General features: G+C 73.6%; 56 protein-coding genes (1 of these 56 running past the window's edge). 51 read left to right on the top strand and 5 right to left on the bottom strand.

Annotation, left to right across the window (positions count from 1 at the left end; genetic code table 11):
• The 11 genes from ACEQ2X_RS21565 to ACEQ2X_RS21515 form a co-directional block, all read left to right on the top strand.
• Nucleotides 1-412, top strand: the final stretch of a protein-coding gene (locus ACEQ2X_RS21565; RefSeq protein WP_370327943.1) for a cell wall-binding repeat-containing protein. 2204 nt of this gene lie to the left of the window's left edge; 412 of the gene's 2616 nt are visible here — the last part of the coding sequence; the start codon falls outside the window, past its left edge; it ends in the stop codon at nucleotides 410-412.
• A gap of 75 nt (nucleotides 413-487) precedes the next feature.
• Nucleotides 488-2986: an ATP-binding cassette domain-containing protein gene (locus ACEQ2X_RS21560; protein ID WP_370327942.1), complete on the top strand. Its 2499-nt coding sequence runs from the start codon at nucleotides 488-490 to the stop codon at nucleotides 2984-2986.
• Complete coding sequence (locus ACEQ2X_RS21555) at nucleotides 2970-3716, top strand: response regulator transcription factor (RefSeq protein ID WP_370327941.1); 747 nt, start codon at nucleotides 2970-2972, stop codon at nucleotides 3714-3716. The genes ACEQ2X_RS21560 and ACEQ2X_RS21555 overlap by 17 nt, the downstream gene beginning before the upstream one ends.
• Nucleotides 3717-3718: 2 nt before the next feature.
• Entirely contained in the window at nucleotides 3719-4807 is a 1089-nt protein-coding gene (locus ACEQ2X_RS21550) for a substrate-binding domain-containing protein (RefSeq protein ID WP_370327940.1), read from the top strand.
• Nucleotides 4808-4877: 70 nt separating this feature from the next.
• Complete coding sequence (locus tag ACEQ2X_RS21545; protein ID WP_370327939.1) at nucleotides 4878-6038, top strand: sugar ABC transporter permease; 1161 nt, start codon at nucleotides 4878-4880, stop codon at nucleotides 6036-6038.
• Nucleotides 6039-6099: 61 nt separating this feature from the next.
• On the top strand, nucleotides 6100-7350 hold the full coding sequence (gene ftsY / locus ACEQ2X_RS21540; protein ID WP_370327938.1) for a signal recognition particle-docking protein FtsY: 1251 nt from the start codon (nucleotides 6100-6102) through the stop codon (nucleotides 7348-7350).
• 1 nt (nucleotide 7351) lies between these two features.
• Nucleotides 7352-8281 carry a WYL domain-containing protein gene (locus ACEQ2X_RS21535; protein WP_370327937.1) on the top strand — a complete coding sequence of 310 codons (930 nt, stop codon included), beginning with the start codon at nucleotides 7352-7354 and terminating at the stop codon, nucleotides 8279-8281.
• 6 nt (nucleotides 8282-8287) lie between these two features.
• Nucleotides 8288-9091, top strand: a complete 804-nt coding sequence (locus ACEQ2X_RS21530) for a GNAT family N-acetyltransferase (protein ID WP_370327936.1) — start codon at nucleotides 8288-8290, stop codon at nucleotides 9089-9091.
• Nucleotides 9075-9599, top strand: coding sequence for a PH domain-containing protein (locus ACEQ2X_RS21525; protein ID WP_370327935.1), 525 nt, complete (start codon nucleotides 9075-9077; stop codon nucleotides 9597-9599). The genes ACEQ2X_RS21530 and ACEQ2X_RS21525 overlap by 17 nt, the downstream gene beginning before the upstream one ends.
• Before the next feature lie 61 nt (nucleotides 9600-9660).
• Nucleotides 9661-11175, top strand: coding sequence for a signal recognition particle protein (ffh, locus tag ACEQ2X_RS21520; protein ID WP_370327934.1), 1515 nt, complete (start codon nucleotides 9661-9663; stop codon nucleotides 11173-11175).
• A 221-nt stretch (nucleotides 11176-11396) separates the two neighbouring features.
• Nucleotides 11397-14078 carry a peptidase gene (locus ACEQ2X_RS21515; RefSeq protein WP_370327933.1) on the top strand — a complete coding sequence of 894 codons (2682 nt, stop codon included), beginning with the start codon at nucleotides 11397-11399 and terminating at the stop codon, nucleotides 14076-14078.
• A 19-nt stretch (nucleotides 14079-14097) separates the two neighbouring features.
• On the opposite strand, the gene ACEQ2X_RS21510 is transcribed toward ACEQ2X_RS21515, so the two are convergent.
• The gene (locus ACEQ2X_RS21510; protein ID WP_370327946.1) at nucleotides 14098-14388 is read right to left on the bottom strand and encodes a metallopeptidase family protein; all 291 of its coding nucleotides are present in this window, start codon (nucleotides 14386-14388) and stop codon (nucleotides 14098-14100) included.
• Nucleotides 14389-14494: 106 nt separating this feature from the next.
• Between ACEQ2X_RS21510 and ACEQ2X_RS21505 the strand changes: the two genes are divergently transcribed.
• From ACEQ2X_RS21505 to ACEQ2X_RS21395, 23 genes are all read left to right on the top strand, one after another.
• Nucleotides 14495-15436 carry a calcium/sodium antiporter gene (locus ACEQ2X_RS21505; protein WP_370327932.1) on the top strand — a complete coding sequence of 314 codons (942 nt, stop codon included), beginning with the start codon at nucleotides 14495-14497 and terminating at the stop codon, nucleotides 15434-15436.
• Nucleotides 15437-15849: 413 nt separating this feature from the next.
• A complete protein-coding gene (gene rpsP, locus ACEQ2X_RS21500; protein ID WP_372530582.1) occupies nucleotides 15850-16377 on the top strand; it encodes a 30S ribosomal protein S16 in 528 nt (175 codons plus the stop codon).
• 9 nt (nucleotides 16378-16386) lie between these two features.
• On the top strand, nucleotides 16387-16623 hold the full coding sequence (locus ACEQ2X_RS21495; RefSeq protein ID WP_370327945.1) for a KH domain-containing protein: 237 nt from the start codon (nucleotides 16387-16389) through the stop codon (nucleotides 16621-16623).
• 10 nt (nucleotides 16624-16633) lie between these two features.
• Nucleotides 16634-17182 carry a ribosome maturation factor RimM gene (rimM, locus tag ACEQ2X_RS21490; protein WP_370327930.1) on the top strand — a complete coding sequence of 183 codons (549 nt, stop codon included), beginning with the start codon at nucleotides 16634-16636 and terminating at the stop codon, nucleotides 17180-17182.
• 2 nt (nucleotides 17183-17184) lie between these two features.
• Nucleotides 17185-17874 carry a tRNA (guanosine(37)-N1)-methyltransferase TrmD gene (gene trmD, locus ACEQ2X_RS21485; protein ID WP_370327929.1) on the top strand — a complete coding sequence of 230 codons (690 nt, stop codon included), beginning with the start codon at nucleotides 17185-17187 and terminating at the stop codon, nucleotides 17872-17874.
• A 185-nt stretch (nucleotides 17875-18059) separates the two neighbouring features.
• Nucleotides 18060-18761 carry a signal peptidase I gene (gene lepB, locus ACEQ2X_RS21480; RefSeq protein WP_370327928.1) on the top strand — a complete coding sequence of 234 codons (702 nt, stop codon included), beginning with the start codon at nucleotides 18060-18062 and terminating at the stop codon, nucleotides 18759-18761.
• Nucleotides 18762-18897: 136 nt separating this feature from the next.
• On the top strand, nucleotides 18898-19248 hold the full coding sequence (gene rplS / locus ACEQ2X_RS21475) for a 50S ribosomal protein L19 (RefSeq protein WP_370327927.1): 351 nt from the start codon (nucleotides 18898-18900) through the stop codon (nucleotides 19246-19248).
• Nucleotides 19249-19270: 22 nt separating this feature from the next.
• Nucleotides 19271-19969: a signal peptidase I gene (gene lepB / locus ACEQ2X_RS21470; protein ID WP_370327926.1), complete on the top strand. Its 699-nt coding sequence runs from the start codon at nucleotides 19271-19273 to the stop codon at nucleotides 19967-19969.
• Nucleotides 19970-19999: 30 nt separating this feature from the next.
• Complete coding sequence (locus tag ACEQ2X_RS21465; RefSeq protein ID WP_370327925.1) at nucleotides 20000-20320, top strand: DUF2469 family protein; 321 nt, start codon at nucleotides 20000-20002, stop codon at nucleotides 20318-20320.
• A gap of 205 nt (nucleotides 20321-20525) precedes the next feature.
• Nucleotides 20526-20894 (top strand): YraN family protein, encoded by a 369-nt coding sequence (locus ACEQ2X_RS21460; RefSeq protein ID WP_370327924.1) that lies wholly within the window; start codon nucleotides 20526-20528, stop codon nucleotides 20892-20894.
• A gap of 70 nt (nucleotides 20895-20964) precedes the next feature.
• On the top strand, nucleotides 20965-22455 hold the full coding sequence (locus ACEQ2X_RS21455) for a YifB family Mg chelatase-like AAA ATPase (RefSeq protein WP_370327923.1): 1491 nt from the start codon (nucleotides 20965-20967) through the stop codon (nucleotides 22453-22455).
• Nucleotides 22452-23495 carry a DNA-processing protein DprA gene (locus tag ACEQ2X_RS21450; RefSeq protein ID WP_370327922.1) on the top strand — a complete coding sequence of 348 codons (1044 nt, stop codon included), beginning with the start codon at nucleotides 22452-22454 and terminating at the stop codon, nucleotides 23493-23495. The genes ACEQ2X_RS21455 and ACEQ2X_RS21450 overlap by 4 nt, the downstream gene beginning before the upstream one ends.
• A 221-nt stretch (nucleotides 23496-23716) precedes the next feature.
• Nucleotides 23717-24655, top strand: coding sequence for a tyrosine recombinase XerC (locus ACEQ2X_RS21445; RefSeq protein WP_370327921.1), 939 nt, complete (start codon nucleotides 23717-23719; stop codon nucleotides 24653-24655).
• A gap of 93 nt (nucleotides 24656-24748) precedes the next feature.
• A complete protein-coding gene (whiG, locus tag ACEQ2X_RS21440) occupies nucleotides 24749-25507 on the top strand; it encodes an RNA polymerase sigma factor WhiG (protein ID WP_370327920.1) in 759 nt (252 codons plus the stop codon).
• 378 nt (nucleotides 25508-25885) lie between these two features.
• Nucleotides 25886-26476, top strand: coding sequence for a murein hydrolase activator EnvC (locus ACEQ2X_RS21435; RefSeq protein ID WP_370327919.1), 591 nt, complete (start codon nucleotides 25886-25888; stop codon nucleotides 26474-26476).
• Between the two features lie 342 nt (nucleotides 26477-26818).
• Entirely contained in the window at nucleotides 26819-27838 is a 1020-nt protein-coding gene (gene rpsB / locus ACEQ2X_RS21430) for a 30S ribosomal protein S2 (protein ID WP_370327918.1), read from the top strand.
• Between the two features lie 70 nt (nucleotides 27839-27908).
• Complete coding sequence (locus ACEQ2X_RS21425) at nucleotides 27909-28526, top strand: translation elongation factor Ts (RefSeq protein ID WP_370327917.1); 618 nt, start codon at nucleotides 27909-27911, stop codon at nucleotides 28524-28526.
• A 186-nt stretch (nucleotides 28527-28712) separates the two neighbouring features.
• On the top strand, nucleotides 28713-29417 hold the full coding sequence (gene pyrH / locus ACEQ2X_RS21420; protein ID WP_370327916.1) for a UMP kinase: 705 nt from the start codon (nucleotides 28713-28715) through the stop codon (nucleotides 29415-29417).
• A 119-nt stretch (nucleotides 29418-29536) separates the two neighbouring features.
• On the top strand, nucleotides 29537-30091 hold the full coding sequence (gene frr, locus ACEQ2X_RS21415; protein ID WP_370327915.1) for a ribosome recycling factor: 555 nt from the start codon (nucleotides 29537-29539) through the stop codon (nucleotides 30089-30091).
• 18 nt (nucleotides 30092-30109) lie between these two features.
• Entirely contained in the window at nucleotides 30110-30970 is an 861-nt protein-coding gene (locus ACEQ2X_RS21410) for a phosphatidate cytidylyltransferase (protein WP_370327914.1), read from the top strand.
• A gap of 4 nt (nucleotides 30971-30974) precedes the next feature.
• Nucleotides 30975-32159 (top strand): 23S rRNA (adenine(2503)-C(2))-methyltransferase RlmN, encoded by a 1185-nt coding sequence (gene rlmN / locus ACEQ2X_RS21405; protein WP_370327913.1) that lies wholly within the window; start codon nucleotides 30975-30977, stop codon nucleotides 32157-32159.
• Nucleotides 32156-33298, top strand: coding sequence for a 1-deoxy-D-xylulose-5-phosphate reductoisomerase (gene dxr, locus ACEQ2X_RS21400; RefSeq protein ID WP_370327912.1), 1143 nt, complete (start codon nucleotides 32156-32158; stop codon nucleotides 33296-33298). Before rlmN ends, dxr begins: the two co-directional genes overlap by 4 nt.
• Before the next feature lie 57 nt (nucleotides 33299-33355).
• Nucleotides 33356-34501: an RIP metalloprotease gene (locus ACEQ2X_RS21395; RefSeq protein WP_370327944.1), complete on the top strand. Its 1146-nt coding sequence runs from the start codon at nucleotides 33356-33358 to the stop codon at nucleotides 34499-34501.
• On the opposite strand, the gene ACEQ2X_RS21390 is transcribed toward ACEQ2X_RS21395, so the two are convergent.
• Entirely contained in the window at nucleotides 34491-35171 is a 681-nt protein-coding gene (locus tag ACEQ2X_RS21390; RefSeq protein ID WP_370327911.1) for a hypothetical protein, read from the bottom strand. The genes ACEQ2X_RS21395 and ACEQ2X_RS21390 overlap by 11 nt on opposite strands.
• 110 nt (nucleotides 35172-35281) lie before the next feature.
• Between ACEQ2X_RS21390 and ispG the strand changes: the two genes are divergently transcribed.
• The 5 genes from ispG (at nucleotide 35282) to infB (ending at nucleotide 42210) form a co-directional block, all read left to right on the top strand.
• Nucleotides 35282-36451, top strand: coding sequence for a flavodoxin-dependent (E)-4-hydroxy-3-methylbut-2-enyl-diphosphate synthase (ispG, locus tag ACEQ2X_RS21385; protein WP_370327910.1), 1170 nt, complete (start codon nucleotides 35282-35284; stop codon nucleotides 36449-36451).
• Complete coding sequence (locus tag ACEQ2X_RS21380; protein ID WP_370327909.1) at nucleotides 36448-37269, top strand: inositol monophosphatase; 822 nt, start codon at nucleotides 36448-36450, stop codon at nucleotides 37267-37269. Before ispG ends, ACEQ2X_RS21380 begins: the two co-directional genes overlap by 4 nt.
• A 207-nt stretch (nucleotides 37270-37476) precedes the next feature.
• Complete coding sequence (gene rimP, locus ACEQ2X_RS21375) at nucleotides 37477-37986, top strand: ribosome maturation factor RimP (RefSeq protein ID WP_370327908.1); 510 nt, start codon at nucleotides 37477-37479, stop codon at nucleotides 37984-37986.
• Between the two features lie 49 nt (nucleotides 37987-38035).
• A complete protein-coding gene (gene nusA / locus ACEQ2X_RS21370; RefSeq protein WP_370327907.1) occupies nucleotides 38036-39115 on the top strand; it encodes a transcription termination factor NusA in 1080 nt (359 codons plus the stop codon).
• Between the two features lie 173 nt (nucleotides 39116-39288).
• Nucleotides 39289-42210: a translation initiation factor IF-2 gene (infB, locus tag ACEQ2X_RS21365; RefSeq protein ID WP_370327906.1), complete on the top strand. Its 2922-nt coding sequence runs from the start codon at nucleotides 39289-39291 to the stop codon at nucleotides 42208-42210.
• Nucleotides 42211-42283: 73 nt separating this feature from the next.
• Here the strand turns inward: infB and ACEQ2X_RS21360 are convergent, their stop codons facing one another.
• Nucleotides 42284-43225 carry an exopolyphosphatase gene (locus tag ACEQ2X_RS21360; RefSeq protein WP_370327905.1) on the bottom strand — a complete coding sequence of 314 codons (942 nt, stop codon included), beginning with the start codon at nucleotides 43223-43225 and terminating at the stop codon, nucleotides 42284-42286.
• Nucleotides 43226-43354: 129 nt separating this feature from the next.
• On the opposite strand from ACEQ2X_RS21360, the gene ACEQ2X_RS21355 reads away from it, so the two are divergent.
• The 4 genes from ACEQ2X_RS21355 (at nucleotide 43355) to ACEQ2X_RS21340 (ending at nucleotide 46801) form a co-directional block, all read left to right on the top strand.
• Entirely contained in the window at nucleotides 43355-44926 is a 1572-nt protein-coding gene (locus ACEQ2X_RS21355) for an alpha/beta fold hydrolase (RefSeq protein ID WP_370327904.1), read from the top strand.
• Nucleotides 44927-44981: 55 nt separating this feature from the next.
• On the top strand, nucleotides 44982-45515 hold the full coding sequence (locus ACEQ2X_RS21350; RefSeq protein WP_370327903.1) for a cupin domain-containing protein: 534 nt from the start codon (nucleotides 44982-44984) through the stop codon (nucleotides 45513-45515).
• Nucleotides 45515-46108, top strand: coding sequence for a hypothetical protein (locus ACEQ2X_RS21345; RefSeq protein ID WP_370327902.1), 594 nt, complete (start codon nucleotides 45515-45517; stop codon nucleotides 46106-46108). The genes ACEQ2X_RS21350 and ACEQ2X_RS21345 overlap by 1 nt, the downstream gene beginning before the upstream one ends.
• A gap of 114 nt (nucleotides 46109-46222) precedes the next feature.
• On the top strand, nucleotides 46223-46801 hold the full coding sequence (locus tag ACEQ2X_RS21340) for a type 1 glutamine amidotransferase domain-containing protein (RefSeq protein ID WP_370327901.1): 579 nt from the start codon (nucleotides 46223-46225) through the stop codon (nucleotides 46799-46801).
• 74 nt (nucleotides 46802-46875) lie between these two features.
• Here the strand turns inward: ACEQ2X_RS21340 and ACEQ2X_RS21335 are convergent, their stop codons facing one another.
• A complete protein-coding gene (locus ACEQ2X_RS21335) occupies nucleotides 46876-47097 on the bottom strand; it encodes a hypothetical protein (protein WP_370327900.1) in 222 nt (73 codons plus the stop codon).
• Between the two features lie 1013 nt (nucleotides 47098-48110).
• Between ACEQ2X_RS21335 and ACEQ2X_RS21330 the strand changes: the two genes are divergently transcribed.
• The 5 genes from ACEQ2X_RS21330 to ACEQ2X_RS21310 are packed head-to-tail and all read left to right on the top strand — an operon-like array spanning nucleotide 48111 to nucleotide 51801.
• Nucleotides 48111-48497 (top strand): DUF503 domain-containing protein, encoded by a 387-nt coding sequence (locus ACEQ2X_RS21330; RefSeq protein ID WP_370327899.1) that lies wholly within the window; start codon nucleotides 48111-48113, stop codon nucleotides 48495-48497.
• On the top strand, nucleotides 48494-48898 hold the full coding sequence (rbfA, locus tag ACEQ2X_RS21325; RefSeq protein ID WP_370327898.1) for a 30S ribosome-binding factor RbfA: 405 nt from the start codon (nucleotides 48494-48496) through the stop codon (nucleotides 48896-48898). Before ACEQ2X_RS21330 ends, rbfA begins: the two co-directional genes overlap by 4 nt.
• Complete coding sequence (locus tag ACEQ2X_RS21320; RefSeq protein ID WP_370327897.1) at nucleotides 48888-49910, top strand: bifunctional oligoribonuclease/PAP phosphatase NrnA; 1023 nt, start codon at nucleotides 48888-48890, stop codon at nucleotides 49908-49910. Before rbfA ends, ACEQ2X_RS21320 begins: the two co-directional genes overlap by 11 nt.
• On the top strand, nucleotides 49907-50848 hold the full coding sequence (truB, locus tag ACEQ2X_RS21315) for a tRNA pseudouridine(55) synthase TruB (protein WP_370327896.1): 942 nt from the start codon (nucleotides 49907-49909) through the stop codon (nucleotides 50846-50848). The genes ACEQ2X_RS21320 and truB overlap by 4 nt, the downstream gene beginning before the upstream one ends.
• Before the next feature lie 14 nt (nucleotides 50849-50862).
• Entirely contained in the window at nucleotides 50863-51801 is a 939-nt protein-coding gene (locus ACEQ2X_RS21310; RefSeq protein WP_370327895.1) for a bifunctional riboflavin kinase/FAD synthetase, read from the top strand.
• Between the two features lie 6 nt (nucleotides 51802-51807).
• Here ACEQ2X_RS21310 and ACEQ2X_RS21305 read toward each other — a convergent pair whose 3' ends face one another.
• Complete coding sequence (locus ACEQ2X_RS21305; RefSeq protein ID WP_370327894.1) at nucleotides 51808-52689, bottom strand: RlpA-like double-psi beta-barrel domain-containing protein; 882 nt, start codon at nucleotides 52687-52689, stop codon at nucleotides 51808-51810.
• Between the two features lie 157 nt (nucleotides 52690-52846).
• On the opposite strand from ACEQ2X_RS21305, the gene ACEQ2X_RS21300 reads away from it, so the two are divergent.
• From ACEQ2X_RS21300 to ACEQ2X_RS21290, 3 genes are all read left to right on the top strand, one after another.
• Entirely contained in the window at nucleotides 52847-53308 is a 462-nt protein-coding gene (locus ACEQ2X_RS21300; protein ID WP_370327893.1) for a BON domain-containing protein, read from the top strand.
• Between the two features lie 384 nt (nucleotides 53309-53692).
• On the top strand, nucleotides 53693-53965 hold the full coding sequence (gene rpsO / locus ACEQ2X_RS21295) for a 30S ribosomal protein S15 (RefSeq protein WP_370327892.1): 273 nt from the start codon (nucleotides 53693-53695) through the stop codon (nucleotides 53963-53965).
• A 273-nt stretch (nucleotides 53966-54238) separates the two neighbouring features.
• Entirely contained in the window at nucleotides 54239-56692 is a 2454-nt protein-coding gene (locus ACEQ2X_RS21290) for a polyribonucleotide nucleotidyltransferase (RefSeq protein ID WP_370327891.1), read from the top strand.
• Nucleotides 56693-56738 lie beyond the last annotated feature (46 nt).

Here is a 56738-nt window from a genome sequence, read left to right as displayed (position 1 = left end):
CGACCTCCTCGAGGGCGAGTCCGCCGACCGGCTGCAGGTCTACCTCCGCGACCGCGAGGCCGGCACGACGACCCGGCTGACCCCCGCCGTCACCGGCCTCTCCAACGTCCTCAACGGCAAGCCGCAGGTGTCCGAGGACGGTGCCTGGGTCGCGTTCACCTCCGAGCGGCCGGAGATCGCAGCCAGCCAGGGCGGCTGCGGGGTGTACCGCTACGAGGTGGCCACCGGCGAGCTCGACCGGGTCGACCTCGGTGCGGTCGAGGCCGCGACGAACTGCCCCAGCCGGGTCGACGTCGCACTCGACGGCAGCGTGGTGTTCGACCACTTCGCCACCCAGCACGTCGACGACGTCGACCACGGCCACGCCTACGCGGGCAACGACGTGCACCGCGCCGCCCCGCCGCAGGGCTGATCCCGGGGGAGCGTCCCTCGACCTCCAGGTGAGGTCGAGGGACCCCGATCGGTGATCGTGTACAGTCGCCGGGTCGTGCCCCGAGTCGAACCAGCCCGTGCCGCGACCGACGCGATCCCGGCCGATCCGATGCCGTCGCGGCTGGCGGTCGAGGGGCTGACGAAGCGGTTCGGGCCCCTCAGCGTCCTGCGCGGACTCGACCTGCGGATCGCCGCCGGCGAGGTCGTCTGCCTGCTGGGCGAGAACGGGACGGGCAAGTCGACCGTCGTGGGCTGCCTGGCCCGGACCGTCGCCCACGAGGACGGCACGATCACCCTCGACGGCACCCCGATGCCGACCACGCCGGCGGAGGTCCGCCGCGCCGGCGTCGAGGTGGTGTGGCAGGACTTCGGCCTGTGCCCCGACCTCGACGTCGTCGCGAACCTCTTCCTCGGCAGCGAGCGGCGCCGCTCCTCCGGACGGCGGGGCCTGCTGAGCGAGCGGGCGATGCGGGCGGACGCGCTCGCCGTGCTCGGGCGGCTCGGGCTGGACGACCTGCCCCTGTCCCGGCCGGTGCGGACCCTGTCGCGCGGCCAGCAGCAGGCCGTCGCCATCGCCCGGCCGCTGCTCGGCAACCCACGGCTGCTGGTCCTCGACGAGCCGACCACCGCCCTCGGCGTCGCCGGCGTCGAGGGCTTGATGCGGCTGGTCCGCGAGCTGCGCGACGCCGGCGTCGCGATCCTCCTGACGTCTCACGACCTCGACCTCGTGCTCGAGCTGGCGGATCGCATCGTCATCCTGCGCGACGGCCGTGCCGTGGCGGACGTCGCCCCCCACGAGGTCCACCGCGACGACCTGCTGGCGCTCATGTCGGGTCTGCGCCCGGACTCGGCGGCCCGCCGCGACCTCGACCGGCTCCGCAGCCTGGTCGACCAGCTGAGCGAGGTCGAGCCGGCTGCGTCGCTGCCGCTGATCGTGTCCAGCATGGCGTCGGCGATCGACCAGCAGATGCTGTGCGTGCACCTGCTGGAGCGCACCGCCGCCGGCGAGTCCGTGCTGCGCCGGTCGGCCGCCGTCGGCATGCCCGACGCGCTGCTCGCCGTCAACGGCCGGCTGCCCGTCGGGCCGGGCGGCGGGTCGGTCGGCGTGGCGGCAGAGACGGGCCGCACGGTCGTGGTCGAGGACACCGAGACCCACCCGTCGTGGGAGGCCTTCCGCCGCGAGGCCGAGGCCGGCGGCATCCGGTCGGCGTGGGCCGCGCCGATCGTCGGCAGCCGCGGCGTGCTCGGCACGGTGTCCGGCTACGCGACCGCACCCGGCTCGCTCGAACCCGAGCGGGTCGAGCTGGTCGCGCTCTACGCCGGCTACGCCGCCGCTGCGATCGAGCAGCAGCGGCTCGTCGAGGAGCTCGGCCATCGCAACCGGGTGCTCGAGGCGCTGCGGGGGATGCTCGAGACCCTCGCCGGACCTGAGCGGGTCCACGGCGGCCTGTCCGTCGCGCTGCTCGCCCTGTGCCGCGGTCTCGGCGCGTCCGCCGTCGCCGTGCACGCCGTCGACGGCGACGCGGTGACCCGGCGAGCCGCCATCGACGTGACCGACGGGCGACTGGACCAGGCCACCGACGCCCGCCTGGCCGCCGCCGCCGCGGACGTGCTCGGCGGCGCGGGCGACGGCCCCGCGTCCCGGCTGTGGGACGGCGCGGCCGGCGCGCGGCTGCGGCTGCCGGACTCCGACGGGGCGCTGGTGGCGGTGTGGGCGCCGACCGGCGAGGGTCCGGGGGGCGGGACCGGCCTCGGCGCGGGCACCGACGCGCTGGCGCTGCTCGACGACGCCGCCCGGTCGCTGTCGCTCGCCCTCGAGGCCGACGAGCTCGAGTCGACGCGTCGTGAGGCGGCCGCCCTCCGACGGTCCTCCGAGCTCCACCGGGACCTGCTGCACCAGGTCAGCCACGAGCTGCGGACTCCCCTGACCGCCGTGCACGGCTACGCCTCCACCCTGCTGCAGGACGACCTGACGTGGGACCCGCCCTCCACCCACGCGTTCCTCCAGTCGATCGCGCGGGAGTCCAAGCGCATGGAGCGCCTGGTCTCGGACCTGCTCGATTCCTCGGCGATCTCCTCGGGGCTGCTGCAGCTGCACGCCGACTGGTGCGACCCCGGGCTGGTCGCAGAGGCCGCGATGGCGTGCCTGCCCGACCGCGACCGCATGCGGTTGGTCGTCGAGCCGGGCGTCGAGCCGATCTGGGCGGACCACGACCGCCTCGAGCAGGTGGTCGTGAACCTGCTCGACAACGGGCTGCGCCACGGTCGGGGCACCGTGGAGGTCGAGATCGCCGCGCCGCGGGACCGGGTCCTCGAGATCCGCGTGCTCGACGAGGGGCCGGGGCCGCCGCCGGAGCTCGGCGACCGGATCTTCGAGGCGCGGATCCGCGGTGACGGCGACCGGCCCGGCGCCGGGCTGGGCCTGGCCATCGCCCGGGGGGTCGCCGACGCGCACGGCGGCACCCTCGCCAGCGAACCGCGGGACGGCCGCTCGTGCTTCGTGCTGCGCCTGCCGACCGAGCCGGAGGGGGAGGGACATGGCCGGGCCGTCTGACCGCACGGGCATCCTGCTGGTCGAGGACGACCCGAACATCGTCGACCTGGTCCGCTCGAACCTCGTCGCCCGCCACTTCGACGTGATCGTCTCCCGCGACGGCCAGGGGGTGCTGCAGCTCATCGAGACCGAGTCGCCGGCGGTCGTGCTGCTCGATCTGATGCTCCCGGACGTCGACGGGTTCGAGCTGGCCCGCTCCATCCGGGAGCGCTCGGCCATCGGCATCATCGTCGTCTCGGCCCGCCGTGCCGAGACCGACAAGGTCCGCGCCCTGAACCTCGGCGCCGACGACTACCTCACCAAGCCCTTCGGCATCGACGAGCTCCTCGCCCGCGTCAACGCGACGTTGCGGCGCATCCGCCCGTCCGCGCCGGCGGAGGTCAGCGAGGAGCCCACCGTCGTCACCGTCGGCGACGTCGCCATCGACCTCGGCGCCCAGCGGGTCACCCGCGGCGGGTCGCCGGTCCACCTGACCCCGACCGAGTTCGCGCTGCTGCGCGAGTTCGTCACCAACCCCGGGAAGCTGCTGACCCACGCCACCCTGCTGCGGCGGGTGTGGGGGCCGGGGTACGAGACCCAGACCGAGTACGCCCGCGTCTACGTCGCCCGCCTGCGCGCCAAGCTCGAACCGCCGGCAGGCCGGGCACCCGACGGCGGCTCGTTCATCGTGACCGAGCCCCGGTCGGGGTACCGGTTCGAGCCCGGCGTCGCCGCGCCGGAGGGGCCCTGACCGTGCCGCCGGTCGCGGCGGCCGCCGCCCTGGTCGTGCTCGCGGTGCTGGCCGGCGCGTGCGACGGCGCGGCGGGTGCAGCCGACGCCGAGATCGGCCTGCTGCTGCCGGAGTCGAAGACCGCCCGCTACGAGACCTACGACGCCCCGGCCTTCGAGGCGCGGGTCGCCGAGCTGTGCGGCGCGTGCACCACCACCACCGCGAACGCCAACCAGGATCCGGCCCGCCAGCAGTCCCAGGCCGAGGCGATGCTGACCAACGGCGTGGACGTGCTCGTCCTCGACCCCGTCGACTCGGTGGCCGCCGCCACGATCGTGCGCCAGGCGACCGACGCCGGCGTCCCGGTGGTGTCCTACGACCGGCTGGTCCTCGACGAGCGGGTCGACTTCCACGTCGGCTTCGACAACGGCGCGGTCGGCGCGCAGCAGGCCCGCGCGCTGGTCGAGGCGATCCGCGCCGACGGGGTGGTGGGCACCGCGGAGATCGTCATGGTCAACGGCGCGCCGACCGACGACAACGCCCGGCGCTTCGCCGCCTCGGCCAGGGAGGTGTTCGCCGACGCCGGCGTCGAGGTGCTGGCCGAGGTCGACGTCGCCGACTGGTCCCCCGACCAGGCCCAGGAGCTGATGGAGCAGACCCTGACGACCCTCGGCCGCGACCGCCTGGACGGCGTGTACGTCGCCAACGACGGGATGGCCGGCGGCGTCATCGCGGCCCTGCGGACCGCCGGCGTCGAGCCGCTGCCGCCGGTGACCGGCCAGGACGCCGAGCTGGCCGCCATCCAGCGGATCATCCGCGGCGAGCAGCACATGACCGTCTACAAGGCGATCACCACCCAGGCTGCTGTCGCCGCGGAGATCGCGGTCGCCCTGCTGGAGGGCGCCGACCGGCCGGCCGCCGGGATCGAGGACGTCGAGGTGGTGGAGGTGGCCGCCGGCGACGTGACGGTCCCGGCGGTGATCCTGACCCCGGAGCCGGTCACGGTCGACGACATCGCCGCGACCGTCGTCGCCGACGGCTTCCTCGACGTGGCCGACATCTGCACCCCCCGCCTCGCCGAGCGGTGCGCGGCGGCGGGGCTCGGGCCGTGAGCGCGAGCGTGGGAGCGGTCAGAGGACAGGCCGGGGGGCACGCGGCTGGCGTCAGCCAGGCGGGTGGGCGGTGAGCGCGGGCGTGGAGGACGGGACGCGGCGGGGCCGGCTGGCCCGCTGGTCGATCGACGCGCTGCCCGGGATCGGGGCCGCCGCGGGGCTCGTGGTCCTCTGGACGGGGCTGCAGCTGCTCAACGGCCGGTTCCTGTCCGCGGTCAACCTGACCAACCTGACGTTGCAGAGCGTGGCGCTCGGCACGGTCGCCGTCGCAGTCGTCCTGGTGCTCCTGATCGGGGAGATCGATCTGTCCGTGGGCGCCGTCGGCGGGTTCGCCGCCGCCGTGATGGCGGTGCTCGTGGTCCGGACGGGCCTGCCCGCGCCCGTGGCGGTGGCCGCCGCGCTCGCCACGGGCGCCGGCGCGGGCCTGGTCCACGGCATCGGGGTGACCGCCCTGGCGCTGCCGTCCCTCGTCGTGACCCTGGCCGGGCTGCTGATGTGGCGCGGGGGGCTGTTCCTGGTCCTCGGCGACGCCGGGTCCCTCAACCTGGCCGACCCCGGCATCGCCGCGCTGACCAGCACGTTCCTGCCGTCCTGGATCGGCGTCGTCGGCGGGTCGGCGGTCGCCGCGGCCACGACCGCCGCCTGGTGGCTCACACGTCGGCGGCACGAGCCGGCCGGCCGCCTCGTGCGGATCGCGCTGGTCGCCGCGGCCGCGGCCGCCGCAGCGGCGGTGTACGGGCGCGACCGCGGGATCCCCCTGGCCGTGGTGATCTTCCTCGGCGTCGTCGCGCTGCTCGACGTGGTCCTCAAGCGCTCGGCGTTCGGCCGCCACGCGGTGGCGATCGGCAGCGACGCCCGGGTCGCCGAGCGGGCGGGCATCGAGGTGCGGCGGGTGCGGATCGTCACCTTCGCGCTGGCCGGGACCGTCTCGGCGGCGGGCGGGGTGCTGGGCGCGTCACGGCTGCTCGCGGTCAACCAGTCCTCCGGCAGCGTCGACCTGACCCTGACCGCGTTCGCCGCCGCGGCGATCGGCGGCGCCAGCCTGTACGGCGGCCGCGGATCGGTCTGGTCGGCCCTGACCGGCGCGCTGGTGCTCGGGTCGCTCGACAACGGCCTCGACCTGCTCGGGCTGTCGCCGGGGCACCGCTTCCTGACGACCGGCACGGTCCTGGTCCTCGCCGTCGGGCTCGACACCGCCGCACGCCGCCTGCGGGACCGCCGGACCGCCTGAGCGCCCGGGATCGCAGGGGCCACGTCCGCGTCAGACCCTCCGGGTAGCCTGCGGGGACGTCATGGAACTCCTCATCGTCGCCGTCGTCGCGATCATCGTCCTCGTCGTCGTGGGCGGCCTCTTCGTGGGCCGCTCGCGGGGCGGGACCACCACGCTGCCGCGGCCCTCCGACCGCCCCACGACCACCACCCCGCTCGAGCCGCGCCCCGAGTCCGACGAGCGCGGGGAGGGGGCCGTCACGACCCGGCCGCCCCCGCCGGACGCCGACGCCGACCCCTACCCGGGCGGCCCGGACCTGCTGGTGGAGGACGAGGCCGTCGAGGAGGCACCCCTCACCCTCGTCGAGCGGTTCCGCAGCCGGCTGACGAAGGCGTCGTCGGCGCTCGGCGCCAACCTGCGGGGCATCTTCAGCCAGGGCCTCGACGAGGACGCCTGGGAGGAGCTCGAGGAGTCCCTCATCGCCGCCGACGTCGGCGTCGAGGCGACGATGGAGCTGGTGGCGGGGCTCCGCGACCGCGTCCGCGAGCAGGGCATCACCGACGGGGAGGCGGCGCTCGCGCTGCTGAAGGAGATCCTCCGCCTCGAGCTCGGCATGGCCGACCGCAGCCTGGCCCGCCGCGACGCGGGCACGACCGTGTGGCTGTTCACCGGCGTCAACGGCACCGGCAAGACCACGTCGATCGGCAAGCTCGCGAAGCGCCACGTCGATGCCGGCGAGACGGTCGTGCTGGCCGCAGCCGACACCTTCCGCGCGGCCGCGTCCGAGCAGCTGCAGATCTGGGGCGAGCGGTCGGGTGCCCGCGTGGTCCGCCAGGACGAGGGCGCGGACCCGGCGGCGGTCGCCTTCGACGGGTGGAAGGCCGCGACCGCCTCCGGTGCCGACCTGCTGATGATCGACACCGCCGGCCGGCTGCAGAACAAGAAGGAGCTGATGGCCGAGCTCAGCAAGGTCAAGCGGGTCGTGGAGCGCGAGGCCGAGCAGCTCGACGAGGTGTTGCTCGTGCTCGACGCGACGACCGGCCAGAACGGGCTCAGCCAGGCCAAGGCGTTCATGGAGGCCGTGGACGTGACCGGCGTCGTGCTGACCAAGCTCGACGGCACCGCCCGCGGCGGCATCGTCATCGGCATCCAGCGGACCCTCGGCATCCCCGTGAAGCTGGTCGGGTTGGGGGAGGGGATCGAGGACCTCGCCCCCTTCGACCCCGACGCCTTCGTCGACGCGCTGTTCGCCGACGTGGTGCAGGACGTCGAGCTCGAGGACTACGCGAGCGCCCTGCTCGAGGCCGACCAGGTGGACGAGGAGCAGGGGTGAGATGCCATCGATCGACCAGCTGAGCGGTGAGGAGATCCGCGACGCCCTCGGCCTGCTCGGCCTGGACGACGGCGTCGCCGGCCACTCCTCCCGCCGGGCGCTCCGCGAGAAGCTGACCGCGCCCGGGCTGGTCGCCGACCTGGTCAGCCGGGCGCCGCGGGTGGCCGCCGATGCGTTCCGGACCGTCGCCATCGACGGGGCAGCCTCCGTGGAGGACCTCATCGGCCGGGGCTGGGCGGGCCGGGGCCGACTGCCCGAGCCGCTCGACTGGCTGCAGCGCCGCGGCCTGGTGATGGTCGGCGCCGAGGGGCTCGTCCACGCGACCGACGAGGCCCGCCACGGCTACGCCACCCTCACCTTCGACCTGCCGCCGGCGGACGACGCCCCCGAGCCGACCGGGGACGACGCGGAGGAGTGGGTCGACCCCGACTCGCCCGAGGCCGCTCCGCTGATGATCGAGGAGGCCCGCACGGTCGTGATCGCCCCCACCCAGGCGGCCCTCGACCGGGCTGCCGCCGTCCCCGGCGCGGGGCTTCGCACCGTCGCCGCGACCGTGGCGGTCAGCGACCGGCCCGCGGGCGTCGTCCAGGCGGCGCTCGAGTCCGCCGGCGCGCCGGTCTCCGCGGCGCACGGCGTGACCGTGACCGGCGGCGAGATGACGCTCCCCGGCGCGGAGGAGGAGGCCGTCGGCCCCCGCGCCATCCGCGCCCTGCTCACCCGCGCGCTGGACGAGGGCCGGCAGGTGCGGCTCGAGTACTTCGCCTCGTCGCGCGGCGGGCAGGCCACCGAGCGGGTCGTCGACCCGTGGGTGTTCAGCGACGACCTGCTGCGCGGCTGGTGCCACCTCCGCAAGGACGAGCGCGCGTTCGCCGTCGACCGGATCGGTCGTGCCCGGCTGCTCGCCACCGGCATCGCCCACCAGATGTCCTGACCCGCGATGACGACCGCGCCACCCCCCGCCGAGGGTCCGGACCTCGCCGCGCAGGCCCGCCGGGCCCGGCGCTTCGAAGCCGTGCTGCGCACCCGCATGGCCAGCGAGGTGCGACGGCTACCCTTCGGGACCGCCCGGCTGTGCCCCGACCTCCCCCTGGTCTACGACGCGAGCGCCGTCGAGGTGGAACGACCCGTCGCCCTGGTCGAGCTGCTCGACCCCGTCGAGGCCACCTTCGTCGACGCCGGGCTCGGGCACCGGCGGATCACCACGTCCGCGCCCGAGGTGGCCTGGACCCTCGTGCCCGCCCTGTCCGGGGCCGAGGGGTGGGACGTCTCCCAGGTCGTGTACATGGTCCACGACCGCACCACCCGCCCGGCCGTGTCGCCGGTCGGCTTCGAGGTCGTCGACGTCGACACCTGGCTCGACCACGCCGACGCGTTCACCGCCGAGCACGACTGGGGGCGCAGCGCCGCCGTGCAGGCCGCCATGGCCGAGCGCGACCGGCGGCTCGCCGACGTGGTCGGCACCCGCTTCGTCCTGTCCCGCGACGGCACCGCCGGCTGCCACGTCTACCGACACGGCGAGGTCGCCCAGATCGAGGAGGTCCAGGTGCTCTCGGCCGCCCGCGGGCAGGGCCTCGGGGCGGGGCTGATGGCCGCGGCGATGGCGGCCTGCGAGGACGCGTCGCTGGTGTTCCTCGTCGCCGACGCCGACGACTGGCCGCGCCGCTGGTACACCCGGCTCGGCTTCACCCCCGTCGCCTCAGCCTGGGCGTGGAGCAGGGTCGCGGATGGCTCGGCGAGCTGACGCCGGGCACCGGGCGGCCGAGCCCGGCGCCGACGGCGACGTGCTCACGGTGTCGACGTCGCGCGTGATCCCCGTCGTCATCGGGGTGGTCGGGGTGGCCTGGACGGCGCCGACGGTGCTCGACCTGATCGCCGGCGGACGGGTCCACCCCCTCTACACGCCCGCCAACCTCCTCGTCGGTGCCGTCCTGCTCGCCTTCGCGCTGCGGATGGCGGCGGTCCGCGTCGTGCTCCACCCCGACCGCATCGCGGTGCGGCGACTGGTCACCACCCGGGCCTGGCCCTGGGACGAGGTGCGCGGCGTCTCGCTCCGCGCCGACGACGGCATCCCCCGGCTGCGGGTCGTGCTGGTCGACGGCACGGCGGTCGCGGTGCCGGCGTGGGCCCTGGTGGCGCGGGACGCCGACGGGGACCGCGAGCCGGCGGGCGACGCGCTCGAGCGCTTCGGCGCCGCGCACGGCGTCGCCGTCCGGGTCAGGCGGATCACCGACCCCCGCCGCCCCACCTGACCGGGGTCGCGACCGGCCACCGGCGGGCGCGCCGAGCGCCCCCGCTACACTGCCGGGTCCGATGTTCGACGCACTGCAGGACCGACTCGACGCCGTCTTCGACCGCTTCCGGGGGTCGAAGACCCGGTCAGAGGAGCAGGTCGGCGAGGGCCTGCGCGAGATCCGCATGGCCCTCCTCGAGGCCGACGTCAACTTCAAGGTCGTCAAGACCTTCACGACCCGCATCAAGGAGCGGGCCGTCGGCAGCGAGGTGTCCGAGGCCCTCAACCCCGGCCAGCAGGTCGTCAAGATCGTCCACGAGGAGCTCGTCCGCATCCTCGGGGAGCAGTCCGCGCCCCTCGACCTCGGCTCCGCCTCCCCCGCGGTCATCATGCTCGCCGGCCTGCAGGGCGCCGGGAAGACGACCGCCGCCGGCAAGCTGGCCCAGCACCTGAAGTCCAAGGGCCGCCAGCCGATGCTGGTCGCCTGCGACCTCCAGCGCCCAGCCGCCGTCCGCCAGCTGCAGGTCCTCGGCGAGCGCGTCGGCGTTCCCGTCTACGCGCCCAAGACCGAAGGCGACCCCGTCGAGGTGGCGCAGAACGCCATCGCCGAGGCCAAGCGGATGGGCGCCGGCGTCGTCATCGTCGACACCGCCGGCCGCACCAACGTCGACCAGGAGATGATGGACCAGGCGGCCGACATCAAGGCCGCCGTCAACCCCGTCGAGACCCTCTTCGTCATCGACGCGATGATCGGCCAGGAGGCCGTCACCGTCGCGAAGGCGTTCCAGGAGGCCGTCGACTTCACCGGCGTGATCCTCTCCAAGCTCGACGGCGACGCCCGCGGCGGTGCGGCGCTCAGCGTCGCCGAGGTCACGGCCCGACCGATCAAGTTCGCATCGGTGGGGGAGAAGCTGGATGAGTTCGAGGCCTTCCACCCCGACCGCATGGCCGGCCGGATCCTCGGCATGGGCGACGTCCTCACCCTCATCGAGAAGGCCGAGACGGTCTACACCGAGGGCCAGCAGGAGGAGATGGCCGAGGCCCTCCTCAGCGGCCAGTTCACCCTCGAGGACTTCCTCAACCAGCTGCAGTCGGTCCGCCAGATGGGCCCGATCGGCAAGCTGATGGAGATGATCCCCGGCATGGGGAAGGCCATGAAGGAGGCACAGGCCTCCGTCGACGAGGACGACCTCAAGCGCATCGAGGCGATCATCCAGTCGATGACCCTCGAGGAGCGTCGCAAGCCGCAGATCCTCAACGGCAAGCGGAAGAAGCGCATCGCGCGGGGCTGTGGCCGCAGCGCCCAGGAGATCAACGAGCTCCTCCGCAGCTACGAGGAGATGCGCAAGATGATGAAGGACCTCGGCCCGATGATGGGGGCCATGGGCGGTGGCGGTGGCGGCATGCTCAGCCAGGCCAAGGCCGCCCGGCAGATGCAGAAGATGATGGGCGACGGCGGCGGCGATCTCATGGAGCAGCTCGCCGCGATGAACGCCGGCGGCGCCCCGACGCCCGGCGCCGGCGTCCCCGGCCAGAAGCCGATGCCCCGGCGCAACAAGAAGGTCCCCGCGCGGAAGAAGAAGAAGCGCCGCTGACGAACGGCGTCGCCGTCGGGAGTCGCCTGGGTGCACGCGCCGCTCGAGGGGGCGGGCGGTGCACCCGAGTGGTGGTGGTGCCGGTCGCCTGGGTGCACGCGCCGCTCGGGGGAGCGGGCGGTGCACCCACCGTGATGGGCGCGCGTCGTGGTGCGCCACCGCCGGGTGCGGTTGACTGAACCGCAGCAGTCCTCCAGTTGAACGGCGGTCCCATGCCAGTTGTGCCCTCACGCCCACGGCGGCTCCTCGCCGTCACGACCCTGGTCCTGGCGTTCGCGGCCACGCTCCTCGCGCCTGCCACGGCGGAGGAGGTCGACGACCCCACCGCCGCAGGCCACACCCACGGCCGCGCCCTCGGCGAGCGGACCCCGGCGGTGACCGAGGCCCTCGACACCGTGGACGGCCTCGCCCTCGACCCGATCGGCGCCGAACCGGCCCTCCACGAGCCGGTGCCCGACGACCGGTACGCGATGGCCGGCGGGTGCTACGTCCTCCGCGGACGCTCCGGCTACGTGCGCGCCGTCGGGGACGGGTACGTCGCCGACGCCACCCGGGCCGGCACCGCCACCGCGTTCCACATGCGGTCCTTCGACCTCGGCAAGTACCTGCTGTGGGACCCGGCCGAGCGGTTCCTCGCCGCCGAGACCTCGCCCCTGCCGACGGTCTCGCCCGTGGCCGAGCTCGTCACGAGCCACCTCGAAGGCGTCATCGACGAGGCGATCGACCCCGTCCGCGACCCGCTCGTCGACCTCGTCGACGCACTCGCCGGCACCGCGGACGGTGCGCTCGACCCCGTCCGCGAAGCCCTGCGGGGCACCGCGGTCGTCACCGCCGCCGACCCGAGCGCCGCCGCGGAGTGGGTGCTCGCAGAGACCCCCGAGGCCGGCGCGTTCACCTTCCACCAGGCCGTCGACGACGAGGCCGAAGAGGACATGGGACCGGCCGACCCCACCATCGCGCGCACCCTGACGGTCGCCGACGACGGGACCCTCAGCGTCCTGGAGGGCCAGCTCGACGGCCCCGCGACCCACCTGGCACCCCAGCTCGTCGCCGACAGCCGGTGCGCGACGTGGCCGGACATCGGGACCGGCGTCACCGGCCCGCAGGTCACCGGCGCCACCCCGTACGAGCAGGTGCGCGGCTACGTGGACGGCCACCTGCACATGATGGCGTACGAGTTCGTCGGCGGACGCAGCCGCTGCGGCCAGCCGTGGCACCCCTACGGCGTCACGGCCGCCCTCGTCGACTGCCCCGACCACGAGCCCGGCGGGTACGGCGCGCTGCTCGAGTACGTCCTCAGCGGCCAGGGGGCCGACGGCCACGACACCGTCGGCTGGCCGACCTTCGGGTACTGGCCGCGCTACGACTCCCTCACCCACGAGCAGGTCTACTACCGCTGGATGGAGCGGGCCTGGCGCGGCGGCCTGCGGATGTTCACCAACCTGCTCGTCGACAACGGCGTGCTGTGCGAGCTGTTCCCGCTCAAGGACAACTCCTGCAACGAGATGGACGGCGTGCGGCTGCAGGCCCAGCGCCTCCACGAGCTCGAGCGCTACATCGACGCGGAGTGGGGCGGTCCGGGGGAGGGGTGGTTCCGCATCGTGACCGACCCGTTCGAGGCGCGCCGCGTGATCAACTCCGGCCGTCTCGCCGTCGTCATGGGCATCGAGGTGTCCGCGCTGTTCGACTGCGGCGAGCGCTTGGGCGTCCCCCGCTGCGACGCCGACGACCTCGACGCCGAGTTGGCGGCGGTGTACGACGCGGGCGTCCGGCAGATGGAGCTGGTCAACAAGTTCGACAACGGGCTGACCGGCGTGACCGGCGACTCGGGCACCACCGGCGTGGTCGTCAACGCGGGCAACTTCTACGAGACCGGCCACTTCTGGCGCATGCGGACCTGCGCGGACCCCGACTCCCCGGCCCACGACCACACCCAGATCAACCCGACCGACGACGGGGGTACGCCCGACGAGCTGACCGGCCGCGACGCCCTGGCCGGCGGCATCCTCCAGCTGTCCGGGGAGCTCGCCGTCGCGCCGCTGTACCCCCCGGGGCCGCACTGCAACGCCGCGGGCCTGACACAGCTCGGGGAGCACCTCCTCACCCGGATGGCCGAGCGGGGGATGGTCTTCGACCCCGATCACATGAGCGCGTCTGCGCGCACCGCATCCCTCCACCTGATGGAGGAGCTCGGCCACCCCGGCCTCATCTCGAGCCACAGCTGGTCGGACGAGACGAACTACGCCCAGATCCTCTCCCTCGGCGGCGTCGTCACGCCCTACCCGCGGACGGCCGACCAGATGGTCGAGACGTGGCGGACCCAGCAGGGCTGGCGCGACGAGCGGTTCACCTACGGGCTGGGCTACGGCGCGGACACCAACGGCTTCGGCGCCCAGGCGCCACCGCGCGAACCCGCGATGACCCCGGCCGACCCCGGCGTCACCTACCCGTTCACCGGCATGGGCGGCGTGACCATCGACGCCCAGATCAGCGGCGAGCAGGTCTACGACATCAACACCGACGGCGTCGACCACTACGGCCTGTACCCGGACTGGATCGCCGACATCATCCTCGTGGCCGAGCACACGAACCCCGGCGACGGCGCCCGGATCCGCGCGGACCTCGAGCGCAGCGCGGAGGCCTACCTGCAGATGTGGGAGCGGGCCATCGGCATCGCCGGCGACGCCTGCCGCGACGACGTCGACGACCTCGACCCGCACCTGCTCGGCGAGCTGCTGCCCGGCACCTCACCCGAGGAGGTCATCGTCGCGCTGGGCCAGCCGTCCGGGCGTGGAGGGACCCAGTTCAGCTACTGCACGACCGACGGGGTGTGGACGGTGCAGTTCGACGCCGACGGCGGGGTGCTGTTCAGCCACCCCGGTCCGGGGCACTACGTCCGGTGACGGCGGGGCGGGGGAGAGGTCAGCCCCAGCCCCACTCGTGCAGCCGGTCGTCGTCGATCCCGAAGTGGTGGGCGATCTCGTGGACGACGGTGATGGCGACCTCGTCCACCAGCTCGTCGCGGTCGCGGGCGTAGTCGCAGAGGGCCTCGCGGAAGATCAGGATGCGGTCGGGGAGGGCGCCGGCGTAGAACTCCCGCTCGGTCAGCGGGATCCCCTCGTACAGCCCGAGCAGGTCGGGTTCGTCGGGGTGGCGGTCCTCCACCAGCACCACCACGTTGTCGAGCATGTCCCAGATCTCGTCGGGGACCATGTCGAGCCCGCGGTCGACCAGCTCGGAGAACTCGTCCTCGTCGATCAGCTCCACATCTGCTCCATCACGTCGGAAGTCTCCCACGCCGGCACGTAGCCTGCCCCGGGTGCGCGACGTCCTCTTCCTGCTCATCGGCCTCGGCCTGCTCACGTACGCCGCCGACAAGTTCGTGCTCGGCGCGGTCCGCGTGGCCACGATCCTGCAGGTGTCGACGGTGCTCGTCGGCGCCCTCGTCATCGGGTTCGGCACCTCCGCGCCCGAGCTGCTCGTCAGCGCCCTGGCCTCCATCGACGGCAAGCAGGACATCGCGCTCGGCAACATCGTCGGGTCGAACACCGCCAACGTCCTGCTGGTGATCGGCGCCGCCGCGACCCTCGGGATCCTCCCGATCACCGTGCGGATCTGGCGCCAGGAGATCCGCCTGATGCTGGTGGCGGTCGGCCTGCTCGCGCTGGTGTCCTGGGACCGGCGGATCACGACGATCGACGCGCTGGTCCTCCTCGTCGGCGCGGTCGTGTCGATCGGCCTCATCATGTGGTGGGCCAGCCGGGACCGGGAGGCCGCGAAGGAGTTCGAGGACGAGATCGGCGACCTCTCCGGCGGCGACCACACCCTCGGTGCGTCGATCGCGCTGACCGTGGCGGGGCTGCTCGGCACCCTCGGCGGCGCCCAGCTGCTGGTCGACGGGGCGTCGGGGCTGGCCGAGACCCTCGGGTTGAGCGAGGCCGTCATCGGCCTCACGATCGTCGCGATCGGCACGTCGCTGCCCGAGCTCGTGACCGCCGCGGCCGCCGCGCGCCGGGGCGAGAACGACCTGATCATCGGCAACGTCGTCGGCTCGAACATCTTCAACTCCCTGCCCGTGGCCGGGATCGCCGGTCTGCTCGACACCACGCCGCTCGACGACCAGTTCGGGGTCAGCCTGATCATCATGCTGGCCGCCTGCGCGCTGTTCGCGGTCTTCGCCCGGGTGGGGTTCCGGGTCAAGCGCCACGAGGGCGCGGTCCTGCTGGTCGCGTTCGTGGGGTCGCTGGTCGCGACGGTGTGAGGGGCGGCGGGGGTCCGTGCCCTGCTCAGGTCCGTGCGCGCCGCGATGCGCCCGTGGGTCGATGGTGGGTAGCCGCCGCCTCTGTAGCGCGCCGCGATGCGCCCGTGGGTCGATGACGGGGCAGCGGTCGCCTCTGTGCGCGCCGCGATGCGCCCGTGGGTCGATGACGGGGGATCGACCCCGGGCCATCCCGCCATCGCGGTCCCGCTGCTGCGCTGATACCGTTGCCCGGCTGCGCGGTCGGCCGAGCCGTCGCGCACGCACCCCTACCGCGGCGGACCACCGCAGACGCACCCGGTCCCCGCGGTTCGGTTCCGAAGGCGGGCCGACCCGCCTTGCGTGGCCCCCGCGCCCACCGGCGGCGGGGGTAGATCCCAAACGACGCGAGAGAGCGAGACGAGATGGCAGTGCGCATGCGCCTCCGGCGCGAAGGCAAGAAGAAGGCCCCCTACTACCGCGTGGTCGTGGCCGACGCCCGGTCCCCCCGCGACGGTCGGTTCATCGAGGACATCGGCTTCTACCAGCCCCTCACCGACCCGTCGAGGATCGAGATCAACTCCGAGCGGGCGCTGTACTGGCTGAAGAACGGCGTGCAGCCGTCCGACCAGGTCAAGCAGCTCCTCCGCGTCTCCGGCATCTGGGAGGAGTTCAAGCCCGGCGACCCCGGCCGCGACCGCACCCACAAGATCGAGGAGCGCCGCAAGGCCGCCGAGGAGCGGGACGCGAAGATCGCCGAGGCCGAGGCCGCGGCGGCCAAGGATCTCGAGGAGCGCCGCGCCGCCGAGGAGGCCGAGGCCCGCGCCGCCGAGGAGGCCGCCCAGGCCGAGGCCGAGGGCCCTGCCGAGGGCGACGAGGAGACCCCCGAGGAGCCGGCTGCCGAGGAGGCCGCCGCCGAGGAGACCCCTGCCGAGGACGCGCCCGCCGAGTCCGAGGAGGCCTAGGCCGTGGACATGTCCGCCGAGATCCTCGACTTCATCGCGAAGAACCTCGTCGACAACCCCGACGACGTGCAGATCACGTCGCGGGAGGAGGGCGACGGCCAGGTCCTGCTCGAGCTGCGGGTCCACCCCGACGACATGGGCAAGGTCATCGGCAAGCGCGGCCGCACCGCCAAGGCCATCCGCACGATGGTGAAGGCCGCCGGCACCCGCGAGGGCGTCAACGCCTCCGTCGAGATCGTCGAGTAGCGACCGCCCCGTGCCCGCCACCCCCACGCCCGATGGCGTGCCCGCGGGGCACGTGGTCGTCGGGCGGGTCGGCAAGCCCTTCGGGGTCCGCGGCGAGGTCTACGTCTTCGCCGACCCGGACCTCGACGACCCCTTCGACCCCGGCACGGCCTATGCCGCCGCGGGGCGGGGGACGCTGGTCGGGGGGACGCTGGTCGTCGACCGGTCCCGCGACCACAGCGGCCGGCTCGTCGTCGCCTTCGAGGGGGTCGAGGACCGTGAGGGCGCCGAGGCGCTCCGCGGCACCGTCCTGACCCGCGACCGGGGCGCGGTGGCCCTCGACGAGGGCGCGGTGTGGGTCGCCGACCTCATCGGTCGGACGGTGGTCGACACAGACGGTCGCGTGGTCGGGGTCGTCGAGGCGGTGGCCGATGGGCACGCCCACGACTACCTCCGCCTGGCCCGTCCCGACGGCGGAGAGGCGGTCATCCCCCTCGTCGCCGACCTCGTCGACACCGACGCCGACCCGATCGTGCTCGCGCCCGTCCCCGGGTTGCTCGATCCGGACGAGGCCCTGTAGCCGTGGCGGCGAGCCTGCACGTCGACGTCCTCACCATCTTCCCGGAGTGGTTCGCCGGCCCCCTCGACACGTCCCTCATCGGGCGCGCCGTCGAGCACGGCATCCTCACCTTCGGCGTCCACGACCTGCGCCGCTGGACCCACGACGCCCACCGCACCGTCGACGACTCGCCCTTCGGGGGAGGGGCGGGGATGCTCATGCAGCCCGCGCCGTTCTTCGAGGCCGTCGAAGAGCTCTACGGCTCGGTCGAGGCCCGTCCCCGGACGCTGCTGATGACCCCGCGCGGACGTCGGGTGGACCAGCCGTTCGCCCGACGGCTCGCGGAGGAGTCCCGCCTGCTCCTGATCTGCGGCCGCTACGAGGGCATCGACGAGCGGGTCCACCTGCACCTGGCGCACGACGAGGTGTCCATCGGCGACGTGGTCCTCGCCGGCGGCGAGGTCGCCGCGGCCGTCGTCATCGAGGCCGTGACCCGCCTGGTCCCCGGCGTGATGGGCAACGCCGCGAGCGGTGAGGAGGAGTCGTTCTCCCACGGGCTGCTAGAACACCCCCACTACACCCGACCGGCGACGTACCGTGGCTGGGACATCCCTGACGTGCTCCGATCGGGGGACCACGGCCGCGTGGCCGCGTGGCGGCTGGCCCAGTCGCGGGCCCGCACCCGCCTGGTCCGACCCGACCTGGGCCAGTAGCCGATGGGTACCGCGTGACCGACGGTCCAGATCCACATCCCCGCGAGACCCCGATGGGGGGCTCCCCGAGCGCGCCGCCGCCCGCAGGCGGACGGACCTACGCGACCACCCCTCCCCCTCCCCCTCCGGCGGATGACCCTCTGTCGGATGACCCTCCGGCGGATGCACGGCAGCGGTCCGAGGCGGTGGACGCCGAGACCAGCCGGCGCGATGCGCCCCCGTCGCCGACCTCGCCGGGCGGGCGGTCGACCGGGCGCGCCGTGCTCCACACGATCCGGGAGACCGTGCAGCTGGTCGTCGTGGCGCTGGTGCTCGCGTTCATCATCAAGACCGTCGCGCTGCAGGCCTTCTACATCCCGTCGGAGTCGATGCTGCAGACCCTCCAGGTCGGCGACCGCGTCCTGGTCGAGAAGGTCAGCTACTACTTCCGCGAACCGGAGCGCGGGGAGATCATCGTGTTCCGCCGGCCCGGGCTCGAGGAGGACGGGTTCAGCCTCGCCGCCACCGCGCGGTCCTTCCTCGAGGGCATCGGACTCAGCCAGCCCGACGAGGACCGCGACCTCATCAAGCGGATCATCGCCCTCCCCGGGGAGACGGTCGAGCTCCGCGACGGCGTCGTCCACGTCAACGGCCAGCCGCTCGAGGAGGGCTACACCGCCCCCGAGACCCGGGACTTCCCGCCGACCACGGTGCCCGAGGGCCACTACTACGTGCTGGGCGACAACCGCACGAACTCCCTCGACAGCCGGTTCACGCTGGGCACGATCCCCGAGGAGAACATCATCGGGCGGGCGTTCGCGATCATCTGGCCCGTCGGCGACGCGACGCTCAGCATGGACGCGGACTACCCGGGGGTCGGCGAGGACCCCCTGCCCGCGGGGGGCTGACGTGCCGACCGGGCTCGGTTGACGGTGCTGGGGGGCCCACGTACCCTCGTCGTTCGCGCCGCTCCCCGGCGCTCCCTCTACTTGTCCGCGGACCGTCGGCGTTTGGTCGACGAGCTTTGCATGGAGCGTGAGCACGATGAACCCCACCGATCTCGTCGACGTCGAAACCGTCCGCGACGACGTCCCCGACTTCGGTCCCGGCGACACGCTGCGGGTCCACGTGCGCGTGACCGAGGGTGAGCGCACCCGCATCCAGGTGTTCGAGGGCGACGTCCTCGGCCGCCGGGGGAGCGGTCCGCGGGAGACGTTCACCATCCGCAAGATCAGCTTCAACGGCATCGGCGTGGAGCGCATCTTCCCGCTGCACGCCCCGGTGATCGACCACATCGAGGTCATCCGCCACGGCAAGGTGCGCCGAGCGAAGCTCTACTACCTGCGCGACCGCGTCGGCAAGAAGGCCAAGATCAAGGAGAAGCGCACGAACTGAGGGGCCAGTAGCCTCTCCGTACGTGGCGGAGCTGCAGACCGATCCTGACCCCGGGGCCGGTGACACCGAGGACCGGGTCGCCGAGGATCCCATCGCGGCACCGCGTCGCCGCCGGTCGGTCTGGGGGGAGCTGCCGGCGCTCATCGTCGTCGCGCTGGTCCTCGCGGTGCTGCTGAAGACCTTCGTCGTCCAGGCCTTCTACATCCCGTCCTCGTCGATGGAGCCGACCCTCCAGGTCGGTGACCGCGTCCTCGTGACCAAGACGGCGTACTGGTTCCGCGAACCGCGCCGCGGCGAGGTCGTGGTCTTCGCCGAGTCCGAGGAGGGTGGCGGCGACGGCAACTTCGTCTCCGAGGCCTTCGCGTCCCTCGCGAACGGCATCGGCGTGACCGCCGGCGACGAGCGGGACTTCATCAAGCGGATCATCGGGCTGCCCGGGGACACCGTCGAGCTCCGCGACGGGATCGTCCTCATCAACGGCGAGCCGCTGCCGGAGTCGTCGGCCGAGGACGGCGGCTACCTCTCCCGGCCGGACCTGAACGACTTCGGACCGGTCACCGTCGAGGAGGACCACTACTTCATGCTGGGCGACAACCGGCCGAACTCGGCGGACAGCCGCTTCGGACTGGGGCAGATCCACCGCGACCAGATCGTCGGGCGGGCGTTCGTCACGATCTGGCCCCTCGACCAGGTCGGCTCGCTGCCGATCGCGTCGTACTGACGTGGGGCGCGGCGACGGGGGTGGCAGGGCATGAGCCTCGAGGACCTCGAGCGGTACGAGAGCGAGATGGAGCTCTCGCTCTACCGCGAGTACCGCGACATCGTGCGGATGTTCACCTGGGTGGTGGAGACCGAGCGGCGCTTCTACCTGGCCAACGACGTGGAGGTGACGCCCGTCCCCGGGGCGGGCGGTGACACCTGGTTCGACGTCCGGCTGCGCGACGCCTGGGTGTGGGACATGTACCGACCCGCCAGGTTCGTGTCGGAGGTCCGCGTCATGACGTTCCGGGACGTCAACGTCGAGCGGATCGCCCACACCGACGGCGATGCCGCGGAGGACCTGCTCGCGTAGGCTCCGCAGCGCCATGGGATTCAACGCGACGCGCCGGTACCGCGACTCGAAGGTCAAGGACATCGCGATCCTCGTCGCCGCCATCGTGATCGTGGGGGCCCTGGTCGCCTGGGCCGCGGGGGTCTTCTAGCCACCCGCCGGTTGTCCACAGGTTCGGCGAGAACGGTCGACCTGGGGGAGGGGTGGGTCCCTACCGTCGATCGGCATGCACCGACGACAGCGCCTCGGCGCGACGGGTGAGGACCTCGCCGCCGCGCACCTGACCGCGGCCGGCCTGACCATCCGGCACCGGAACTGGCGGGTCTCCTCCGACGGCGTCCGCGGCGAGCTCGACCTGGTCGCCGTGGACGGGGAGACGCTCGTCGTCGGCGAGGTCCGCACCCGGTCGTCCCGGGTGGCGGGCACGCCGGCGGAGTCGGTCAGCTGGGACAAGCGCCGACGGTTGCGTCGGCTGGCCGCCGCCTACCTCCACGCCCACCCCCACCACGGCCCGGTCCGCGGCGACGTGGTCGGCATCGAGCTCCCACCCGACAGCGGATCCCCCCGGATCCGTCACCTGCGCGGTGTCTGGTGAGCGCGAGCGTGCGAGCGGTCGGCGGACAGGCCGGGGGGCACGCCCGGCGCGTCAGCGCGGGGGGTGGGCGGTGAGCGCGAGCGTCGGCATCGCCCGGACGGTGGCCCTGCAGGGGTTGGAGGCCCACGACGTCCGCGTCGAGGCCCACATCGGCCAGGGGCTGCCCGCCTTCACCCTGCTGGGCGTGTCCGGGTCGGCCGCAGGGCAGGCGACCTCGCGGGTGAAGGCGGCCCTGGCGGCCAGCGGGTTCGCGATCGGGCAGCGGAAGGTGCTGGTGAACCTCGCCCCAGCCGAGGTCGACAAGCGCGGTGCCCGCTTCGACCTCGCCATCGCCGTGGCGGTCCTGCGGGCGCTCGGCGAGCTGCCGCCCGGCGACGACGTGCTCATCGGGGAGCTCGCGCTCACCGGTGAGGTGCGCCCGGTCCCCGGCATCCTGCCGAGCCTCCTCGGCCGGAGCCACGTCGCGGTCGCGGCGCGCGACGGGGCGGAGGCGGCGCTCGCCGGGTGCGGCCCGATCTGGGCCGTCGACACGCTCATCGACTACGTCGACATCGTCGAGGGTCGCGCGACGGCGCCACCGGTCCGGGCAGACGCAGTCGCGGCGCCGCGCGACGTCCCCGATCTCGCCGACGTCGTCGGCCAGCCCGAGGCCCGCCGCGCCCTCGAGGTCGCGGCGGTCGGCGGTCACCACCTGCTGCTGCTCGGCCCGCCCGGCGCCGGCAAGTCGATGCTGGCCCGACGGCTGCCGGGGCTGCTGCCGCCGCTGGATGACACCCAGGCGCTCACCGCGGCGTCGGTGGCCTCGTTGGTCGGCCGGTTCCACGCCGTCGCGGGCCTGGACCGCCGGCCCCCGTTCGCCGCGCCGCACCACTCCGCGTCGGCGGCGGCCCTGCTCGGGGGCGGCAGCGGCCTGGCCCGGCCCGGCGCGGTGTCCGAGGCGGCGCACGGCGTGCTGTTCCTCGACGAGCTCTTCGAGTGGAGCCGCCGCGTGCTCGACGGCCTCCGCCAGCCGATGGAGGACGGGGTCGTGCGCCTGGCCCGGGCGGCCGGCACCGTGACCTACCCGGCGGACTTCCTGCTGGTCGCGGCGAGCAACCCGTGCCCCTGCGGTCCGGCGCGCACGGGGTGCCGCTGCAGCGACCGCGACGTCCACCGCTACCGCGCTCGGCTGACCGGACCGCTGGCCGACCGCTTCGACCTCGCGCCGCTGATCGAGCCCGTGCCGGCGGCGGCCCTGGCCCGCCCGTCGGAGGAGGAGGCGACGTCCACCGTCGCCGCCCGCGTCGCCGCGGCGCGCGCTGCCGGCGCTCGTCGCGGCCCGTGGCTGAACGCCCGCGCCCCGATGGACGTGGTCAGACCGACTGCCGACCCGGCGGCGGTGGACGTGCTGGTCCGAGCGGTCCGGCGCGGACGCCTCAGCGCTCGCGGCTTCGACCGGGCCATGCGCGTCGCCCGGTCCTGCGCCGACCTCGCCGGGCACGAGCGGATCAGCGGCGCCGACGCCCACGAGGCGGTGGCGCACCGCGCGCGGCTGGACGCGGTCTGGGAGCAGGCCGCATGACGCCGGCTGAGCGAACCGCGACCGTGGCGGCCCTGCTCGCCGAGGGCCTGGACCTTCGCGACGTGGGCGCCGTCCGACGGCGGCTGGGCATGGACGCCACCCCCGAGGCCGTCGTCGCCGAGCTCGCCCGCCGCCGGCGCCTGGCCCTGCCGCTGACCCGCCCCCGCGACGGCGACCCGCGGCTCATCACCTGTGGTGACGGCATGCCCGACCGTCTCGCCGCCACCTGGTCCCAGGGCGGGCCGCTGTGGCTCTGGGTCCGGGGTGCGCTCGACGACGGACCGGCGGTGGCGGTCGTCGGGACGCGGACGCCCAGCCTCGACGGGGTCCGGATCGCCGAGGCGCTGGGGGAGGGGTGGGCCGCCGCCGGCGTCGGGGTGGTCTCCGGGCTCGCGCGCGGCATCGACCAGGCGGCGCACCGCGGTGCGCTGCGGGTGGGCCGCACCGTCGCGGTGCTCGGCACGGGGCACGACGTCGACTACCCGCGGGACACCGACGAGCTGCGCGCCGAGATCGCCCGCCGGGGCGCGGTGGCCAGCGAGTACCCGCCGGGCCACGGGATCCGCCACCGGTCGCAGTTCCTGGCCCGCAACCGGATCCTCGCCGGGCTGGCCGATGCCGTCGTCGTGGTGGAGGCGGGTGCGCGCAGCGGGGCCCTCAACACCGCCGGGCTCGCCGGCGACCTGGGCCGTGACGTCATGGCGGTGCCCTCGAGCCCCTCCAACCGCGCCGCCGCGGGGACCCTCGCGCTGCTGGTCGACGGCGCGATCCCCGTCCGCGACGCGGACGACGTCCTGGCGGCGGTGGGCCTGGACGACAGGACCACGGCTACCCAGACGCGCAGTGCCGCGGTGGACGTGCCGGATGCGCTGCCCCCGGACGCCCGTGCCGTCCTCGAGCTCGTCAGCACCGTCCCCGCCACCCCGTCAGCGCTCGCGCAGGCGGTCGACCTCGAGCCGCGGCAGGTCCTCGTCGCGCTGTCCGTCCTCGAGGACGCCGGTCTCGTCACCCAACGCCACAGCGGCGTCGTCCGCCGCTGACCGGCGCCTGGCCCGAGCGGGCGCGGCACCGAGGTTCGGCGCGATCGGGGCCTTCCTCGGCTGACGCCGAGGTTCGGCGCGATCTGAGTGTGCCGGCGGACGGGGCGACTCCGCTTGGCGGCCGCACGCAGGGGGTCGACGGTCTGCGGCACCCGGCGACGTACGGTGAACCCCGCGCCGCCACTCCGGCGCCCCAGGACGTACCCCGATCAGGAGCACCGGTGCCCGCCGACCCCGCCGACCCCGCCGAGGCCGCGTGGGATCGGGCCGTGACCGCGTTCGTCCGACACCTCGCCGACGAGCGGGGCCTCAGCCCGAACACCGTCGCCGCCTACCGCCGTGACGTCGGCGAGCTGGCGACGTGGAGCGCGGACTTCGCGATCGAGCCGGACGAGGTGACGCTCCAGGTCCTCCGCCGCTTCATCGGCCAGCGCCGCCGAGACGGTCTGGCGCGCTCGTCGATCGGGCGCAAGCGCGCGGCTCTGCGGACCTTCTTCGCCTGGGCGCGACGGCGTGGCCTGGTGACCACCGACCCGGCGGCGCTGCTCGACGCGCCGCGCAGCGACCGGCGGCTGCCGAAGGTGCTCCGGACCGACCAGGTCGCCGCGCTGATCGGGCACGCCGCGGGGGAGGGGCCGATCGCCCAGCGGGACGCCGCGATCCTCGAGCTGCTGTACGCGAGCGGGGCGCGCGTCAGCGAGCTGGTCACGCTCGACCTCGACGCCATCGACGTGCCGCGACGCACCCTCCGCCTGCACGGCAAGGGGGACAAGCAGCGGCTCGTGCCGCTGGGCCTGCCGGCGATCGCCGTCCTCACCCGCTGGCTCGACGACGGGCGTCCCGAGGTCCTGTCGACGGCCCAGACCGCCGGCCACGCCACCTGCGACGAGGCGGTCCTGCTGTCACGTCGCGGCGGGCGGATCGACCGCACCGAGGTGTACCGGATGGTCCGCGCACGCGGGCTCGCGGCCGGGGTGGGCCACGTCACCCCGCACGTGCTGCGCCACAGCTACGCGACGCACCTGCTCGAGGGCGGCGCGGATCTCCGCAGCGTCCAGGAGCTCCTCGGGCACGCGGCGCTCGCGACGACCCAGACCTACACCCACGTGTCCCGCGAGCACCTCCGCGAGGTATACGTCCAGGCCCACCCCCGAGCGTGACCGGTCCGGCTGCGGGACGGGACGGCCGCCGAGCCCTAGACTGGCGGCCACGTGTCTTCCAGAGCAGCGTCACCTCCCTCAGCGGGGTCAGGGATGGATCCCGGCGTCCGTGAGCTCTGGGAGCGCTTCAAGGCCGACGGCGACCCCGAGGCGCGCGAGCGGCTGATCCTCCAGTACTCCCCGCTGGTGAAGTACGTCGCGGGACGCGTCAGCGTCGGGCTCCCGAGCTCGGTGGAGCACGGCGACCTCGTGTCCTACGGCATGTTCGGGCTGATCGACGCGCTCGAGAAGTTCGACCTGTCCAAGGGCTTCAAGTTCGAGACGTACGCCATCACCCGGATCAAGGGCGCGATCATCGACGAGCTGCGCTCGATCGACTGGATCCCCCGCAGCGTCCGCACCAAGGCCAAGCGGGTCGAGAAGGCGCTGGCCGAGCTGGAGCGCCGGCTCGACCGCACCCCGACGGAGGAGGAGCTGGCCGACGAGCTCGGCATGGACGTCGAGGAGCTCCGTCAGGTCCTGACCCAGGTGTCCCTCACCTCGATCGCCGCGCTGGACGAGACGATGCCGGGCGAGGACGGCGACCGCCAGGCCCTGGTCGACACCCTCGCGGACAGCGAGGCGGCGGACCCGCAGGAGGCGCTGGTCGACGCCGAGATCCGCAGCATGCTGGCCGACACGATCAACCGCATGTCGGACCGCGAGAAGACCGTCATCGTCCTCTACTACTTCGAGGGCATGACCCTCGCCCAGATCGGCGAGGTCCTCGGCGTCACCGAATCCCGCGTCTGCCAGATGCACACCAAGGCGGTCCTCGGCCTGCGCACGCGGATGACCGCTCGCACCCGGTAGGGCCCGCGAGGGAGCTCGCCGGCCCGCCGTCGTCGAGCACCGGCCGGGTTGGCGCACCGTCCGCCTGCACGTCTCCCGGTGCACCCGCCCCCTCCACCTGCACGTAATCGGGTGGCCCGCGCCTCCGCCTGCACGTTCTCGCGTGCGCCCGCGCCTCCACCTGCACGTCGTCGGGGACCCTCCGGGACGACGTGCAGTTATCCGCGACGCTGCGCCGGACGACGGGCAGTTGACCGTGACGCAGCGCCGGATGACGGGCAGTCGGCCGCGGCACCGCGCCGGCTGGCGTACGGCCACCTGACCCGCCGCCACCTGTCATCCACAGACCCCGCAAGATCGGCCCGCGCGGCCCCGGACGGACTCCCTACCGTCCCGTCCATGCATCGACGACTGCTGCCAGCGCCACCACCAGCGCCACTGCGAGAGCGCCTCGTGGCCCTGGCCGCCGTCCTCTGCGCGATCGCGCTCGTCGCCGGCCCGGCCCAGGCCAGACCCGTCCCGACCGCCGCCCCACCGACCACGTCGCTGCACGACGACTCGCGCCCGGACGCCGCCCAGACCCCGACGGCCGGTCCCGTCCGGCCGGTGCCCGGTGCGGTCGTCCGGCCCTTCGACCCGCCCGACCACCCCTACGGCCCGGGTCACCGGGGTGTCGACCTGGCCGCCGCCCCCGGCGACGCGGTCCGCGCCGTCCTGGCAGGCGACGTCACCTTCGCGGGCGACGTCGCCGGCGTTGGTTGGGTGACCGTCGACCACGGCGGTGGGCGGTCCACCACCTACGGCCCGGTCACGGCGACCGCCACCGCCGGCCAGCACGTGGTCGCCGGCGCCCGGGTGGCCGCGCTGTCCGACGGCGCCACCCACCTCGACTGGGGCGCTCGCCTGCACGGCGCCTACATCGACCCGCTGGACCTGCTGGTCCGCTGGTCGGCTCGCCTCACCCGGCTCCCGGCCGACGTCGGCCGCTGACCCGACGACCGCAGGGCTTGGGTGTGGACTCTTGTCCTCCTCCCAGAAAGACCGCCGCGCGTCGACCCACGGCCGACCCGTCGGTGGCAGCCCCCGACGGGGTGCATGTACCCTTCGGTGCCCGCCCGGCGACCACCGCGTCTCCGGGCGCGACGGCTGCTCGCGACCGCCACGTGCGGGACGGCGGCCACACATCACACAGCGTGCGGACGGGCCAGCGGTCCACCACATCGGTGGAGGCCCACCCGACCACACGACGACCGGCGCCGCGCGCGCCACGTCGTCCACGGGGTCAGGCACGTGCGCGAGGACCAACCGCGAACCCACAGAGGAGAACCCACCATGAGCGTCGTCACCGTGCGACAGCTGCTGGAGGCCGGCGTCCACTTCGGCCACCAGACCCGCCGCTGGAACCCCAAGATGAAGCGCTACATCTTCGGTGAGCGCAACGGCATCTACATCCTGGACCTCCAGCAGACCGTGGGTCTGCTCGAGCGCGCCTACCGGTTCGTCGAGGACACCGTCGCCGGCGGCGGCACCGTCCTCTTCGTCGGCACCAAGAAGCAGGCGCAGGAGGCCATCGAGCAGCAGGCGCTGCGCGTCGGCATGCCGTACGTCAACTTCCGCTGGCTCGGCGGGATGCTGACGAACTTCGAGACGATCAAGACCCGCCTCACCCGCCTGCGCGAGCTCGAGGACATGGTCAACGACGGCACGATCGAGCTCCTCACCAAGAAGGAGGGGCTGCTGCTCACCCGCGAGCTCGACAAGCTGCAGCGCAACCTCGGCGGGATCCGCTCGATGACGAAGCTGCCGTCGGCCATCTGGGTCGTCGACACCGTCAAGGAGCACATCGCCGTCGCCGAGGCCAACCGGCTCGGCATCCCCGTCGTCGCCGTGGTCGACACCAACTGCGACCCCGACGTCGTGGACTACGTGATCCCCGGCAACGACGACGCGATCCGCTCGGGCGCCCTCCTGACCCACCTGATGGCCGACGCCTGCGCCGCCGGGTACGCCCGCCGTGCCGCGCGCACCTCCGACGACGTCGTCGCCGAGCAGGCCGCCGCCGCGGCCTCGTCCACCCCGGACCAGCCCGAGGCCCCGACCCAGCCCGCCGCCGAGCCGCTGGCCGAGTGGGAGATCGCCCTGCAGCAGGAGGAGGCCGCCTCGGCCGCCGCCGCCGCGGGTGCCGCCGCAGCCGAGACCGCCGGTGCGGTCGAGACCCCCGAGGCCGAGCAGGCCGCCCAGCCCGCTGACGCCCAGCCGGAGCAGGCCGACCAGCCCGAGCAGGCCGCCCAGACCGAGCCGGACGCCCAGCCCGAGGGCGAGGCGTCGGACGACGCCGGCGCGAGCGCCTGACCCCTGACCACACCGCCACCCCGCACCGCCGGGCGGGGACGTCTCCACGCCCGGCCACAGGAGAACACCGATGAGTGACGTAACGATCACCGCCGCGGAGGTCAAGCAGCTCCGCGAGGCCACCGGCGCCGGCATGATGGAGTGCAAGAAGGCCCTCCAGGAGGCCGGCGGCGACTTCGAGAAGGCCGCTGACATCGTCCGCGCCAAGACCGGTCGCAAGGCCCAGGAGCGCGCCGGGGAGCGGACCGCCGCCGAGGGCTTGGTCCACGCGTACCTGCACACCCCCACGCCGGGCATGCCCGCCAAGGTCGGCGTGATGGTGCAGCTGCACTGCGAGACCGACTTCGTGGCCAAGGAGGACAGCTTCAAGCAGCTGGCCCAGGACATCGCCCTGCACATCGCGGCCTCCAAGCCGGTCGCGGTCTCCGAGGACGACGTCGACCCCGCCCTGATCGAGAAGGAGCGGGCCTTCGCCGCCCAGCAGGCCCGCGAGGAGGGCAAGCCGGACAACATCGTCGACAAGATCGTCGAGGGTCGGGTCAAGTCCATGCTGAAGGAGCAGGTGCTGCTCAACCAGCCGTTCGTCAAGAACCCCGACCAGACCATCGCCGACCTGATCACCGAGGCCAGCGCCCGGACGGGTGAGAAGATCGAGGTCGGCCGGTTCACCCGGTTCCAGATCGGCTAGCGACCCCGGACGTCCAGACCACGCCCGCCCCGACGGGGCGGGCGTCGTCGTGCCAGCCCCGAGCTACCAGCCCCGCCCCGGCCAGCCCCGCCCCGGCCAGCCCGCCCCGCCAGCCAGCCCCGTCGTGTCGACCCCGTCGACGTCTGCGTAGGATCACCACGCGCCCACCACCGAAGGTCACCGCCGATGTCTGCCTACTCCCGCGTCCTGCTGAAGCTGTCCGGCGAGACGTTCGCCGACGAGTCCGCGTCGATCTCCCCGACGATCGTGGGGGACCTGGCCGACCAGCTCGTCGAGGTCAGCGAGATGGGGGTGCAGATCGGGGTCGTGGTGGGCGGCGGCAACATCCTCCGCGGCGCCTCGATGTCGGCGACGGGGATGGACCGGTCCTCAGCGGACCACATGGGGATGCTCGCGACGGTCATCAACGCCCTCGCGCTGCAGGACGCCTGTGAGAAGCGGGGCACCCCGACGCGGGTGCAGTCCGCCGTGGCGATGCAGGAGCTCGCCGAGCCCTACATCCGCCGCCGGGCGATCCGCCACCTCGAGAAGGGCCGGATCGTCATCTTCGGCGCCGGCCTCGGCGCGCCCTACTTCTCGACGGACACCGCCGCCGCCCAGCGGGCCCTCGAGATCGGCGCCGAGGCGATCTTCAAGGGCACCAAGGTCGACGGCGTGTACGACGCCGACCCGGCGCTCAACCCCGACGCCAAGCGCTACGAGCGCCTCGACTACATCACCGTGCTGCAGGACGGCCTGAAGGTGATGGACGCGACCGCCATCAGCCTGTGCATGGACAACGGGCTCCCGATCGTCGTCTTCGACATGCTCACCAAGGGGAACATCCGCCGGGCCGTCTCCGGCGAACCGATCGGCACGATCGTCAGCTGACCGGCGGCCCGTGGAGGGGCTGACGTGACGGCGACCCGACCGAACGGGCAGGATGGGTGGCCCTCCGGGGACGCCGGGGGACCCGATCGACCAGCAGAGCAGAGGATGACGCCGCCGTGATGGACGAGATCCTGGACGACGCCGAGCAGCGCATGGACGGCGCCGTCACCCACACCCGCGAGGAGTTCGCGAAGATCCGCACGGGTCGGGCCAACCCGACCCTGCTGACCGACCTGCCCGTGCAGTACTACGGCTCGACGACCCCCCTCCAGCAGATCGCGGGCGTCACCGCCCCCGAGCCGCGGATGCTGCTCATCAACCCCTACGACCGCAACGCGATGTCCGACATCGAGAAGGCGATCATCGGGAGCGACCTCGGCCTCAACCCGTCGAACGACGGCACGGTCATCCGGGTCGTGCTGCCCGAGCTGACCGAGGAGCGCCGCAAGCAGTTCGTCAAGGTCGCCCGGGAGCGGGCGGAGGAGGGGCGGATCGCGATCCGCAACTCCCGCCGGTCGGCGAAGAGCGACCTCGAGGACCTCGAGAAGGAGGGTGAGATCTCCGAGGACGAGCTGCGCCGGGCCGAGGACGACCTCCAGAAGCGCACCGACGCGGCGATCAAGCGCATCGACGAGCTCCTCGAGGCGAAGGAGGCCGACCTGCTGGAGGTCTGAGGACCACCGGCGGACGCCATGGCTGCGACCGACCCCACCGGCGACGTCCCGGCGGCCGCGACGCCCCGGGGAGGGCGCAACCTCCCCGTCGCGATCGGCGTCGGGCTGGCCCTCGCGACCGCGTTCATCGGGTCGCTGCTGATCCACCCCCTCGTCTTCCTCACGTTCGTGGCCGTCAACCTGGTGGTGGCGCTGTACGAGCTCGACGAGGCGTTCGCCACCGCGCGCGCCGGAGCCCGGCCGCCGACGGCCGTGGCCGCGGCGGCCCTGCCGGTGATGCTGTTCGGCAGCTGGGCGTGGGGCGGCGACGCGATCGTGGCGGGGCTGTTCGGCGGCATGATCGCCGGGTTCGGTGCGGTGATGATCACCCACCAGCGCGGCCAGGCCGTCGACCGGATCGGCGGGCTGGCCGTCCAGCTGCTGTGGGTCAACGGCTTCGCGAGCTCCCTCGGGCTGCTGCTCGCCCGCGACGAGGGCTACTGGTACGTCCTCGCCGGGGCCGGCCTCGCGATCACCAACGACATCGGCGCGTACGCCTTCGGGCGCAACTTCGGCCGCACCCGCATGGCGCCGGGCATCAGCCCGGCCAAGAGCTGGGAGGGGTTCGCCGGCGCCCTCGCCACGACCGTCGTGATGGCGCTGGTCGTCACCGCCCAGCTGGTCCCCGGCGTCACGCCGGTGAGCGCCGTGGTGCTCGCGCTCGCCGTCGCCGTCGCCGCCACCCTGGGCGACCTGGCCGAATCCATGGTCAAGCGGGATCTGGGCGTGAAGGACCTGGGCACCATCTTCCCGGGCCACGGCGGCGTCATGGACCGCGTCGACGGCCTGCTGTTCGCGCTGCCGACCACCCACCTCGTCCTCCAGGCCTTCGGGATCTGATCACATGACCGCTGCCGACCCCTACACCGCGGGCGGGCTCGACGCCCTCCTCGGCGACCAGCCGCGGTACCGCCGCGACCAGGTCGCCGCCTGGCTCGCCAAGGGCGTCGACGACCCCCAGGCGATGACGAACCTGCCGACGGCGTTGCGGGAGCGGCTCGGCGCGGCGATGGACGACCCGCCGCGCATCCTGCAGGTCTCTGAGGCCGATGGCGGCCTGACCCGCAAGGTCCTCCTGTCCTGCGGCTCGGGGGATCGGGCCGAGGCCGTCGAGAGCGTCCTCATGCTGTACCCGCCGTCCTCCGAGCGCCTCGCCGGGGCCGACTCCACCCCGCCCAGCGGGCGGGCGACGGTGTGCATCTCGACCCAGGCGGGCTGTGCGATGGGCTGCCCGTTCTGCGCCACCGGGCAGATCGGCTTCCGGCGCCAGCTCACCGTCGGGGAGACAGTCCGGCAGGTCACGGTGATGCAGCGCCTGCTGGCCGGCGAGCTCGGCGCCGACGGCGGGACGCCGCTGCCGGACGGCGCGCCCGACCACGTCACCAACGTCGTGTTCATGGGCATGGGGGAGCCGCTCGCCAACCTCGACGTGACCCTCGAGGCGGTCCGGTGGCTGCACGGGCCCTTCGGGCTGTCGGCCCGGTCGATCACCGTCTCCACCGTCGGGCTGGTGCCCGGCATCCGCCGCCTCCAGGCCCTGGACCTGCCGATCACCCTGGCGGTCAGCCTGCACGCCCCCGACGACGACCTCCGCGACGACCTGGTCCCGATCAACCGGACCCACCCCCTCGCCGAGCTCCTCGCGGCTACGCGGGACTACCTCGAGGCGACCGGACGCCGCGTCACCTTCGAGTACGTGATGATCGACGGCGTCAACACCTCCACCGCGCAGGCGGCGACGCTGCGGGACCTGCTGACCCGGCACATGCCCGCCGGGGCGTCCCACGTCAACCTGATCCCGATGAACCCGACGCCGGCGGTGCCGTGGCACGCCCCGCCGATCGCCGCGCAGCAGGCCTTCGCCGACGTGCTCGGCACGGCGGGGATCTCCACCACCATCCGGGCCAACCGGGGCGACGAGATCGACGCGGCCTGCGGCCAGCTCTACGCCAACTACACCGCAGCCAGCGGCCGCACGCTGCCCGTGGCGGTGGGCGCCGCCGAGCGGATCAGCGGCCGCACCTCGTGAGGACCGTCGCGGTCGTCGGGTCGACCGGATCGATCGGCACCCAGACCCTCGACGTCGTCGCCCGGCACCCCGACCGGTTCCGGGTGATCGCGCTCGCCTGCGGGCGCAGCGAGGAGGTCATCGCCCAGGCCCGCGCCACCGGCGCGGCGCTGGTCGGCGTCGCCGACGCCGACGCGGCGCGGGTGGTGCGGGAGGCGCTCCCGGACGTGGAGGTCGTCGACGGCGAGGGGGCGGCCACCGCCGTGGCGGGCTGCGGCGCCGACATCGTCGTCAACGGCGTGGACGGCAGCCAGGGGCTCCGACCGACCCTCGCCGCCCTCGCCGCCGGCAGCCGGCTGGCGCTCGCGAACAAGGAGTCGCTGATCGTCGGCGGGGACCTGGTCCGCGCCACCGCGGCCGACCGCGACCAGATCGTCCCGGTCGACTCCGAGCACTCCGCGCTCGCCCAGTGCCTCCGCGGCGGCCGCGCCGAGGAGGTCGCCCGCCTGGTGATCACCGCCTCAGGCGGCCCCTTCCGCGGACGCACCCGCGCCGAGCTGGGCGCGGTCACCGTCGACGAGGCCCTCGACCACCCGACCTGGGACATGGGCCCGCTGATCACGATCAACTCGGCCAGCCTCGCGAACAAGGCGCTCGAGGTCATCGAGGCCCACCTGCTCTTCGAGGTCCCGTACGACCGGATCGAGGTGGTGGTCCACCCCCAGTCGATCGTCCACTCGATGGTGGAGTTCGTCGACGGGGCGACGATCGCGAAGCTCAGCCCGCCGGACATGCGCCTGCCGATCCAGCTGGCGCTGAGCTGGCCGGACCGCCTCGGCCACGCCCCGGCGCGCATGGACTGGACCACCGCGCAGTCCCTCACCTTCGAGCCCCTCGACCACGACACCTTCCCGATGGTCCGCCTGGCGGTCCAGGCCGGCCGGGCCGGCGGGACGGCGCCCGCGGCGTACAACGCGGCCAACGAGGAGGCCGTCGCCGCGTTCCTCGACCGGCGGCTGGGTTTCCTCGGCATCGCCGACGTCGTCGCGGCAACCTTGGGACGACATGAGGCACAGCCCGTCGAGAGCCTCGAGCAGGTCCTGGCCGCCGAGGCCGACGCCCGCCGGGACGCGCGCCGGCACATCGCCCGCGCCGGGTGAGCTCGCGCCCCGTGACCTGACCGCGGCCGCACCGCGAGGAGCCCCCCGTTGTTCGTAGTGCTGTTCATCGCCGTGATCGCCTTCGCGATCATGGTCCACGAGTTCGGCCACTTCATCACCGCGAAGGCCTTCGGGATGCGGGTGACGGAGTTCTTCGTCGGGTTCGGGCCGCGCATCTGGTCGACCCGCCGCGGCGAGACCGAGTACGGCGTGAAGGGCATCCCCGCAGGCGGCTACGTGAAGATCACCGGGATGACCCCGTACGAGGAGGTCGACCCGGCCCACGACGGCGCGCTGTTCTACCAGCAGGCCCCGTGGAAGCGGTTCATCGTGCTGGTCGCCGGGTCGGCCACCCACTTCGTCCTGGCGGTCCTCCTGCTGCTCGGCGCGTTCTGGTTCATCGGCGACCCCGTCGCGACGAACGTCATCGCGGCGGTCAGCGAGGACAGCCCCGCCGCGGCGGCCGAGCTCGCGGCGGGGGACCGGATCGTCGCGGTGGACGGCACCTCGACGGGATCCTTCGACGAGGTGTCCGCGCTGGTCCGCGAGGCCCCCGGCGAGGACGTGGTCCTGACCGTGGAGCGCGGCGGTGAGACCCTCGAGGTGCCGGCGACGCTCGCGTCGGCCCACCCCGACGACGGCGAGGAGATCGGCTTCCTCGGCGTCGCGCCCGAGGCGGAGAACCGGGGGCTCGGCTTCACCGGGGCCGTGGACGAGACCTTCACCGGCAACCGGTCGATCTGGCGGGTCACCGGCCAGACCGTGTCGGGTCTGACCCAGGTGTTCAGCCCCACCGGGCTCGCCGACTTCTTCGCGTCGGTCGACGACGACGGCCCGCGGGACGAGAACTCCATCACCAGCCTGGTCGGCGCCGCGCAGATCACCAACGAGCTGGGCCAGCAGGGCGAGCTGCTCGTCGTCTTCGGCGTCCTCGCGCAGCTCAACATCGTGCTCGGCCTGCTGAACATGCTGCCGCTCCCACCCCTCGACGGCGGGCACGTCGCGATCATGCTCGTCGAGGAGACCGTGAACGGCGTCCGCCGGCTGCGGGCGCCGAAGGACGCGCCGCGCCGCCCGAGGTTCCACCTGAACCCGAACGTGGTCACCCCGATCGCGCTGCTGGTGCTCGCGTTCTTCATCGTGCTGAGCGGCACCGCGCTCTACCTCGACATCACCAGCCCGGCGTCGGAGATCATCCAGTAGCGGCCCCGCCCCCCGGCCAGCAGTCGCCGAGGGGCAGCAGCCGGGCGTGCTCGACGAAGGCCATCTGGCCGGCGGCCCAGGACAGGCGGTGGCCGAGGGACTCGCACCGCAGGACCTGCCGGCCGACGTCCTCGGCGTCGAGCCCGCGCTCGCGGGCCCCGGCGGCGACCGCCCGCCCGTGGTCCACCACGACGGCCAGCGCGCGGGTCAGCGGCCCCTCCCCGCCCTCGTCGCTGAACGCCGGGCCGGTCGTCACGACGTCGTCGGCGTCGATGTCGTAGGGCACGATCGTCGTCAGGACCGACGCGTCGGCGTCATCGTCGGACGACGCCTCCGCCCGGTGCACGACGATGACCCGCTGGCGGAGGTCCGCGCCGGGTCCGAGGACCGGTGGGATCGGGTCGTCGAGCGACCACGCCCGACCGGAGAGGGACATGGCGACGCGGTCCGCGCCCAACCCCGCCACCAGCGCCCCCACCTCGATGACCGCGTCCAGGTGGGCGCCGTGGTCGAAGGGGCGGAGGGTGGCGAGGACGAGGGGGTCGTCGCCGGAGAAGGCGACCAGGGACGGCCGCACGCCGGTGCCGGCCTCGAGGTCGGTGATGGCCAGGTCGATGAGCAGGCGGGTCTGTGACGCCCAGGTCGTGGCGGTGCTGTCGGGTTCGCGCATGGCCCGACCTTGACCGATCCGGTCCGCCCCGCGCGGACCGATGTCCGAGAGCTGTGGACAACCCGCTTGCGGGGTCGGCCGCCTGCGGGCCTGGGTACCGTGGGAGCACCATGGCGAAGTCCCTCCCCGTCCTGCCCACCACCCCGCAGCAGGCTGCCCACCACCAGCCGCCGGCACGCCGCGAGACGCGGCAGATCGACGTCGGCGGCGTGGCCGTCGGCGGTGGCGCGCCGGTCAGCGTGCAGTCGATGACGACGACGCAGACCCACGACGTCAACGCCACCCTCCAGCAGATCGCGGCGTTGAACGCCGCCGGCGTCGACATCGTCCGCGTCGCGGTCCCGCGGCAGGAGGACGCCGACGCCCTGGCCGCCATCGCGGCCAAGTCGACCGTGCCGGTCGTCAGCGACATCCACTTCCAGTGGAAGTACGCGATGGCCGCGATCGACGCGGGCGTCGCGAAGGTCCGCATCAACCCCGGGAACATCCACAAGGCCGGGGACACCTCGAAGGTGAAGGTGATCGGCGACGCGGCCAGGGAGCGCGGCATCCCGATCCGCATCGGCGTCAACGGCGGGTCGCTCGAGAAGCGGCTGCTCGTCAAGCACGGCGGCGTGACCCCCGAGGCGCTGGTCGAGTCCGCGATGGACGAGGTCGCGATCCTCCACGACGTCGGGTTCGGCGACATCGCGATCAGCGTCAAGCACTCCGATCCGTGGGTGATGATCCAGACGTACCGGCTGCTGGCCGACCAGACCGACCACCCCCTCCACCTCGGCGTCACCGAGGCCGGCCCCAAGGGCACCGGCACGCTAAAGTCCGCCGTCGGGATCGGCACCCTCCTGGCGGAGGGGATCGGGGACACCATCCGCGTGTCCCTCTCCGCCGACCCGGTCGAGGAGGTCAAGGCCGGCATCGGCATCCTCGAGTCCCTCCACCTGCGCGAGCGCGGGCTCGACGTCGTGTCCTGCCCCTCCTGCGGCCGGGCCGAGGTCGACGTCTACACCCTCGCCGAGAACGTGCAGAAGGGGCTCGAGGGCATCGACGTCCCGCTCCGCGTCGCGGTGATGGGGTGCGTCGTGAACGGGCCGGGCGAGGCGCGGGAGGCCGACCTCGGCGTCGCCGCCGGCAAGGGCAAGGGGCAGATCCTGAAGAAGGGCGAGGTGCTGTTCACCGTCGCCGAGGACGACATCGTCGAGACGCTCGTCCACTTCGCCACCGAGATGGCCGACGAGATCCGGGCCGAGCGCGGCGAGGGCGACCCCGCCGTCATCGCGTGACCGGCGAGGGGCTGCTCGCGGACCTCGCCACCGCCACCGAGATCGCCGCCGCGGCGGCCTCCGAGGCGCTCGCGTGGTTCCACCGCGACGTCGAGTGGGTCGAGAAGTCCTCGGCCACCGACCTGGTCAGCGACGCCGACCGAGCCGTCGAGCAGCTGATCGTCGGGCGGCTCCACGACGCGTTCGCCGCCGACGACGTGGTGGGGGAGGAGGGGACCGACGTCGACGGCACGGCCCGCGACGGCGCGCGGTGCTGGTACGTCGACCCGATCGACGGCACGACGAACTTCCTCAAGCGCCTGCCGCTCTGGGGCATCTCGATGGGGCTGGCCGACGCCGACGACACCCTCCTCGCCGGCGTGGTCGTCCTCCCCGTCACCGGTGAGGTGTTCACCGCCGCCCGCGGGCACGGGGCGTGGCGCAACGGCGTGCCGATCCGCTGCTCGGACGTCGACCGGCTGGACCGGACCCTCATCACCTACGCCCTCGCCGGGGATCGCGGCTCGTGGGGCCCGGCCATCGCCCAGGGTGCGCTGGCGCTGGCCGCGACGGCGCTCGGCACCCGCATGCAGGGCTGCAGCGTGGCCGACCTCACCTCGGTCGCCATGGGCCGCATCGACGCGACGATCGGCGGCGGCATGAGCAAGTGGGACGTCGCCGCCGGCCTGCTGATCGCCGCCGAGGCCGGGGTGCGGATCACCACCCCGGACGGGGCCCCGTCGACCGGTCCCGACGATGCGTTCGTGGCCAGCCCGCCGGCGGTCCACGACGCGATCCGCGCGGTGCTGGCCGACGCGGGGGCGCTGCCCGGCGGTTGACCCGCCCCCGACTGCCCACCTCTGGGCGACGTCCGGGGACCCTGCTACTGTGTCGGGTTGCTAGCCGCCCCGGCGGCTGGGTGGCTTGACAACTGACAGGCTGACAACCGACCGGGTGCGATGCGAAGTGGGCGATTGCCGCCCGCTTCTTCCATTTCAGGCACCGACACACCGGAAGGGAGCGAGATGGCCAGCCACCCTGGGGGCTTGGGCCCCCAGACCCCCGGACCCGCGCCCTCCGGGCCAGTGGTGTCCTCGGGCGCGGACCCGAGCGACACCGTCGACCACCTCGTGCGCCCGCTGGTGGAGGGGCGCGGACTCGACCTCGTCGATGTCGCGGTCAAGGGCGGCGGATCCCGCACGCGGGTCCGCGTCGTCGTCGACCGGAAGGGCGGGGTCGACCTGGCGACCTGCCAGGACCTGTCCCGCGAGCTCGGCCGCGCCCTCGACGACGAGGACCCGATCGCCGGCCGCTACACCCTCGAGGTGACGTCGCCGGGGACCGACTGGCCCCTCACCGACCAGCGGTCCTTCGACCGGGTCGAGGGGCGGGTCGTCAAGGCCATCCTGCGGACCGGGGAGGACACCACCCGCGAGGTGGTGGGCACCGTCACCGGTGCCGGTCCCACGTCCGCGGTCCTGACCGATGCCGACGGCGAGGACCACGACGTGGCCTACGACGTGATCCTGAAGGCGACCCAGGAGCTGCCCTGGTGACCGCAGGTGCCGCCCACGAGACGCTCTCCGAGGAGGGGACGAGAACACCATGAACGTCGAGATCGGTGCCCTGCAGGCGATCGCACGCGAGAAGAACCTCTCCTTCGAGACCGTCCTCGAGGCCATGGAGGGGGCGCTCGCCAACGCCTACAAGCGGAGCAACTCAGATGCCGAGGAGGCCCGGGTCGTCATCGACCGGGGCAACGGTGAGGTGACGGTGTTCGCCCAGCGCCTCGACGAGGACGGCAACGTCGTCGACGAGTGGGTCGACACGCCGGCGGACGCCGGTGGTCGGATGATCGCCCAGACCGTCAAGCAGGTCCTCACCCAGCGGCTGCGCGAGGCCGAGCGGGAGCTGACCTACGGCGAGTACTCCGGCAAGCAGGGCGACCTGGTCACCGGCACCATCCAGATCCACGACAACCGCGTCGTCGTGCTCGACCTCGGCAACGCCGAGGCGGTCCTGCCCGTCGCCGAGCAGGTCGCCACCGAGCGCTACGAGCACGGGGCGCGCATGCGCGCGATCGTCACCGAGGTCCGCAAGTCGATGAAGGGGCCCCAGATCATCGTCAGCCGGTCCCACCCGGACCTGGTCGCATCGCTGTTCCGCCTCGAGGTCCCCGAGATCGAGGCCGGCACCATCGAGATCCGCGGCGTCGCCCGCGAGGCCGGCTACCGGACCAAGATCGCCGTCGCGACCCACGACCCCGCCGTCGACCCGGTCGGCGCCTGCGTCGGGCCGAAGGGCACGCGGGTCCGCTCGATCGTCGAGGCGCTCAACCAGGAGAAGATCGACATCGTCACCTGGTCCGCCGAGCCGGCGCAGCTGGTGGCCAACGCCCTCAGCCCGGCGAAGGTGTCCGAGGTCTACCTCTACCCCGAGGACCAGACCGCCCTCGTCGTCGTGCCCGACTACCAGCTGTCCCTCGCCATCGGGCGGGAGGGCCAGAACGCGCGGCTCGCCGCCCGCCTGACCCGCTGGCGGATCGACATCAAGTCCGAGACGCAGTTCGCCGAGGAGCAGGCCGCGTTCCAGGCGGCCCTCGACCGCGGTGAGATCGACGAGTACGGCAACCCGATCGAGCCCGGCGCCGACACCGGGGAAGCGACGGCGCCGGTCGAGGAGTAAGGTTGGGACAGGGCTAGCGCGGTCGCGGCGACGGCTCATCGGGCCCCGTCCGACCCGGAGAACCCAGACAGCACCCATCCCACCCTCGGGAGGCGCCCCGCAGGGTGGGTTCGTGCGCTTCCCGGCCCACCAGACATCCCCCGCGCAGCTGGCGCGAACCCCATCACCCAGGAGTGGTCCCACTGAGCAAGGTCCGCATCTACGAACTCGCCAAGGAGACAGGGCTCTCCAACAAGGAGGTCCTCGACCGCCTCGGCGAGCTCGGCATCGAGGCGAAGTCCCACTCGTCCTCGCTGTCCCAGGGCGACGCCCTCCGCTTCCGCGAGAGCCTCGGGAAGGCCAAGGAAGAGGCGCAGCGCGCCGAGCTCGAGCGCGCCCGCCGGGAAGCCGAGGAGTACGAGCGCGCCATGAACGAGGCGAAGCCCAAGGAGCGGACCGCCAGCCGCATCCTGCCGCCCCACATGCGCAAGGCCCAGCAGGTCGAGGCACCAGCCCACCCGGCGCAGCCGGCTGCGCGCGTCATGCGTCCGCCGGTCCAGCCCTTCCGCCCCTCCGAGGGCGGCGGGGCGAGCGTCGGCGGGGACGACGGGGCCGCCGACGCGGCGCCCGCCCGCCCGGCCGCGCCGCCGGCCGCCGCCCCAGCCCGCCCGCAGGGTGCGCCGCCGCAGCGGCCGACCGGTCCGCCGGCGGCCCAGCCCGTCGCGCGCCAGCAGCCGGCGGACGCACCGGAGAGCACCCCGACGCCGCAGCAGCAGCCGGGCATCCCCCAGCCGCTCGACCCGCGCCAGGCCGCGGCACGGGCCCGCCAGGGCGTCGTGTACCGGCCAGGCGAGCGCCCGGCACCGCAGCAGCCCGCTGCCCGTGCCCCGCAGGACCAGCGCCAGGGCACCAGCTCGCGTGACGTCCGCGCCCCCCAGCAGCCGCCGCAGCAGGCCCCGGCCGACGGGCCGCGTCCCGGCGTGGCGACCAGCGGTCCGCCCCGGCCCGGCGAGTCGACCATCCCCGCGCGCATGCTCCGCGGCCAGCCGGTCGAGCCGAAGCGGCGCGTCGAGACCAACCTGCCGAAGGAGGGGTCGGGCAAGCGCTCGATCCCGCCACCGCTGAAGGCCGCCCCGAAGGACGGCCCCAGCCGACCCGGCGCCCCCGGACGTCCGCGTCCCGGCGGCGGTCCCGCCCGTCCCGGCGGCGGTCCGGGTCGTCCGGGCGGTGCGCCTGGTGCCGACCCCGGCCGCGGTCGCGGTCGCAAGGGCAAGAAGCGCCGCGGCGACCTGAGCCCCCAGGAGCAGTTCGAGCAGGAGAACCGCCCGCGTCGCGGCCGCAAGAAGAAGGAAGCGGTCAAGGCGAACGTGGAGGGTCCCGTCGACGTCGTCCCCGGCGTCACGGTCAACGAGTTCGCCAGGCTGATCGGCGTCAACGCCGTCGACATCGTCGCCGTGCTGTTCCGCATGGGCGAGATGGTCACCGTGACCCAGTCGATGTCGAACGACCTGATCGAGCTCGTCGCCGCCGAGATGGACGCCGACATCCACTTCATCGACGCCGAGGACCAGTTCTTCGGCGAGGAGGAGCAGGACGACCCCGCCGACCTCGTGGACCGCCCGCCGGTGGTCACGGTCATGGGTCACGTCGACCACGGCAAGACCCTGCTGCTCGACTCCATCCGCAACGCGGACGTGGTCAGCGGCGAGGCCGGCGGCATCACCCAGCACATCGGTGCCTACCAGGTCACCCGCGACGGCCGGAAGATCACCTTCATCGACACCCCGGGTCACGAGGCGTTCACCGCCATGCGCGCCCGCGGTGCGTCCGTGACGGACGTGGCGATCCTCGTGGTCGCCGCCGACGACGGCGTGAAGCCGCAGACGGTCGAGGCGATCGACCACATCAAGGCGGCCGAGGTGCCGCTGATCGTGGCGGTCAACAAGATCGACAAGGAGGGGGCGGACCCCGTCCGCGTCCGGACCCAGCTGACCGAGCACGACCTGATCGCCGAGGAGTTCGGCGGGCAGACGACGTTCGTCGACGTGTCGGCGATGACCGGTCAGAACCTGGACGAGCTCCTCGACCTCATCCTCCTGCAGGCCGACGTCGAGGAGACCAAGGCCAACCCGGACCGCGAGGCCCGCGGCACGGTCATCGAGGCCAACCTCGACCGCGGTCGCGGTGCCGTCGCCACCGTCCTGGTGCAGAACGGCACCCTCAACATCGGGGACAACCTCGTGGCCGGCGTGGCCAGCTGCAAGGTCCGCGCGATGTTCGACGACAACGGCGAGCGGGTCGAGCACGCCGAGCCGGCCAAGCCGGTGCAGGTGCTCGGCTGGTCCGACGTGCCAGACGCCGGCGACGAGTTCCGCGTCGTCGAGGACGAGCGGACCGCCCGCGACATCGCCGAGGACCGCGCCAGCCGCGCCCGGAAGGAGGAGCTGGCCAACCGCCCCCGCCTCACCCTGGAGAGCCTGGGCGACGCGGTGCAGGAGGGTCAGCTGACCCACCTGAACCTGGTCGTGAAGGGCGACGTGTCCGGCACCGTCGAGGCGGTCGCCGCCGAGATGGACAAGCTCGACGTCGAGGGCGTCCGGACCCGCATCATCCGCAAGGGCGTGGGTGCGGTCACCAACGACGACGTCAACCTGGCCGCGACGTCGGACGCGATCATCATCGCGTTCAACGTGCGGCCCGAGGCGAACGCCCGGGAGACGATCGACGAGACCGGCGTGGACCTGCGCCAGTACTCGATCATCTACAAGGCGATCGAGGACATCGAGGCCGCCGTCCGCGGCCTGCTGGCCCCGACCTTCGAGGAGGTCGTGGTCGGCCGCGCCGAGGTCCGCGAGATCTTCAAGGTCCCGCGCGCCGGCTTCGTCTTCGGCTCCTACGTCACCGACGGCACGATCCGCCGGAACGCCTCGGTCCGCGTCGTGCGCGACAGCGTCGTCGTGGCCGACGACACGATCGCGTCGCTCCGCCGCTTCAAGGACGACGTCACCGAGGTGTCGTCCGGCTACGAGTGCGGCATCGGCCTGGACAAGTTCCAGGACATCAAGGTCGGCGACGAGTTCGAGGTCTACACCGAGCGCGAGGTCGAGCGGACCTGACCATCGACACCACGACGGCCGGCCGCTTGAGCGGCCGACCGTCGTCGTCGGGGGAGCGGGGGTCCGCCCCGCGCTAGACGGTCGCGGGCAGGCGCCGTCCCGCGGCGTTCAGCGCCCGCACGACGGTGTCCAGGGTCGCCGCCGCCTCGTCGTGGTCGACCTGGCAGGTGCCGGCGTTGCGGTGCCCGCCGCCGCCGAAGCGCAGCATCAGGTCGCCGATGTCCGCCGCCGAGGAGCGGTCCACGATCGACTTGCCGACCGCCAGCACGGTGTTCTGCTTCGCCCGGCCCCACATCACGTGGACCGACACGGTCGCCTCGGGGAACAGCGCGTAGACCATGAAGCGGTTGCCGGCGTGGATGACCTCCTCCTCGCGGAGGTCCAGGACGACCACGTCACCCTCGACCCGGGCGACCCGGCGGAGCTGCGCGGTGAAGGCCTCGGACTGCGCGCGGTACAGCTCCACGCGCTCGGCGACGTCGGGGAGGGTCAGGATCTCCTCCACCGTGTGGTTCCGGCAGTAGTCGATGAGCTGCATCATCAGGTCGTAGTTCGACACGCGGAACTGCCGGAAGCGGCCCAGGCCGGTGCGGGCGTCCATCAGGAAGTTGAGGAGCGTCCAACCCTCGGCGTGGAGGATCTCCTCGACGTCGTAGGCCGCGGAGTCCGCCTTGTCGACCGCCTCCATCATCTCCGGCGAGATGGTCGGGAAGCGCGCCGCACCGCCGTAGTGGTCGAAGACCACGCGGGCCGCCGACGGGGCGTCGGGGTCGATGACGTGGTTGTCGCGCTCACCCACCCGGGTCGTCTCGGACCGGTGGTGGTCGAAGACCAGCCCGGCCCGCGGGTCGTAGGGGAGGTTCGTGGTGATGTCGCGCTCGGACATCTCGACCACGCCGTCCTGGACGTCCTTCGGGTGCACGAACAGGATCTCGTCGATCAGTCCGAGCTCGGTCAGGAGCACGGCGCACACCAGGCCGTCGAAGTCGCTCCGGGTCACCAGTCGGTGGGCCATGGGGTGGTTCCTCTCACAGTCGGTCCTGGGGGTCTTCCTCGGCAGGACGTCGCCGACCCTTAGCTCCGGACGTGGACCGGTGACGTGCGCCGCCCCGGTCGACCGATATATGGTCACCCAGGAGACGTGATGGAGGAGGTGGCGGGCGCGGGTCCACTGGCCGAGGGGGAGGTGCCCCCGATCCGCTTCGCCCAGGCACGCGGTGCCAGGCTGGCCTACCAGCGGTTCGGGGCCGGGTCGGAGACAGTCGTGGCGATCCCGCCGACCGCCCAGAACATCGAGGTGTCCTGGGAGCGCCCCGAGATCCGCGGGATGTTGACGCGCTTCGCGTCCTTCTGCACCTACCTGCACTTCGACAAGCGCGGAACCGGGTGCAGCGACCGGCGCAGCCGTGTCGCCGACGTCGACGAGCGGGTCGAGGACCTCCGGGCGGTGATGGACGACGCCGGCATCGGGCGCGCCCACCTCTTCGGGTCCTCCGAGGGGGGGCCGATGACGCTGCTGTTCGCCGCCACCTACCCCGACCGGGTCGCCAGCGTGATGCTGTTCGGCTCCGGCGCCTCGCTGCACCCCGCCGACCTGTCCGAGCAGGAGCTCGCCGAGCTGCGGACGGTGCACCGCCTGTTCGCCGCGGCGTGGGGCACGCCAGAGTCGCCCGTCGCGCACGCCTTCGCGCCCAGCCTGGTGGCCGCCGACCCGTCGTTCGTCGAGTGGCACCAGCGCTACGAACGCGTCGCAGCCAGCCAGGACTCGCTGCGGGACCTCCTCGAGCTGTCCATCCACATGGATGCTCGTGAGGTCCTCCCCGCCCTCGCGGTGCCCGTCATGGTCATCCACCGCACCGAGGACCGCGTCGTCTCGGTCGAGCGCGGTCGCGAGGTGGCGGAGGCCGTCCCGGACGCGGTCCTCCTCGAGCAGCCCGGTGTGGACCACTTCGCCTACGCGGGTGATGTCGACGGGTGGATGGACGCCTACGAGCGGTTCGTGACCGGCCAGGTCCGCTCGACCCGCGTGGCCGCCGCCACCCCACCGGCTGTCCGGATCCTCACCCTCGGGCGCTTCGCCGCCACCGTCGACGGCGACGAGGTGCCGGTCAGCGCGTGGGGCTCGCGGCTCGCGCGGCAGCTGTGCAAGCGGCTGGTGGCCGCCCGGGGGTGGCCGGTGACCCGCGAGGAGCTGTTCGACCTGCTGTGGCCGGACGAGGTGGATCGCCGCAGGTTGGGCGCGAGGCTGTCGGTGCAGCTGTCCACGGTGCGGCGCGTGCTGCGCGGCGGGGTCATCGCCGACCGCGAGACCGTCCGCCTCGACCTCGAGCAGGTCGTCACCGACCTGGAGGACCTCCACCGGGCGACCGACGACGCGGGGACCCTGGACACCTACACCGGTGAGTTCCTGCCCGAGGACCGCTACGAGGGCTGGGCGGAACCGGTGCGTGAGGCGGCCCGCTCACGGGCGGCTGACGCCGCCCGCCGGCTGCTCGCGGAGGCGATCGCCACCGGCGCCACCGGCCGCGCGGGGGACCTGGCCCGCCGCCTCCTGTCACTGGACCGCTACGACGAGGCCGCCCACCGCGCGCTGGTCCGCCTCGCGGCGGGCGACGGCGGGTTGGAAGCGGCCCGGCGCGCCCACGACGCGTGGGCGGCGGCCATGGCGGAGCTCGACCTGCCGGTCCCGTCCCTCGCCGACGTGATCGGCAGCTGAGGAACGTCCGGCGGACCTGAAGGTTCTCCGAAGGGTGCCCGTGCACGGTCCGCGCATGGACACCACGACAACCCCGGCCCGGAGCCCCGAGGTCATCGCACCCGGCTCCGGGCACCACCTGCACTTCCTCAACCACCTGGCCACGGTCAAGGTCAGCGCCGGCGAGCTCGGCGCGATGAGCGCCATCGAGTTCACCGCCCCCCGCGGCTTCGGCCCGCCGCTGCACCGCCATCGCGACGAGGACGAGCTGTTCGTCATGCTCGACGGCCGCATCGACTGCACCGCGGGTGCACGCCGGCTGACCGCCGAGGAGGGGGCGGTGGTCATGTTGCCGAGCGGCGTGCCCCACACCTTCCAGGTGCTGAGCGACACCGCCCGGTTCATCTGCGTGACCGCCTCCCGGACCGCCGCGCCGACCTTCGACCGGATGGTGGTCGCCCTCGGCGTCGCGACCGACGTCCCGACCATCCCGACCGCCGCCTACATCGACGCCGCCCACGTGGCCGACGTCTGCGCCGCCCACGGCATCGACGTCGTCGGTCCGCCGCCGGCCGCGCTGCCGGCCGAGCCGGTGGGGGAGGTGCGCTGATGGCCGAGGACCGACGGTCCCGTCCCCGGCCATCCCCCTCGCGGATGGCGGTCGGCGTCGCGATCGGGGTCGTGATCGCCCTCCTCATCGCCCTCTCCGGCTGTGCTGCAGACGACGCCGCCGAAGCCGCAGCGGACACGACCGGTGACGACGAGGGAACCGACGTCATCGAGGTCGGCCTGGTCGACTTCGCCTTCGCCGGGCTGCCCGGCGAGGTGGCGCCCGGCACCCGCCTCACCGTGACCAACGACGCCGAGGCCGAGCTGCACGAGCTGGTCGCCTTCCGCCTCGCCGATGACGAGGAGCGGCCGGCCACCGAGCTGGCCGAGCTCGCCCCCGACGAGCTGCTCTCGACGCTCGGTGAACCCACCGCCGTCCTGCTCGCCCCACCGGGCGGCGAGCAGATCGCCGCCGTCGGCGACGGCACCCTCGCCGAGGAGGGCCGCTACGCGATCTTCTGCTTCATCCCGACCGGCGTCGACCCCCAGACCTACCTCGAGGCGAGCGCGGAGTCCGAGGGGGGACCTCCGGACGTCGGCGGCGGCCCTCCCCACTTCACCCAGGGGATGCTGGGCGAGATCACGGTCGGCTGACGGCCCACACCCCCCGGGGGCCCGACCGGTCGGTTTCGGGACCCCGGGGTGCTGGTCAGGGCGTGGGTGGCGCACATCGCAACGCCACACCAGCCACAGCCCAGAGGAGACCCCATGGCACACGACCTGACCGGCAAGACCGTCGCACTCCTGGTGGCCCCCCGCGGCACCGAGGAGCCCGAGTTCGTCCAGCCCCGGGAGGCCCTGACCGGCGCCGGCGCGCAGGTCCACGTGATCTCCACCGAGACCGGCGAGGCCCAGACCGTCAACTCCGACCTCGACCCCGGCGGGAGCTACCCGATCACGCACGCGATCGGCGACGTCAGCGCCGACGACTACGACGGCGTCGTCATCCCCGGCGGCACGGTGGGCGCCGACACGCTCCGGGCGTCCGAGGACGTCGTCAGCTTCATCCGGACCTTCTTCTCCCAGTCCAAGCCCGTCGCGGCGATATGCCACGGCCCCTGGACGCTGGTCGAGGCGGACGCGGTCAGCGGTCGGACGCTGACGTCCTACCCGTCGCTGCAGACCGACATCCGCAACGCCGGCGGCACGTGGGTCGACGAGGAGGTCGTGGTCGACCAGGGTCTCGTCACCAGCCGGAACCCCGGTGACCTCGACGCGTTCTGCGCGAAGGTCGTCGAGGAGATCGCCGAGGGCCGACACGCCGAGCAGTCCCGCTCCGTCGCCTGACCCGCCCGAAACGACATCGAGCCCCCGCCGATCGGCGGGGGCTCGCTCGATGTGCGGCGCCGGCCGGGTGGACCTCAGCTGCCCGGCGGCCCCTCGGACGGCTCCCCCGTCAGGAACACGTCGGTGTGCACGACCACGCGGGCGGTGCCGGGCGTCCCGGCCGGTGCCTGGCCCTGCTCGTAGCGGTTGACGACCGCGAGGAGCTCCTCGCCGAGCGCGCGCACCTGCTCGGCGGTGAGGACCAGGCGCGAGTTCGACAGCTGCGTCGCATCCCGCCACGGCGCGGGCCAGCGCATCGCCTCTCGACGCCATGCGCGGATCCGCTCGACGCGCCCTTCGATGACCCGGTCCAGGACGATCGCGGCATCATCGGCCGTCTCGGGGGCGTCGATCAGGTCGTTCTCGAGCGACCACCCGCCGGCGACCCGCCAGTAGCGGTCGCGTCCCGTCCCGACGTCCGACGCCTCCTCGATGAACCCCGCCTTCGCGAGCTGCCGCAGGTGGTAGCTGGTGGTGCCGCTGGCGGAGGGGGTGGGCCATGGCCCGGAGCCGCTCGGGGGTGAGGGGTTCGGTCACGCGGCGCGTCCGGGTCGGTGGCCGTGGTCGTCGACTGTCACACGTGATCCAATCGCAGAGAGGCCCTTCGCCGATCACACCGCCAGATCACGGTCGGCGAAGCCCTCGGACGGCTCGTCGCTGACATCCGCCTGCTCGTCGTCGCGATCCGCAGCCGCTCGCGCCGGCGGGGACGGCCGGTCGGGGGATCGCCCGGGCAGCTGACGCGAGATCGCCCGCGACCCTGTGCCCTCTCGGACGGCCTGCTGATGCGCCACCTCCGCCGATGACTCGGCCCGAGTCGCGGTTGCCGGCGCCCTTCCCGGGGCGATCACGGCCGGCGTGCTGCCGGTCGACTCGCCCGCCATGCGCGCGTGGGGCGATCACGGCCGGCGTGCTGCCGGTCGGCTCGCCCGCCATGCGCCCGTGGGGCGATCACGGACGGCGTGCTGCCGGTCGGCTCGCCCGCGAGGCGCCCGTGGGGCGATGACGGCCGGGTCGGAATCCACCGCGCTGGGCCGGACGTCCGTCGTGCTCGAGCCGGACGTCCGGGCGTCGCCCAGCTCACGTGGTCATGCGCGACCGCACGTCCTCCATGGCCTCGTCGATCGGGCGCGTGGGTCGCTCGGCGTTCGGGTCGGTCATGTGGGTGGTGTCCGTTGCGTCGTCCATGCCGACACGGTGGACCTTCACGCCACGGGAGGGTCAAGCCCCCCGCGGATGAGGGCATGGGGGTGGCCGCTACGCTTGCGAGGTGCTCGCCGTGCTCGTCGAAGTCGACCTCCACATCCCCGCGTCCCGGAGCCTCAAGGACAAGCGGGGGGTGATCCGGCGGCTCCAGTCGCGGCTCCGGACCGACCTCGGCGTCTCCGTCGCGGAGGTCGACCACCAGGACCTCCGCCAGCGCTGCGGCCTCGGGATCGCCATCGCCTGCAGCGACGAGACCACCGGTCGGCGGGTCGTCCAGGACGTCGAGCGGATCATCGCCCGGGCGGTCGAGACCGAGGTCCTCGACCTGCACGTCGACGTGGTGGAGACCGAGGACCGCGGCTTCTCGATGGCCTCCCGCGACCCCCGGGTCGGCGTCGACGGGATCCTCCTCGACGACGTGGCCATCGACATCGAGGTCGATCACCGATGAGCAGTCCGGAGAAGGGCCGGCGCCTCGCCGAGCGGGTCAAGGAGCTCGTCGGCGCCATGCTGCCGAAGGTGAAGGACCCGCGGGTCGGGTTCGTGACGATCACCGACGTGCGCATGTCGCGCGACAACGAGCTGGCGACCGTCTACTACACCGTCCTCCCCGACACCGCGGTCGAGCGCGAGCGGACCGCCGCCGGCCTCGAGTCGGCCAGCGGCCTGATCCGCCGCGACCTCGGCCAGGCACTCGGGGTCCGAAAGGTCCCCGAGGTCGTCTTCGCCATCGACGACGTCGCCGACCGGGGACGTCGGATCGAGGCGATCCTCGACTCCCTCGCCGACTCCGAGCAGGGGCCCGCGCGCCCGGACGCCCAGGACGTGGAGGCCGGACCCGATGGCGAGTGACCCGGGGCTGCTCGACCGACCGGCCGCGCTGGAGGGTGCCATGGCTGACGCCGTCGAGGCCCTCCGCGAAGCGGGCACGGTGGTCGTCACCGGCCACGTCAACCCCGACGGCGATGCGCTCGGATCGCTGCTCGCGCTGACCGCGGCGCTCGACGGGCTGGGGATCACGGCGATCCCCGCGTGGGGGTCGCGGGATCCCGGTGAGCCGCCGGCGCCGGTCGACCCCGCGTGGTCGTTCCTCCCGCTCCTGGACCGCGTCGCCCACCCCGACGACGTCCCGGCGGCCCCCGACGTGGTCCTCGCGTGCGACTCCGCCGCCGCGCACCGGCTGGGGACCCTGTCCGGTGTGCTCGACGGCGCCGGGACGGTCGTCGTCGTCGACCACCACGCCGTGGGGGAGGCCTTCGGCGACATCCGCGTCGTCGACCCGACCGCCTCGTCCACGGGGGTGCTCGCCCTGCGGCTCATCGACGCCCTGGGGGCGGAGGTGACGTCGGCGATCGCGGACGCCCTCTACCTCGCCGTCCTCACCGACACCGGCCGGTTCGGCTTCGCGGCGACCACCCCCGATGACCACCGCGTCGCCGCCCGGCTGCTCGAGGCCGGCGCGGACCACGTCGGCATCGCCCGGGCCGTGTACGAGTCGGCCAGCCCCGGCTTCCTCACCCTCGTGAGCCGCGTCACCGGCAGGGCCAGGGTCGACGACCGGATGGTCTGCAGCTGGGTGTCGATCGCCGACGTCGCCGACACCGGCGCGGGCGACACCGACGTCGACGGCCTGATCGACCTGCTCCGCAAGGTCGAGTCCGCGGACGTGACCTGCCTGCTGCGCGAGACCGCAGCCGGCGCCTGGCGGACCTCTCTCCGCTCCCGCGGCGCGGTCGACGTCGCCGCGGTGGCCCAGGGCCTCGGCGGCGGCGGGCACCGGATGGCCGCGGGCTTCACCGGCCACGGCGACGTCGAGGACGTGATCGCGGCGGTCGCCGCCCGCCTGCGTGGACTCCCGTCGTGACCGCACCCGCCCCCGCCCCGGGCACGGACGGCGTCGAGGGGGTCGTCGTGGTCGACAAGGGCCCCGGCATGACCTCGCACGACGTCGTCGGCGCCATCCGGCGGATCGTCGGGTCCAAGCCGGGACGTCGCGGCAACCGGAGGGGACCGAAGGTCGGGCACGCCGGCACCCTCGACCCCGACGCGACGGGTGTCCTCGTCGTGTGCATCGGCCGCGCCACCCGGCTGGTGCCCTACCTCCAGGCGTCGGAGAAGACCTACGACGCGCGGATGCGGCTCGGCCGGACCACGACCACGCTGGACGCCGCCGGCGAGGAGACGTCCGTCACCGACGCGTCCGCGGTCACCGAGGAGGCGCTGTGCGACGCGCTCAAGGCCTTCGTCGGCGACATCACCCAGATCCCGCCGATGGTGTCGGCGGTCAAGGTGGGCGGTGAGCGGCTGTACGCCAAGGCGCGCCGGGGTGAGGAGGTCGAGCGCGACCCCCGACCGGTCACGATCCACGACATCGTCCTGGCCGACTTCGTCCCCGGCCCCGCGGCCGAGGCGACGTTCCTCGTGACCTGCTCGGCGGGCACGTACATCCGCACCCTCGCCGCCGACGTGGGTGACCGCCTCGGCGTGGGCGCCCACCTCACCGCGCTCCGGCGGCTCGGGTCCGGCCGGTTCGCCGCCGACGACGCGCGGGACCTCGACGCGCTGCAGAAGATGGCTGAGGCGGGCGACTTCGCCGACGCGGTCATGTCACCCGCGGACGCCATGGCCGAGTTCCCGTCGATCATCGTGTCCGGTGACGACGCCGCGGCGGTGCGCAACGGCAGGCCGCTGCCGAGCACCGGCCACGACGGGACGGTCTGCGTCCTCGACGAGGGCGGGGACCTCCTCGCGGTCATGACCGACGACGGGCGATCCGCCCGTCCCGACGTGGTCTTCAACTAGAGGGGCCGCACGTGGTGGACGGACAGATCAGGATCGGGCTCGAGGCCGTCGAGCCCGCCCCCTCCGTCGTCGCCATCGGCTTCTTCGACGGCGTCCACCGCGGCCACCAGTCGCTGATCTCACGAGCCCAGAAGGCCGCGGGGGAGCACGGCGTCCGCACCGTCGTCGTCACCTTCGACCGCCACCCGATGGAGGTCGTCAACCCCGGCGCGCGGCCCCCGCTGCTGATGGGCCTCGACCAGCGGCTGCGCACCCTCGCCGACCTCGACGTCGACCTGGTCGTGGCGCTCCCCTTCGACGACGACCTGCGCCACCTCGCTCCCGACGACTTCGTCGCCCACGTCCTCGGCGGCGCCCTGCAGGCCCGCCACGTCGTCGTCGGCGCCAACTTCCGGTTCGGCCACAAGGCCGCGGGTGACGTCACGACGCTGGCCGATCTCGGGCCGTCGTTCGGCTTCACCTCCGAGGCGGTCACCCTCCTCGAGGTCGACGGCGTCGTCATCTCCTCGACCGAGATCCGCGGCGCGGTCGAGCGGGGCGACGTCGAGCAGGCGCGCCGCTGGCTCGGACGACCGCACACCCTGGAGGGCATCGTCGTCCGCGGTGACCAGCGCGGACGGGAGCTGGGGTACCCGACCGCCAACCTCCTCCTCGACGACCGCGCTGCGATCCCCGCAGAGGGGGTCTACGCGGGACGCTTCCGACTGGTCGACGGGACCTGGCGGCCCGCCGCGATCTCGGTCGGCCGCAACCCGACGTTCGAGGGCATCACCGCGGTCCGCGTCGAGGCGTTCGTCATCGACTTCGCCGACGACCTCTACGGCGTCGAGGCCGCCGTGAGCTTCACCCACCACCTCCGCGGGCAGCAGCGCTTCGACTCCGTCGAGGAGCTGGTCGCCCAGATGGGCGACGACGTGGAGGAGACCCGCCGCCTCCTCGCCGAGGACGGGTAGCCGGCGTCAGCCCGGGACGTTCGCGGTCACGACCCGGACGTCGATCACGCCCGTGCCGAGCGGGGCGATGGCGTTGAACACCGCCGCGGACAGGTCGAAGCGCCGTCCGGTCCACTCCGCGGGGCCCCAGTCGGTGACGGTCGCCTCGACCGTCCGGCCCGTCGGCCCGGTGATGCGCACGACCGTGCCGCAGCGCAGCTCCCGGGTGGCGATCGTCGCGGCGTTCATGTCGAAGGTGCTCCCGCAGGCGGTGGTCAGGCCCTGGAAGCCCGGCCCGTACCAGCTGGCCCGCCCGGTCAGCTGGGTGCCGAGGGGCAGGGCCGGCAGCCGGCGCGGGTTGGTGCGGAGCAGCCCGTCGGTGTGCGGCGGCAGGACGTAGCTGGCGGCGACCTCCGTCGAGGCCGGGGCCGAGGTCGGGGACGGGGCTGGATCCGGCGTCGCGCTGGGGGCCGGCGCCGCCGCGCCTGCGACGTCAGGCCCGGCCGCCGGGGGAGCGGGGGAGGGGTTCGCCACGGCCGGCTCCTCGGTCGCGGGCGGTTCGCCCAGCCAGCCCTCGATCGTCCGGTCGAGGGGGACGGGTTGGCCCGCACGGGGCCACTGCACGGTGATCGGCTGGGTGCGGTCGTACGCCACCAGCCGCAGGTCGAGGTCGGCCTCGGCGAGGAGCGCCTCGGCGTCCTCGGGTGTCCGGCCCACCACGTCAGGTGTGGTCGCGGTGACCGGCGCGGACCTGCCGCCGCCGTCGTACCGGGCCAGCGCCGCCGCCCGCGCCGCCGCCCCCGGATCGTCGACGGTGCCCACGGCCGGGGGAGGCGCGGCGACGTCCGCCGCCCCACCGCACGCGGGCAGCGCGAGCGCGACGACGACCGCCGCCGTGACCCTGCTCACCGTCCTCGTGCGCACCTGGGGACCCTAATCGACAGGTGAGCGGGGCCGGTTGAGGGGTCGCAGGTGCGCGGTCGGACAGGGGTCAGCACCCGGTGGTGGCGGGAAGGGGTGTGGTCAGCACCGACTCCCCCGACCCCGACTGGACAGGAGCACCCCGATGGGACGCATCAAGACCGCCATCCGCTCGTTCACCTTCGGCGCCGCCGCCGGCGCCGCCGCGATGTACTACACCGACCCCGAGCGTGGCCGGGAGCGCCGTCAGCAGGCCGCCGAGCAGGCCGAGGCGGCCGCCCGCGCGCTGTCGGAGCAGACCGGCGGCACGAGCGACGACCTGGCCCGCCGCGCCGCCGGTCAGGTCGCCGAGGCCACCCGTCCGCTGCACGACTCCGGCCCGGACACCGACAACGCGCTGAGCGACCGGGTCCAGACCGAGATCAAGGCCGACGACCGGTTCAGCCACCTCAACATCGACGTCGTCGAGGGTGACGTCACGGTGCGCGGGACGCTCGACTCCGATGACGCGCGCGGCGAGATGGTGTCCCGGATCGAGGGCATCCCGGGCGTGAGCTCGGTCATCGACCTGACCCACCCGCAGGGCACGCCGGCGCCGACGCGCTGACCGGGCCCGCCCAGGGCGCGCCGAGGCCGCGCCGCAGCAGGTCACGATCGGGGCCTCCGTCGCCGTGAGACGAGGTAGGCCCCGATCGCGCCGTTGATCGCGCCGTTGATCGCGCCGTCGACCGCGCCGTCGATCACCCCGTCGACCGCGCCGTCGATCACCCCCCGATTGTCGAGGTCGGGCGCTCCGGGCATACTCGTGTGTGGCCGTCGACACCGATGGCCGCACACTCTCGTGCCCGTTGCCGCCTCGCGGAGGCGCTCGGGTGAGCCCAGGAGGACCAGGGACGCGTCGGCTCCGACGCCGCCCCAGGTGCCCCGGCCGGTCGTCACAGCTGTGACCGGCCCACCCGGCGGGAGACGACCAGACGAGGAGCATGACGACATGGCCAAGGCGCCGATCCCCGACAAAGAGACCATCCTGAGCGAGTACGCCACCCACGAGGGTGACACCGGCTCACCGGAGGTCCAGGTCGCCCTGCTGACCGCGCGGATCAACCACCTGACCGAACACCTCAAGACCCACGCCAAGGACCACCACTCCCGCCGCGGCCTGCTGATGCTGGTCGGGCGGCGCCGGAACCTCCTCGGCTACCTGCAGCGCAAGGACATCGACCGCTACCGCGACCTGATCGGTCGTCTCGGCCTGCGACGCTAGACCCACTCGGCGCCGGATGCTGCACCTGGAGGCCGGCGCCGTCTCGTTCCGTGGGGTGGAACCCGCGGGCAACAACTGCACAGACACCTCGCGAGTCGACGACGACGCCCCCGGGCCGCCCGCACCGCGATCACGGTTGTCAGTGGTGACGAGCCAGCGCCCCGCGCTGGAGCGTGGTCACTGGGAACCGGATCACCGCCGGACGCCCCACGGACCGCCGTCGTCGCCCGCGATCACCCGACCCCCACACGCTGGGGGAGAGAGGACGCGAGCATGACGAAGCTCGGAACCCACGAGGCGTCCGCCACGATCGGCGGCGCCACCATCACCCTGGAGAGCGGCAAGATCGCCGGCCAGGCCGGCGGCTCGGTCGTCTGCCACCTCGGCGAGACCATCCTGCTGGTCACCTCGACGGCGAGCCGCGCGCCGAAGGAGCACCTCGACTTCTTCCCGCTGACCGTCGACTTCGAGGAGAAGATGTACGCCGCCGGGCGGATCCCCGGCTCGTTCTTCAAGCGCGAGGGACGCCCCTCGGAGAACGCGATCCTGACCTGCCGGCTGGTGGACCGCCCCATGCGGCCGACGTTCGCCGACGGCCTCCGCAACGAGGTCCAGGTCCTGATCACCACCCTGAGCGCGGACCAGTCCAACCCGCCGGACGTCCTCGCCATCAACGGCGCCTCGATGGCGACGATGCTCGCCGGGATCCCCTTCGACGGCCCGATCGCCGGCGTCCGCATGGGCATGGACCGCGAGGGTGCCTGGACCGCCTTCCCCACCTTCGAGTGGATGGAGTCCGAGGGCGTCTTCGACCTGGTCGTGGCCGGCCGGCTCAACCCGACGTCCGGTGAGATCGACATCCTGATGGTCGAGGCGGAGGCCACCCCCAACGCCGTCGAGATGGTCGAGATGGGCGGCGTCAAGCCGACCGAGGAGGTCGTCGCGAAGGCCCTCGAGGAGTCGAAGGGCTACCTCAAGCAGCTCTGCGACCTCCAGAACGAGTTCATGGCCACCGCCGGCGCATCCGGTGAGCCGACCCGCGAGTACCCGACCTTCCCCGCCTACGACTCCCGCGTCTACGACACCGTCGAGCGCGCGGCCGGCAAGGAGCTCGGTCGGGTCCTGGTCGACGACCGCCTCGACAAGGCGGACCGCTCCGACGCGATCGCCGAGCTGCGCGAGCAGGCCATCGACGCGGTGTTCAGCAACGCCGGCGACGTCGACGTCACCGACGAGGAGCTCGAGAAGCAGGCGAAGAACGCCTTCCGCTCCCTCGAGAAGAGCCTGATCCGACGCCGTGTCGTCAACGACGGCGTCCGCATCGACGGCCGTGGCCCCGCGGACATCCGCGCGCTGTCCGCCGAGGTCGGCGTGCTGCCCCGCGCCCACGGCTCCGGGCTGTTCACCCGCGGTGAGACCCAGGTCCTCAACGTCCTGACCCTCGGGATGCTCCGCGACGCCCAGCGGCTCGACACGATCGACCCGAACACCGAGAAGCGGTACATCCACCACTACAACTTCCCGCCGTTCTCCACCGGTGAGACCGGCTTCATGCGCGGCCCGAAGCGCCGCGAGATCGGGCACGGCGCCCTCGCCGAGCGGGCCCTCCTGCCGGTCATCCCCGGCCCGAACGACTTCGCCTACGCGCTGCGGCTGGTCAGCGAGGTCGTCTCGTCGAACGGCTCGACCTCGATGGCGTCGGTGTGCGCGTCGACGCTCAGCCTGATGGACGCCGGTGTGCCGATCGCCGCGCCCGTGGCCGGCATCGCCATGGGCCTCATCTCCGAGGACGGCAAGTACACGACGCTCACCGATATCCAGGGCGCGGAGGACGCGTTCGGCGACATGGACTTCAAGGTCGCCGGGACCGCGGACTTCATCACCGCCCTGCAGCTCGACACCAAGCTGAGCGGGATCCCCGCCGGCGTGCTGGGCGACGCGCTGACCCAGGCCAAGGAGGCCCGCCTCGAGATCCTCGACGTCATCACGGCCTGCATCAGCGAGCCGCGCCAGGAGATGAACCCGTACGCGCCGCGCGTCCACGTGGAGTACATCCCCGGCGACAAGATCGGCGAGGTGATCGGCCCGAAGGGGAAGATCATCCGCGAGATCACCGAGGAGACCGGCGCCCAGATCGACGTCGAGGACGAGGCCGGCCGCGGTGTGGTCCGCATCTACGCCGCCGACGGCCCCGCCGCCGACATGGCGCTGCAGCGCGTCCGCGCGATCGCCAACCCCGTCGTCCCCCAGGAGGGCGAGCGCTACTACGGCACGGTCGTCAAGACCGTCGACTTCGGCGCCTTCGTCAGCCTGAGCCCCGGCGCCGACGGCCTGCTGCACATCTCGAAGCTGGGCGGCTCCAAGCGGCTCGCGCACGCCGACGAGGCCGTCAGCGTCGGCGACAAGCTCTGGGTCGAGGTCGCCGAGGTCAAGGGAGGCAACAAGTTCTCCCTCGTCCTGATCGACCCGCCGACCGACGGCGACGCCGCCCCGGCGGCCGAGGAGACCCCCGCGCCGGAGTCCGCGGCCAGCGAGGACCGCGAGCCGGCGAACGTCGGCGCCGCCTCCACCGACGACGCGGACGAGACGTCGGACGGTGACCGGGGCCGCTCCCGGGCACGCGAGCGCAGCGGCGGTGACGAGGGTCGCCGCGGCCGCATCCGCACGCGCGGCGGTGACGACGCCGGTGACGAGGGCGGCCGTCGCCGTCGGCGTCGCCGCGGCTGAGTCCGGCTGTGCCGCTGAGCCACCGCCACCGACGGGGGGGGGGGGG

The sequence above is a fragment of the Euzebya sp. genome, assembly GCF_964222135.1.
Taxonomy (GTDB): Bacteria; Actinomycetota; Nitriliruptoria; order Euzebyales; family Euzebyaceae; genus Euzebya.
The sequence above is the reverse complement of the archived record's forward strand: the minus strand, read 5'-3'. Positions and strand labels throughout refer to the sequence as shown.

Excerpts from the sequence above, each read along its gene's own strand:
- rlmN (WP_370327913.1), top strand. The coding sequence starts at position 30,975 with ATGACCGCTGCCGACCCCTACACCGCGGGCGGGCTCGACGCCCTCCTC.
- ACEQ2X_RS21425 (WP_370327917.1), top strand. The coding sequence starts at position 27,909 with ATGAGTGACGTAACGATCACCGCCGCGGAGGTCAAGCAGCTCCGCGAG.
- ACEQ2X_RS21465 (WP_370327925.1), top strand. The coding sequence starts at position 20,000 with ATGAGCCTCGAGGACCTCGAGCGGTACGAGAGCGAGATGGAGCTCTCG.
- rpsO (WP_370327892.1), top strand. The coding sequence starts at position 53,693 with ATGGCCAAGGCGCCGATCCCCGACAAAGAGACCATCCTGAGCGAGTAC.
- ACEQ2X_RS21390 (WP_370327911.1), bottom strand. The coding sequence starts at position 35,171 with ATGCGCGAACCCGACAGCACCGCCACGACCTGGGCGTCACAGACCCGC.
- ACEQ2X_RS21410 (WP_370327914.1), top strand. The coding sequence starts at position 30,110 with ATGGCTGCGACCGACCCCACCGGCGACGTCCCGGCGGCCGCGACGCCC.
- ACEQ2X_RS21320 (WP_370327897.1), top strand. The coding sequence starts at position 48,888 with ATGGCGAGTGACCCGGGGCTGCTCGACCGACCGGCCGCGCTGGAGGGT.
- ACEQ2X_RS21525 (WP_370327935.1), top strand. The coding sequence starts at position 9,075 with ATGGCTCGGCGAGCTGACGCCGGGCACCGGGCGGCCGAGCCCGGCGCC.
- ACEQ2X_RS21300 (WP_370327893.1), top strand. The coding sequence starts at position 52,847 with ATGGGACGCATCAAGACCGCCATCCGCTCGTTCACCTTCGGCGCCGCC.
- ACEQ2X_RS21340 (WP_370327901.1), top strand. The coding sequence starts at position 46,223 with ATGGCACACGACCTGACCGGCAAGACCGTCGCACTCCTGGTGGCCCCC.
- rplS (WP_370327927.1), top strand. The coding sequence starts at position 18,898 with ATGAACCCCACCGATCTCGTCGACGTCGAAACCGTCCGCGACGACGTC.
- ACEQ2X_RS21435 (WP_370327919.1), top strand. The coding sequence starts at position 25,886 with ATGCATCGACGACTGCTGCCAGCGCCACCACCAGCGCCACTGCGAGAG.
- ACEQ2X_RS21530 (WP_370327936.1), top strand. The coding sequence starts at position 8,288 with ATGACGACCGCGCCACCCCCCGCCGAGGGTCCGGACCTCGCCGCGCAG.
- pyrH (WP_370327916.1), top strand. The coding sequence starts at position 28,713 with ATGTCTGCCTACTCCCGCGTCCTGCTGAAGCTGTCCGGCGAGACGTTC.
- ffh (WP_370327934.1), top strand. The coding sequence starts at position 9,661 with ATGTTCGACGCACTGCAGGACCGACTCGACGCCGTCTTCGACCGCTTC.
- ACEQ2X_RS21460 (WP_370327924.1), top strand. The coding sequence starts at position 20,526 with ATGCACCGACGACAGCGCCTCGGCGCGACGGGTGAGGACCTCGCCGCC.
- ACEQ2X_RS21350 (WP_370327903.1), top strand. The coding sequence starts at position 44,982 with ATGGACACCACGACAACCCCGGCCCGGAGCCCCGAGGTCATCGCACCC.
- frr (WP_370327915.1), top strand. The coding sequence starts at position 29,537 with ATGGACGAGATCCTGGACGACGCCGAGCAGCGCATGGACGGCGCCGTC.
- rbfA (WP_370327898.1), top strand. The coding sequence starts at position 48,494 with ATGAGCAGTCCGGAGAAGGGCCGGCGCCTCGCCGAGCGGGTCAAGGAG.
- ACEQ2X_RS21335 (WP_370327900.1), bottom strand. The coding sequence starts at position 47,097 with ATGCGCTGGCCCGCGCCGTGGCGGGATGCGACGCAGCTGTCGAACTCG.
- ACEQ2X_RS21360 (WP_370327905.1), bottom strand. The coding sequence starts at position 43,225 with ATGGCCCACCGACTGGTGACCCGGAGCGACTTCGACGGCCTGGTGTGC.
- rpsP (WP_372530582.1), top strand. The coding sequence starts at position 15,850 with ATGCGCCTCCGGCGCGAAGGCAAGAAGAAGGCCCCCTACTACCGCGTG.
- ftsY (WP_370327938.1), top strand. The coding sequence starts at position 6,100 with ATGGAACTCCTCATCGTCGCCGTCGTCGCGATCATCGTCCTCGTCGTC.
- ACEQ2X_RS21510 (WP_370327946.1), bottom strand. The coding sequence starts at position 14,388 with ATGGTCCCCGACGAGATCTGGGACATGCTCGACAACGTGGTGGTGCTG.
- ACEQ2X_RS21495 (WP_370327945.1), top strand. The coding sequence starts at position 16,387 with ATGTCCGCCGAGATCCTCGACTTCATCGCGAAGAACCTCGTCGACAAC.
- whiG (WP_370327920.1), top strand. The coding sequence starts at position 24,749 with ATGGATCCCGGCGTCCGTGAGCTCTGGGAGCGCTTCAAGGCCGACGGC.
- ACEQ2X_RS21345 (WP_370327902.1), top strand. The coding sequence starts at position 45,515 with ATGGCCGAGGACCGACGGTCCCGTCCCCGGCCATCCCCCTCGCGGATG.
- rpsB (WP_370327918.1), top strand. The coding sequence starts at position 26,819 with ATGAGCGTCGTCACCGTGCGACAGCTGCTGGAGGCCGGCGTCCACTTC.
- nusA (WP_370327907.1), top strand. The coding sequence starts at position 38,036 with ATGAACGTCGAGATCGGTGCCCTGCAGGCGATCGCACGCGAGAAGAAC.
- ACEQ2X_RS21290 (WP_370327891.1), top strand. The coding sequence starts at position 54,239 with ATGACGAAGCTCGGAACCCACGAGGCGTCCGCCACGATCGGCGGCGCC.
- ACEQ2X_RS21450 (WP_370327922.1), top strand. The coding sequence starts at position 22,452 with ATGACGCCGGCTGAGCGAACCGCGACCGTGGCGGCCCTGCTCGCCGAG.
- ispG (WP_370327910.1), top strand. The coding sequence starts at position 35,282 with ATGGCGAAGTCCCTCCCCGTCCTGCCCACCACCCCGCAGCAGGCTGCC.
- ACEQ2X_RS21355 (WP_370327904.1), top strand. The coding sequence starts at position 43,355 with ATGGAGGAGGTGGCGGGCGCGGGTCCACTGGCCGAGGGGGAGGTGCCC.
- ACEQ2X_RS21555 (WP_370327941.1), top strand. The coding sequence starts at position 2,970 with ATGGCCGGGCCGTCTGACCGCACGGGCATCCTGCTGGTCGAGGACGAC.
- ACEQ2X_RS21535 (WP_370327937.1), top strand. The coding sequence starts at position 7,352 with ATGCCATCGATCGACCAGCTGAGCGGTGAGGAGATCCGCGACGCCCTC.